The 57671-nt window shown below is 66.0% G+C and carries 43 protein-coding genes and 4 riboswitches (2 of these 47 only partly in view); of the genes, 22 read left to right on the top strand and 21 right to left on the bottom strand.

The window, feature by feature from the left end; translation table 11 throughout:
* Both JQ639_RS06650 and JQ639_RS06645 read right to left on the bottom strand, forming a co-directional pair.
* Positions 1-855, bottom strand: the 5' portion of a protein-coding gene (locus tag JQ639_RS06650) for a pyridoxal-phosphate-dependent aminotransferase family protein (RefSeq protein WP_211970398.1). Its footprint begins 333 nt before the window's first position; only the first 855 of its 1188 coding nucleotides appear in the window; its start codon is at positions 853-855; its stop codon lies off the left edge, out of view.
* 126 nt (positions 856-981) lie between these two features.
* Positions 982-1326 carry a CvpA family protein gene (locus tag JQ639_RS06645; protein ID WP_211970397.1) on the bottom strand — a complete coding sequence of 115 codons (345 nt, stop codon included), beginning with the start codon at positions 1324-1326 and terminating at the stop codon, positions 982-984.
* Between the two features lie 183 nt (positions 1327-1509).
* Between JQ639_RS06645 and JQ639_RS06640 the strand changes: the two genes are divergently transcribed.
* From JQ639_RS06640 to JQ639_RS06625, 4 genes are all read left to right on the top strand, one after another.
* Positions 1510-2214 carry a TetR/AcrR family transcriptional regulator gene (locus JQ639_RS06640; RefSeq protein WP_211970396.1) on the top strand — a complete coding sequence of 235 codons (705 nt, stop codon included), beginning with the start codon at positions 1510-1512 and terminating at the stop codon, positions 2212-2214.
* Position 2215: 1 nt separating this feature from the next.
* A complete protein-coding gene (locus JQ639_RS06635; RefSeq protein ID WP_211970395.1) occupies positions 2216-3409 on the top strand; it encodes an efflux RND transporter periplasmic adaptor subunit in 1194 nt (397 codons plus the stop codon).
* A 16-nt stretch (positions 3410-3425) separates the two neighbouring features.
* Positions 3426-6506 (top strand): MexW/MexI family multidrug efflux RND transporter permease subunit, encoded by a 3081-nt coding sequence (locus JQ639_RS06630; protein WP_211970394.1) that lies wholly within the window; start codon positions 3426-3428, stop codon positions 6504-6506.
* A gap of 178 nt (positions 6507-6684) precedes the next feature.
* Positions 6685-8247, top strand: coding sequence for an acyl-CoA synthetase (locus JQ639_RS06625; protein WP_211970393.1), 1563 nt, complete (start codon positions 6685-6687; stop codon positions 8245-8247).
* 99 nt (positions 8248-8346) lie between these two features.
* Here JQ639_RS06625 and JQ639_RS06620 read toward each other — a convergent pair whose 3' ends face one another.
* The 8 genes from JQ639_RS06620 to JQ639_RS06585 form a co-directional block, all read right to left on the bottom strand.
* The gene (locus JQ639_RS06620; RefSeq protein ID WP_211970392.1) at positions 8347-9516 is read right to left on the bottom strand and encodes a M20 aminoacylase family protein; all 1170 of its coding nucleotides are present in this window, start codon (positions 9514-9516) and stop codon (positions 8347-8349) included.
* Between the two features lie 32 nt (positions 9517-9548).
* The gene (locus JQ639_RS06615) at positions 9549-11063 is read right to left on the bottom strand and encodes a M81 family metallopeptidase (protein WP_211970391.1); all 1515 of its coding nucleotides are present in this window, start codon (positions 11061-11063) and stop codon (positions 9549-9551) included.
* Between the two features lie 48 nt (positions 11064-11111).
* Positions 11112-12758 carry an ABC transporter ATP-binding protein gene (locus JQ639_RS06610; RefSeq protein WP_211970390.1) on the bottom strand — a complete coding sequence of 549 codons (1647 nt, stop codon included), beginning with the start codon at positions 12756-12758 and terminating at the stop codon, positions 11112-11114.
* Positions 12755-13639 carry an ABC transporter permease gene (locus JQ639_RS06605; RefSeq protein ID WP_211970389.1) on the bottom strand — a complete coding sequence of 295 codons (885 nt, stop codon included), beginning with the start codon at positions 13637-13639 and terminating at the stop codon, positions 12755-12757. The genes JQ639_RS06610 and JQ639_RS06605 overlap by 4 nt, the downstream gene beginning before the upstream one ends.
* On the bottom strand, positions 13639-14580 hold the full coding sequence (locus tag JQ639_RS06600; protein ID WP_211970388.1) for an ABC transporter permease: 942 nt from the start codon (positions 14578-14580) through the stop codon (positions 13639-13641). The genes JQ639_RS06605 and JQ639_RS06600 overlap by 1 nt, the downstream gene beginning before the upstream one ends.
* A gap of 59 nt (positions 14581-14639) precedes the next feature.
* The gene (locus JQ639_RS06595) at positions 14640-16055 is read right to left on the bottom strand and encodes a D-amino acid dehydrogenase (RefSeq protein ID WP_211970387.1); all 1416 of its coding nucleotides are present in this window, start codon (positions 16053-16055) and stop codon (positions 14640-14642) included.
* A 64-nt stretch (positions 16056-16119) separates the two neighbouring features.
* A riboswitch (glycine riboswitch) is annotated at positions 16120-16225 on the bottom strand.
* A gap of 1 nt (position 16226) precedes the next feature.
* Positions 16227-16330: riboswitch (glycine riboswitch) on the bottom strand.
* Positions 16331-16508: 178 nt separating this feature from the next.
* The gene (locus JQ639_RS06590) at positions 16509-18134 is read right to left on the bottom strand and encodes an ABC transporter substrate-binding protein (protein WP_211970386.1); all 1626 of its coding nucleotides are present in this window, start codon (positions 18132-18134) and stop codon (positions 16509-16511) included.
* Between the two features lie 190 nt (positions 18135-18324).
* Positions 18325-18417, bottom strand: a riboswitch (glycine riboswitch).
* Positions 18418-18420: 3 nt separating this feature from the next.
* Positions 18421-18522: riboswitch (glycine riboswitch) on the bottom strand.
* A gap of 85 nt (positions 18523-18607) precedes the next feature.
* The gene (locus tag JQ639_RS06585) at positions 18608-19738 is read right to left on the bottom strand and encodes a M20/M25/M40 family metallo-hydrolase (protein ID WP_211970447.1); all 1131 of its coding nucleotides are present in this window, start codon (positions 19736-19738) and stop codon (positions 18608-18610) included.
* Positions 19739-20147: 409 nt separating this feature from the next.
* On the opposite strand from JQ639_RS06585, the gene JQ639_RS06580 reads away from it, so the two are divergent.
* Positions 20148-21716 (top strand): ABC transporter substrate-binding protein, encoded by a 1569-nt coding sequence (locus tag JQ639_RS06580; protein WP_249123693.1) that lies wholly within the window; start codon positions 20148-20150, stop codon positions 21714-21716.
* 92 nt (positions 21717-21808) lie between these two features.
* On the opposite strand, the gene JQ639_RS06575 is transcribed toward JQ639_RS06580, so the two are convergent.
* A complete protein-coding gene (locus JQ639_RS06575) occupies positions 21809-23242 on the bottom strand; it encodes an amidase (RefSeq protein ID WP_211970384.1) in 1434 nt (477 codons plus the stop codon).
* A gap of 106 nt (positions 23243-23348) precedes the next feature.
* Positions 23349-24467, bottom strand: a complete 1119-nt coding sequence (locus tag JQ639_RS06570; protein ID WP_211970446.1) for a zinc-binding metallopeptidase family protein — start codon at positions 24465-24467, stop codon at positions 23349-23351.
* Positions 24468-24722: 255 nt separating this feature from the next.
* Here JQ639_RS06570 and JQ639_RS06565 point away from each other — a divergent pair, with 255 nt between their 5' ends.
* Genes JQ639_RS06565 through JQ639_RS06555 form a run of 3 tightly spaced genes read left to right on the top strand, consistent with a single transcriptional unit; the run spans position 24723 to position 31445 of the window.
* Complete coding sequence (locus tag JQ639_RS06565; RefSeq protein WP_211970383.1) at positions 24723-28031, top strand: transglutaminase family protein; 3309 nt, start codon at positions 24723-24725, stop codon at positions 28029-28031.
* A 19-nt stretch (positions 28032-28050) separates the two neighbouring features.
* The gene (locus JQ639_RS06560; protein WP_211970382.1) at positions 28051-30558 is read left to right on the top strand and encodes a circularly permuted type 2 ATP-grasp protein; all 2508 of its coding nucleotides are present in this window, start codon (positions 28051-28053) and stop codon (positions 30556-30558) included.
* Positions 30555-31445: a transglutaminase family protein gene (locus tag JQ639_RS06555; protein ID WP_211970381.1), complete on the top strand. Its 891-nt coding sequence runs from the start codon at positions 30555-30557 to the stop codon at positions 31443-31445. The genes JQ639_RS06560 and JQ639_RS06555 overlap by 4 nt, the downstream gene beginning before the upstream one ends.
* Positions 31446-31461: 16 nt before the next feature.
* On the opposite strand, the gene JQ639_RS06550 is transcribed toward JQ639_RS06555, so the two are convergent.
* From JQ639_RS06550 to JQ639_RS06530, 5 genes are read right to left on the bottom strand one after another with little or no spacing between them, the layout of a single operon-like run.
* Complete coding sequence (locus tag JQ639_RS06550; RefSeq protein WP_211970380.1) at positions 31462-32994, bottom strand: ABC transporter ATP-binding protein; 1533 nt, start codon at positions 32992-32994, stop codon at positions 31462-31464.
* Positions 32994-33677, bottom strand: coding sequence for a biuret amidohydrolase (gene biuH, locus JQ639_RS06545; RefSeq protein WP_211970379.1), 684 nt, complete (start codon positions 33675-33677; stop codon positions 32994-32996). The genes JQ639_RS06550 and biuH overlap by 1 nt, the downstream gene beginning before the upstream one ends.
* Positions 33678-33708: 31 nt before the next feature.
* Positions 33709-34638, bottom strand: coding sequence for an ABC transporter permease (locus JQ639_RS06540; RefSeq protein WP_211970378.1), 930 nt, complete (start codon positions 34636-34638; stop codon positions 33709-33711).
* A 2-nt stretch (positions 34639-34640) separates the two neighbouring features.
* Entirely contained in the window at positions 34641-35714 is a 1074-nt protein-coding gene (locus tag JQ639_RS06535; RefSeq protein WP_211970445.1) for an ABC transporter permease, read from the bottom strand.
* 35 nt (positions 35715-35749) lie between these two features.
* On the bottom strand, positions 35750-36856 hold the full coding sequence (locus JQ639_RS06530) for a BMP family ABC transporter substrate-binding protein (RefSeq protein WP_211970377.1): 1107 nt from the start codon (positions 36854-36856) through the stop codon (positions 35750-35752).
* A 394-nt stretch (positions 36857-37250) separates the two neighbouring features.
* Here JQ639_RS06530 and JQ639_RS06525 point away from each other — a divergent pair, with 394 nt between their 5' ends.
* Complete coding sequence (locus JQ639_RS06525) at positions 37251-38036, top strand: thioesterase family protein (protein ID WP_211970376.1); 786 nt, start codon at positions 37251-37253, stop codon at positions 38034-38036.
* Here the strand turns inward: JQ639_RS06525 and pdxR are convergent.
* Positions 38033-39565 (bottom strand): MocR-like pyridoxine biosynthesis transcription factor PdxR, encoded by a 1533-nt coding sequence (gene pdxR / locus JQ639_RS06520; protein WP_211970375.1) that lies wholly within the window; start codon positions 39563-39565, stop codon positions 38033-38035. The genes JQ639_RS06525 and pdxR overlap by 4 nt on opposite strands.
* Positions 39566-39692: 127 nt before the next feature.
* Between pdxR and JQ639_RS06515 the strand changes: the two genes are divergently transcribed.
* Genes JQ639_RS06515 through JQ639_RS06505 form a run of 3 tightly spaced genes read left to right on the top strand, consistent with a single transcriptional unit; the run spans position 39693 to position 41845 of the window.
* Positions 39693-40583 carry an EamA family transporter gene (locus JQ639_RS06515; RefSeq protein WP_211970374.1) on the top strand — a complete coding sequence of 297 codons (891 nt, stop codon included), beginning with the start codon at positions 39693-39695 and terminating at the stop codon, positions 40581-40583.
* A gap of 30 nt (positions 40584-40613) precedes the next feature.
* Complete coding sequence (locus JQ639_RS06510) at positions 40614-41075, top strand: MarR family winged helix-turn-helix transcriptional regulator (protein ID WP_211970373.1); 462 nt, start codon at positions 40614-40616, stop codon at positions 41073-41075.
* Positions 41072-41845 (top strand): enoyl-CoA hydratase, encoded by a 774-nt coding sequence (locus JQ639_RS06505; protein ID WP_211970372.1) that lies wholly within the window; start codon positions 41072-41074, stop codon positions 41843-41845. The genes JQ639_RS06510 and JQ639_RS06505 overlap by 4 nt, the downstream gene beginning before the upstream one ends.
* Here JQ639_RS06505 and JQ639_RS06500 read toward each other — a convergent pair.
* Positions 41815-42750: a transcriptional regulator GcvA gene (locus tag JQ639_RS06500; protein WP_211970371.1), complete on the bottom strand. Its 936-nt coding sequence runs from the start codon at positions 42748-42750 to the stop codon at positions 41815-41817. The two genes, JQ639_RS06505 and JQ639_RS06500, sit on opposite strands and share 31 nt — an antisense overlap.
* 92 nt (positions 42751-42842) lie before the next feature.
* On the opposite strand from JQ639_RS06500, the gene JQ639_RS06495 reads away from it, so the two are divergent.
* Both JQ639_RS06495 and JQ639_RS06490 read left to right on the top strand, forming a co-directional pair.
* Positions 42843-43067, top strand: a complete 225-nt coding sequence (locus JQ639_RS06495) for a DUF1127 domain-containing protein (RefSeq protein ID WP_371745183.1) — start codon at positions 42843-42845, stop codon at positions 43065-43067.
* A 52-nt stretch (positions 43068-43119) separates the two neighbouring features.
* A complete protein-coding gene (locus tag JQ639_RS06490) occupies positions 43120-43758 on the top strand; it encodes a GNAT family N-acetyltransferase (protein ID WP_249123673.1) in 639 nt (212 codons plus the stop codon).
* Between the two features lie 93 nt (positions 43759-43851).
* On the opposite strand, the gene JQ639_RS06485 is transcribed toward JQ639_RS06490, so the two are convergent.
* A complete protein-coding gene (locus tag JQ639_RS06485) occupies positions 43852-47013 on the bottom strand; it encodes a multidrug efflux RND transporter permease subunit (protein ID WP_211970370.1) in 3162 nt (1053 codons plus the stop codon).
* Entirely contained in the window at positions 47010-48170 is a 1161-nt protein-coding gene (locus tag JQ639_RS06480) for an efflux RND transporter periplasmic adaptor subunit (RefSeq protein ID WP_211970369.1), read from the bottom strand. Before JQ639_RS06480 ends, JQ639_RS06485 begins: the two co-directional genes overlap by 4 nt.
* A gap of 352 nt (positions 48171-48522) precedes the next feature.
* Between JQ639_RS06480 and araD the strand changes: the two genes are divergently transcribed.
* The 8 genes from araD to JQ639_RS06440 form a co-directional block, all read left to right on the top strand.
* The gene (gene araD, locus JQ639_RS06475) at positions 48523-50265 is read left to right on the top strand and encodes an L-arabinonate dehydratase (protein WP_211970368.1); all 1743 of its coding nucleotides are present in this window, start codon (positions 48523-48525) and stop codon (positions 50263-50265) included.
* 161 nt (positions 50266-50426) lie between these two features.
* Positions 50427-51146, top strand: a complete 720-nt coding sequence (locus JQ639_RS06470; RefSeq protein WP_211970367.1) for a TetR/AcrR family transcriptional regulator — start codon at positions 50427-50429, stop codon at positions 51144-51146.
* 155 nt (positions 51147-51301) lie between these two features.
* Positions 51302-52111 (top strand): ABC transporter permease, encoded by an 810-nt coding sequence (locus JQ639_RS06465; RefSeq protein ID WP_211970366.1) that lies wholly within the window; start codon positions 51302-51304, stop codon positions 52109-52111.
* 67 nt (positions 52112-52178) lie between these two features.
* Positions 52179-53177, top strand: coding sequence for an ABC transporter substrate-binding protein (locus tag JQ639_RS06460; protein ID WP_211970365.1), 999 nt, complete (start codon positions 52179-52181; stop codon positions 53175-53177).
* A 74-nt stretch (positions 53178-53251) separates the two neighbouring features.
* Entirely contained in the window at positions 53252-54028 is a 777-nt protein-coding gene (locus JQ639_RS06455; protein WP_249123689.1) for an ABC transporter ATP-binding protein, read from the top strand.
* 75 nt (positions 54029-54103) lie between these two features.
* Positions 54104-55504: an enolase-like domain-containing protein gene (locus JQ639_RS06450; protein WP_211970363.1), complete on the top strand. Its 1401-nt coding sequence runs from the start codon at positions 54104-54106 to the stop codon at positions 55502-55504.
* Between the two features lie 2 nt (positions 55505-55506).
* A complete protein-coding gene (locus JQ639_RS06445) occupies positions 55507-56658 on the top strand; it encodes a Gfo/Idh/MocA family protein (RefSeq protein WP_211970362.1) in 1152 nt (383 codons plus the stop codon).
* Positions 56659-56669: 11 nt separating this feature from the next.
* Positions 56670-57671, top strand: the 5' portion of a protein-coding gene (locus tag JQ639_RS06440) for a dihydrodipicolinate synthase family protein (protein ID WP_211970361.1). It continues 189 nt past the right edge of the window; only the first 1002 of its 1191 coding nucleotides appear in the window; the start codon lies at positions 56670-56672; its stop codon lies beyond the right edge, outside the window.

Genomic DNA, 57671 nt, shown 5'->3' with positions numbered 1-57671 from the left:
GACCGCGCTGCGCACGGCCTGGGCCAGCAGGCGATGGCGCGTGAAGGTGTTCTCGGCGCCTTCCGCGAGCAGCATGTCCAGCGCCTGGCGCTGCGCATAGAGCAGGTGCACCGGAGGCGTGCCGGCATACTTCTGGTAATGCTCCTGGCCCTCGCGCGCCGTCCAGTCCCAATAGGGACTGCGCAGGGTCGCGGTGCGATGGGCGGCGCGGGCGCGTGCGCCGACGGCGACGAAGCCGAGGCCGGGCGGCGTCATCAGGCCCTTCTGCGAGGCGGACATGGCGACGTCGACATGCCAGGCGTCCATCTCGAACGGAATGCAGCCGAGCGAGGCGACGGCATCGACCATGTAGAGCGCATCGTGGCCTGCGGCTTTGATGGCGCGCCCGATCGCCGCGATGTCGTTGACGACGCCCGAGGCGGTGTCGACCTGCACGGTAAGGACGGCCTTGATGCGGCCGTCCTTGTCCCGGCGCAGCCGCTCCTCGACCTCGTGCGGGCGCACAGCACGGTCCCATGTCCCCTTGAGGACCTCGACCTCGACACCGAGCTTCTCGGCGGCATCGCCCCAACCGATCGCAAAGCGGCCGCTCTCCAGCACCAGGATCTTGTCGCCGCGCGACAGCACGTTGGTGAGCGCGGCTTCCCAGGCGCCGTGGCCGTTGGCGATGTAGATGTAGGTGCGGCCGGCCGTGCGGAACAGGCGGCTCAGGTCGGCCAGCAGGCTGTCGGTGATGCCGATGAGCTCGCCGCCATAAATGTCGGCGGCCGGGCGGTGCATGGCGCGCAGCACTTCGTCCGGCATCGTCGTCGGACCGGGGATGGCAAGGAATTCGCGGCCAGCGCGCACAACCATGATGACAATCTCCTGCAAGGCGATCCTTACCTCGCACACCGCCGCGGTTCGTCAAAGTCCGATCGGGCAGGGCAGACCCGGCAAATGCGCGCGTGTGGCGGTCAGGCGGTCATTCCGGCGCGGGCGTCAGATCTTCCGTTCATGCTTGAAGCGGTCGATGGTGGCGGCGACGTCCGGCGACAGTGCGCCGAGGCCGCGCTGGGCCGCACGGGACAGCATCGGCCGCAACTGCGAGTCGCTGAGCACGCTCGGCTGGCGGTCTGCCGGTACGATGCGGACGAACACCGCCACGACGGCGATGGCGACGAGACCGACCCGGACGACGCCGAGGGCGGAGCCGGCGATGCGGTCCGGTACCGTGATGCTGCGGCCGAGCAGGTCGTCGACCGCGGTCTGGAGCAGCGTACCGATCCCGAAACCGATCACGAGGAAGAGGCCAAAAAAGATGAAGGCGCCCTGGGAGGGAGGCATCGCCGATCCTGATCCGGGGAAGGACGGCGTCACTCAAGCCGATTTCTGTGAGGGGATCCTTACAGGTTGCCGGACTCCTGCCGCTCTGGGCCTGGTTGAAAACTGATCGTTTTTCGGGCATTTCGGCCTTCGCACCTGCGAAATAGGCTTGACTTTCCCGCTAAGTGAGCGCTTACTCAACAAATGCCCCCGATCCGATTGTCGAGTGAAGCCCGCAGGGAAACGATTCTGGCTGCCGCGAAGGCGTGCTTCGCGCGCCATGGCTTTGCCGGCACGACCACCAAGAGTGTGGCGGCGGCGGCGGGCATCTCCGAGGCGTTGTTGTTCAAGCACTTCTCGAGCAAGTCGGCGCTCTACGCCGAGATTCTCGACGAAGCCTGTGAGGCCGACCCCGAGCTGCAACGTCTGCAGGCATTGCCGCCGTCGAGCGAGACGCTCGTTTTCCTGGTGCGCGAAATGGTCCGGCACTTCCTTGCTGCGGTGGAGCATCCGGACGAAGAAGACACACAGCGGATGAAGCTGTTGATTTCCAGCCATCTTGAGGATGGCGAGTTCGCCCGGCTGTTGTATCAGAAGATCTCGGACATCATCGCTCCGATCTTCACGGCGTCACTCGATCGCGCAGTGCAGTCCGGCGATGCGGTGTCCATCGGCGCCCCGCCGATGAACCTGTTCTGGTTCGCTCACCAGATGATTCACATGGTGGCGCTGACCCGGATGCCGACCATCCCCTCCCTGACGTACGGCGATCCCGATAGCCTGCGGCGTCAGCTTTGCGAATTCATCCTGCGCGGCCTGGGCCTTAAAGAGCGCGCAATCCAGACCTATCTCGACCGCGCCCTGCCGGTCGATCAAGCCACGAACCAATTGGTTTCAGAGAGTGCATGACATGACGATCTCCACCGAGGCTAATATTTCGGCCAAGTCGATCGAAGAGAAGCCGCGTGTGCGTCCGGTGCGCATGAAGCGCTGGTTCGCGATCGTCGGCGTGCTGCTGGTGCTGCTGGTGGGGGCCCTGTGGGGCTTCAACACCTTCCGCAACCACATGATCGCGCAGTTCTTCGCGTCGATGAAGCCGCCGCCGGCGAACGTCTCGGTGGTCGAAGCGAAGTCGGAAGTGATTCCGCACCTGCTGTTCGGCATCGGCGATCTCGCGGCGGTGCATCAGGTCGACGTCACCACCGACGTCGCCGGCCGCATCACCAAGATCATGTTCGAGGCGGGCGCCCCGGTGAAGGCCGGCGATCCGCTGGTGCAATTGTTCGACGAGCCCGAGCAGGCGGACCTTGCGAGCTACAAGGCGCAGGCGACCGCCGCCGCACTCGCGCTCGACCGCTCCAAGTCGCTGGCCGCCCGCCAGTTCGGCCCGCAGGCGACCGTCGACCAGAACCAGGCCTCTTTCGATCAGGCCAATGCCGCGATCGCCAAGACCGAGGCGATCATCTCGCAGAAGCTCGTCAAGGCGCCGTTCAGCGGCGACCTCGGCGTGCGCCGCGTCGAGGTCGGCCAGTTCCTCAGTGCCGGCAACCAGATCGTCTCGCTCACCGACCTGTCGAAGGTCTACCTGAACTTCACTGCGGCGGAAAAGGATCGCGCGATTCTCGCCGTCGGCCAGACAGTTCGGGTCAAGGTCGACGCCTATCCGAACCGCGTGTTCGAGGGCAAGATCACCACCATCGACCCGCAGATCAGCCCCGACTCCCGCAACGTCAAGATCCAGGCGACCCTCGACAACACCGATCACAGCCTGAAGCCGGGCATGTTCGCGTCCACCACGGTTCTGCTGCCGCCTGATCCGGCTGTCGTCACCGTGCCGGAGACCGCGGTCGACTATACTCTGTACGGCGACTCCGTCTTCGTCGTGAAGGAGACCAAGGACGACAAGGGCGAAGCGCGTCTCACGGCCGAGCGCACCTTCGTGCGCAGCGGCACGCGGGTCGATGGCCGCACTGTCATCCTCTCTGGTTTGAAGGCCGGCGACCGCGTGGTCGCCGTCGGCCAGCTCAAGCTACAGTCGGGCGCTCCCGTCGTGATCTCCAAGGATCCGCTGCCGGCGAATCCGAACCCGACGCCGCGCTACTGATCGAAAGCCCGGACCAATGGTATTCACTGATATCTTCATCAAACGGCCGGTGCTCTCGGTCGTCGTCAGCCTCCTGATCCTGCTGATCGGTCTGAACGCCGCGCTGAACCTGCCGATCCGTCAGTATCCGAAGCTGTCGAACACCGTCATCACGGTGACGACGGCCTATCCGGGTGCGTCGCCGGATCTGATGCAGGGCTTCATCACCACGCCGATCGAGCAGGCGGTGGCCTCGGCCGAGGGCGTCGATTACATCACCTCGTCCTCGGTGCAGGGCACCAGCACGATCTCGGTGTATGTAAAGCTCAACTTCGATCCGAACCAGGCGCTGACCGAGGTGCTGGCCAAGGTCAATTCGGTCAAGTACCTGATCCCCAAGGAGTCGAACGACCCGGTCGTCCTGAAGTCGACCGGCCAGACCACGTCGGTCATGTATATCGGCTTCTCCAGCGACGAGCTGTCGGGATCGGCGATCTCCGACTACATGACGCGCGTCGTGCAGCCGATCCTGTCCACGGTGGACGGCGTCGCCGAAGCGCAGATCCTCGGCAACCAGCAGTTCTCGATGCGCATCTGGCTCGACCCGGCGCGCATGGCTGGCCGCGGCGTGTCGGCGAGCGACGTTGCAACGGCGATCCAGGCCAACAACTTCCAGGCCGCCGCCGGACAGTCGAAGGGCTACTTCACGGTCGCCAACGTCTCGACCAACACCGACCTGACCAGCCTCGACCAGTTCCGTCGGATGACCGTCAAGGTCAAGGACGGGGCATTGATCCGGATCGAGGATATCGCCACCGTCGAACTCGCGGCCCAGACCACCGACGCCAGCGTTGCGATGGACGGTGAGCATGCCATCTTCATCGGCATCAACGCGACGCCGCAGGGCAACCCGCTCAACATCGTCAAGGGCGTGCGGGCCCTGTTCCCGGAAATCGAGCGCAACCTGCCGCCTTCGCTGAAGATGAAGGTCGCCTACGACTCGACCAAATTCATCCAGTCGTCGATCGACGAGGTGCAGAAGACCCTGATCGAGGCGGTGGGAATCGTCATCGTCGTGATCTTCCTGTTCCTGGCCTCGTTCCGCTCCGTGATCATCCCGGTGGTCACCATTCCGCTGTCGCTGGTCGGCGTCTGCATCTTCATGCTGGCGCTCGGCTTCAGCTTCAACCTGCTGACGCTGCTGGCCATGGTGCTGGCGATCGGCCTTGTGGTCGACGACGCCATCGTGGTGGTGGAGAACATCCACCGACATCTCGAGGAAGGCAAATCACCAGTCCAGGCATCGTTGATCGGCGCGCGCGAAATTGTCGGGCCGGTGATCTCGATGACCATCACGCTGGCGGCGGTGTACGCGCCGATCGGCTTCCTCGGCGGCGTCACCGGCGCGCTCTTCAAGGAGTTCGCCTTCACGCTCGCGGGTTCAGTCATCGTATCCGGCGTGATCGCGCTGACCCTGTCGCCGATGATGTGCTCCGTGCTGTTGACCCATGTCGAGCAGGGGCGTTTTGCCAAGGCGGTGGACCGCGTGTTCCGTGCGGTGACGCGGTGGTACGGCCGTCAGCTCGACCGCTCGCTCGACTACCGTCCGATCACGGCGCTGTTCGCCGTGACCGTCCTCGGCCTTGTCGGCTTCATGTACATGAATACGTCCAAGGAGCTCGCGCCCGAGGAGGACCAGGGCATTCTGTTCTCGGTGACCAAGGCGCCGAAATACGCCAACATCGATTATGTCGACTACTACGGTGACAAGCTCGACAAGGCGTTCGCCAAGTTCCCGGAGACCGATCTGCGCTTCGTGCTCAACGGCCTGCCGTCGCCGGGCCAGGGCATCGCGGGCATGATCCTCAAGCCGTGGGACGAGCGCAAGCGTTCGTCGACGGCGATGAAACAGGACGTCCAGAACGAGCTCAGCAAGATCGAGGGCGTGCAGGCGTTCGCCTTCAATCTGCCGCCGCTGCCTGGCGGCCCGGGCGGTCTGCCGGTGCAGATGGTGATCAGCTCGACCCGCGACTTCAAGGCGGTTTATGAGGAGATGCAGAAGCTGAAGGATGCGGCCCGCAAGAGCGGCATGTTCATCGTCAGCGACAGCGACCTTGACTTCAACCAGCCGGTCGTCCGGGTGAAGATCGACCGTTCCAAGGCCAACGAGCTCGGCGTCACGATGCAGCAGATCGGCAATACGCTCGCCGTGCTGCTGGGCGGCAACTACATCAACCGCTTCAACCTCGAGGGACGGTCCTATCAGGTCATTCCCCAGGTGCCGCGCGGCCTGCGGTTGTCGCCGGAGATGCTCGGGGGCTACTACGTGGCGGCGCCCAACGGGCAGCAGATTCCGCTGTCGACCCTGGTGTCGATCGAGACCGGTACCGACCCGAACGCGTTGACCCACTTCAACCAGCTCAACTCGGCGACCTTCCAGGCCGTGCCGATGCCGGGCGTCACCATCGGCTCGGCGGTGGACTTCCTGGAAAAGCAAGCCAAGAACCTGCCGGCGGGCTACAATCACGACTATCTCGCGGACTCGCGTCAGTACGTGAAGGAAGGCAACCAGCTTGCCGTGACCTTCGGCTTCGCGCTGATCATCATCTTCCTGGTGCTGGCGGCGCAGTTCGAAAGCCTGCGCGACCCGCTGGTGATCCTGGTCAGCGTGCCGATGGCCGTGTCGGGTGCGTTGCTGCCGCTGTTCTTCGGCGTCGCCACCATCAACATCTACACCCAGGTGGGATTGTTGACGCTGGTGGGGCTGATCAGCAAGCACGGCATCCTGATGGTCGAGTTCGCCAACGAGCTTCAGCTCAAGGAGGGCCTCGACCGCCGCTCCGCCATCGAGATGGCGGCGCGCGTGCGGCTGCGGCCCATCCTGATGACCACCGCCGCCATGGTCGCCGGCCTGTTCCCGCTGCTGTCGGCGAACGGCGCCGGCGCCGCGAGCCGCTTCTCGATCGGTCTCGTGGTGGTCGCCGGCATGTTGATCGGCACGCTGTTCACGCTGTTCGTGCTGCCGGCCGTCTATGTGGCGATCGCGACCGATCACCGCGCGGCAGCCAAGTCGGCGCGTGCCGCGGACATCAAGGATTTCGAGCTCAAGCCGACCTGATACGGCAAGCCCGAACCAACGATAGCGAGAGGGAGCATTTGCCGCGCGGCGGCATTTGCTCCCTTTCTTTTTGGGTGAAATGCTCAGGCTTTCACCAGCCAAAATCGGTTTCCTCCTTGCCCGGTCCTGCCTTACTCTCCCGCCACGACATCAAGAACGATCATCAGGGAGAAGACGAATGACCGGTGGACAGGCGGGGCCGGAAATCCTGCGCCGTAACTCCATTGCCGATGCGACGCGGCGGGCGGCGGCGAAGTTTCGCGACCGCGTGGCGCTGACTTTTGCGGACCGGCAGTGGACGTTCCACGCGCTCGAGCAGGCGGCCGGGCGTGTGGCGCATCGCCTGATGGCGCTGGGTCTCCACAAGGGCGACCGCGTCGCGGCCTACGCCCGCAATTCCGACGCTTATCTGCTGCTGTGGCTGGCGTGCAACCGGTCCGGCCTCGTCCATGTGCCGATCAACTATGCGCTGACCGCGGGCGAGCTCAAATACATCCTCAGGCAGTCCGGCGCGCGGGTGCTGGTCTATGATGGTGGCCTCGTGGACACCGTCGCTGCGGTCCGGCCGGAGGTCGATGTCGCCTGCTATGGCCGCTTTGCGTCCGCCGGTGACGGCGAGTTCGATGTGCTGGCGATCGCAGGCGACGCGACCGCACCGCGGCTCGACGAAACCGATGTCGACGACAACGATCTTGCCCAACTGCTCTACACCTCGGGCACCACCGCCGCGCCCAAGGGCGCGATGATGACCCACCGTGCGCTACTTGCCGAATATGCCAGTTGCATCGTCGATCTCGAATTCCGCGGCACCGACATCGCGCTGGCCGCGCTGCCGCTCTATCATTCCGCGCAGATGCACTGCTTCTCGATGCCGCAGCTGCTGATGGGTGCGACCACGCATCTCATCGAAGCGCCGGCGCCGGACCTCGTGCTGAAGCTGATCGAACAGCACCGCATCACCTCGTTCTTCGCGCCGCCGACCGTTTGGATCAGTCTGCTGCGCCATGCCGACTTCGACAAGCGCGATCTGTCGTCGCTGCGCAACGTCTACTACGGCGCCTCGATCATGCCGGTGCCGGTGCTGCAGGAGTTGCGCCAGCGGCTGCCGGGAATCGGCGTCTACAACTGCTATGGCCAGAGCGAGATCGGTCCGCTCGCCACGGTGTTGCGGCCCGAGGAGCACGACGCGCGGCCCGCGTCCGCAGGGCGACCGATTCTCAATGTCGAGACGCGCATCGTCGATCCGGAGATGCGCGATGTGCCGCCGGGCACGCAGGGCGAGATCGTGCACCGCTCGCCGCAATTGCTGATGGGCTATTGGGACAAGCCGGAGGAGACGCGCGAGGCGTTCGAAGGGGGCTGGTTCCACTCCGGAGACGTCGGCTACATGGACGAAGGCGGATTCATCTTCGTGGTTGACCGCGTCAAGGACATCATCAAGACCGGTGGTGTCGTCGTCGCTGGCCGCGAGGTCGAGGAGGCACTGTTCAAGCATCCGTCGGTGTCTGAGGTCGCGGTGATCGGGTTGCCCGATCCGAAGTGGATCGAGGCGGTCACCGCGGTCGTGGTGCTGCGGCCGGGTCATGCACCGGACGAGGCGGGCCTGCTCGCCCATGCCCGCGAGCATCTCGCGCCATTCAAGGTGCCCAAGCAGGTGTTCTTCACCGAGACCCTTCCGCGCAACACCGCCGGCAAGCTGCTCAAGCGCGAACTGCGAGTGAGCTACGCCGACAAGGGGTGAGGGCGTTGGTTTCGTACGGACCCCTCCACCTCATCCTGAGGAGCGGCCCGAACGGCCGCCTACGGCGCTTCGCGCCTCCTCACCATGCGAATCAAAGCCTCACGCGCCGGCGAGCGGCATCCGCGTTTCGATGATGCGCGAGAACAGGCTGGCGCCGACGGGCAGGATGGCGTCGTCGAGCACGAATCCCGGATTGTGCACGGGAACCGAACCCTCGTGGCCCAGCCAGAAATAGGCGCCGGGCACCGCATGGAGCATGTCGGCGAAGTCCTCGCTGCCCATCTTCGGCGCCGGCGTCGTCGAGACATTGTCGGCACCGACGATCTCGCGGGCGACGTCGGCGACCGCATGGGCATGCAGCTCGTTGTTGACCAGCACCGAGAAAATGTCGCGGATCTGAACGTCGATCTCGACCTGGAAGGCGCTGGCGATGCCGGCTGCGAGGGTGCGCATGCGATCGCGCACCTGCTCGCGGACTTCGTTGGAGAAGGTGCGAACCGTGCCCGCGAGTTTCGCTTCGTTCGGGATGACGTTGTAGGCCGAGCCGGCGTGGAACTGGGTGATCGACACCACGGCGGACTTCAGCGGATCGACGTTGCGGCTGACGATGGTCTGCAGCGCCTGTCCCAGCGTCATCGCAATCACCACGGGATCGCGCGAGCGGTCCGGCATGGCGCCGTGGCTGCCATAGCCGGTGACCGTGATGTCGAAGAAATCGGCAGCTGCCATCGCCGGTCCCGGAAACACCGTGACCTGACGCGGCCCGAGATCCGGCGCGTTGTGCAGGCCATAGACCTCGTCGCACGGAAAGCGCTGGAACAGTTTGTCGGCGATCATCGCACGCGCGCCGCCGAGGCCTTCCTCCGCCGGCTGGAAGATGAACACGGCGGTGCCGTCGAAGTTGCGCGTTTCGGCGAGATAGCGCGCGGTGCCCAGCAGGATGGTGGTGTGGCCGTCATGGCCGCAGCCATGGAAGCGGTTCGGAATGGTGGACCGCCAGGGCAGATTAGTCTTTTCCTCCATCGGCAGCGCGTCCATGTCGGCGCGCAGGCCGACGCGCTTGCTGCTGCCACCCTTGCCCTTGAGCAGGCCGACGACACCGGTGCCGCCGATGCCGCGATGCACCTCGATGCCCCACTGCGTGAGCTTGTCGGCAACGATGCCCGAGGTGCGCTCCTCCTCGAAGCCGATCTCGGGATGGGCGTGAATGTCGCGGCGAATGGCAGTGAGTTCGTCGGCGAAGCTGTCGATCAGGGGGATGTTGGTCATGGCTGAAATCCGATTGAGGTTCGAACGGGTTGTTATTGCGGCCGGCCGGCGAAGGCCGGGCCGTTGGGCTTGATGCGCACGCCGGGACGCAGGCGCGTCCAGGGCAGTGCGGCGGTGTCGGCGGGCATCGCGCCCGGCGCGGCACAAATCAGGATGGTCTCGGCAATTGGCTCGAAGTCGGCACGGAAATGCACCGAGCTCTTGTTGACCAGGATCGCCTGCTCGGTCGGCTCGATGCCGACGAAGCGGAACATGGCCTGGTCGGCAAGTTGGGCCTTGCGTGAGCCGACGACGATACGGACGCCGCCGATGCGCAGGCATGCCGACGGACCGAGATTCATCTGGCTGCCGCCGAAATAAGGACCGGGGGCGAGGAAGCGGCCGTCGGACAGTTGCTCGACCACGAAGGTTTCGATCAGCGGTGCGTCCCCGGGAATGCCGGACTTGCCGCCGAGGGCGAGGGTCACGCTCTGCCCGACGCCAGCCGCGTGGGCCGCCTGCGCGGCCTCGGGGTCGACGATGACACCGATCGCGGCCTTGTCCGCGCCATTGCGCAGCAGCGCGCGCAGCATGCCGGTTGTGTCGGAATCGCCGCCGGCGCCGGGGTTGTCCTGGGTATCGGCGATGACGATCGGCTTGCGCGCGCTAGCGGCGAGCGCCATGGCGTGCGTCACGCCCTCGTCAGGCGAGTAGATGCGCCCGTCGAAGGCATCCTCCTGCCCCTCGATCATGCCGACGACCGCATCCGCCGCGCGGTCGGCATCGGCCTGGGTCACGCCATAGGCGACGACCGCGGCGCCGCAATCCGGAAAATCCGCGGCGGGAAAGCCCGGTGCGAACGACAGCGTCGGCACAGCCTTGCTTTCGAGTTTGGCGAGATCGGCGTAGATCGTTTTGCACGGCTCGTCGTTGGTGCACTGCCAGCTGATCGGGATCAGGAATGGCAACTGCCGGAAGGCCTTGGCAAAGCGGCGCGGCGTGTCCAGCAGCAGCGCGAGATGGCGGGCGGCGGCGCGGCCGGTGTCGGCCATGTCGACATGGGGATAGGTGCGGTAGGCGACGAGCGCGTCGGCGTGCGCGACCATCGCCGGCGTGATGTTGGCGTGCAGGTCGAGGCTGACCACCAGCGGCACGTCCGGACCGATGACCTTGCGCACACGCGCCAGCAGTTCACCTTCGCCATCGTCGAGATGCTCGGTGACCATGGCGCCGTGCAGGTCGAGGTAGACGCCATCGAGGGGTCCGGCGTTGGCGATGCCGTCGATGATCACGGCGGCGATGCGCTCGTAGGCGTCTTCACGGACGTGGGCCGATGGGCTTGCCGCGCACCAGATGGTGGGTACGAGATCCCAGCCGCTCTGTTCGGCGCTGTCGATGAAGCCGGCAAGGCCGACATTGATACCGCGAATGCGGGTGATCACATCGGCGCCGGTTTCCATCGGCGGCCAGCCGCCGCCATGCACAAAGCCGTCATAGGCGGCCTTGGTCGGAGCGAAGGTGTTGGTCTCGTGGAGAAAGCCGGCGATGGCGATACGATGGGAGGACATTCAGGAACCTGGCGCGTTGGCTGCGTCTTCTGACGTTGGGGGAGGAAGCTACTGGACGGACACCGGACGGAAGTTGGCGAAATCCCAGTTGCGGCCCGGTGCGGCCTCCAGCAACTGGCGGGTGTAGGTCTGCTGCGGATGGGTGAGGATTTCACCAGCTGCGCCCTGTTCGACGATGAGGCCATGCTGCATCACGATGACGTCGTCGCAGATCTGCGCAGCGACGCGCAGGTCGTGGGTGATGAACAACAGCGCGATGCCGAGCCGCGCCTGGATCTCGTCGAGCAGCTTGAGCACCTGGTCCTGGACGGAGACGTCGAGGGCGGAGACCGCTTCGTCCGCCACCAGCACGTCGGGGTCCATCGCGAGCGCGCGGGCGATCGCGATACGCTGACGCTGACCGCCGGAGAACTGGTGGGGATAGCGCGCGATGGCGTCGGTCGGCAGGTCGACCAGTCGCAACAGTTCACGCGCCCGTGCGAGCGCTTCCTTGTGCGTTGTGCCGTAGTTGACCGGTCCCTCGGCGATGGTTTCGCCGACCGTAAGCCGCGGGTTGAGCGAGCGGTAGGGATCCTGGAAGATCATCTGGATGCGCTTGCGATGCGGCTGGAGCAATCGCCGCGACAGGAACGAGATTTCGCGGCCGACAAGGCGAATGCCGCCGGAGGTCGGGTCGATCAGGCGCACGATGCAACGCGCAACCGTCGACTTGCCGGAGCCGCTCTCGCCGACGATGCCGAGCGTGCGGCCCTTCTGCAGCGTCAGCGACACGTCCCTGGCCGCCGCGACCTCGCGCGTGCCACCGAACAGCGAACGCTCGCGGTAGACCTTGCCGAGCTCGGTGGTCTCCAGCACGATCGGGGCATCGGTCGACGCGCGTGGCGGCCGCGGAACGAGGCTCGGGACGGTGGCGAGCAGGTTGCGGGTATAGTCCTGGGCCGGATTGCTGAGCACCTGGCGCAGTGGGCCCTGCTCGACGAGGCGGCCGCGCCGCATCACCACGACCTCGTCGGCGATCTCGGCGACGACGCCCATGTCATGGGTAATGAACAGCACGGCGGTGCCGTGGTCCTTCTGGAGGTCGCGGATCAGGGTGAGGATCTGCTTCTGCGTGGTGACGTCGAGCGCCGTGGTCGGCTCGTCGGCGATCAGCAGCTTGGGTTCGAGGATCAGCGCCATCGCGATCATGATGCGTTGGCGCTGGCCGCCTGACAGGCGATGAGGGTAGGAGTTGAAGATGCGCTCGACGTCCGGCAGGCGCACCTGTTCCATCATCGCGAGGATGCGCTGGCGGCGGGCGCGGGCATCGAGAGGCGTATGGGTGCGCAGCACCTCGTCGATCTGGCGGCCGACGGGGACGACCGGGTTGAGCGCCGTCATCGGCTCCTGGAAGATCATCGCCATGGTGGTGGCACGCAACTGGCGCAGGCGGCGGTCCGAGGCGCTGCGGATGTCCTCGCCGGCAAGGCTGATGCTGCCGCCGGTGATGGCGAGGGATTTTTTCGGCAGCAATCCCATGACCGCGAGCGACGTCACCGACTTGCCGGATCCGCTTTCGCCGACCACGCTCAGGGTCTTGCCGGCACGCGCCTGCAGCGAGATGTCGTCGATGATGCCTTCGCTGCCGTGCCGTGCGCGCAGCCCGACGACAAGATTGCGGATGTCGAGAACGACGTTGTCAGCCTGCGCGGTCATCGTCCGCCCTCCCGCTGTTTCATGCGCGGATCGAGCGCGTCGCGCGTCGCATCGCCGATCAGGTTGATCGACAGGATGGTGATCGAAAGCAGCAGGCCAGGCCAGAAGATCAGCGACGGCTTGATCTGGAATACGGCGCGGCCTTCGGCCATGATGTTGCCCCAGGTCGGTGTTTCCGGGCTGATGCCGGCGCCGAGGAACGACAGGATCGCTTCGGTGAGGATCGCCGAGGCGCAGATGTAGGTGCCCTGGACGATCAGCGGCGCGATGGTATTGGGCATCAGATGCCGCCACAGGATCTTCGGCAGACTGGAGCCGATAGCGATCGCCGCTTCCACGTAGGGCTCTTCGCGCGCGGTCAGCACCACCGAGCGCACCAGCCGGACGACACGAGGGACCTCGGGAATGACGATCGCGATCAGCACCGTTTTGAGGCTGGCGCCCGACAGCGAGATCACCGCGATGGCAAGCAGGATGCCGGGGATCGCCATCAGGCCATCCATGACACGCATCACCACCGCATCGATCCAGCGAAAGAAGCCGGAGACGAGGCCGATGGCGAGGCCGATCACCACGCTGACGGCGGCCGCGCCGATGCCGATGAGCAGCGAGATGCGGCCGCCGTAGAGGATGCGGGACAACAGGTCGCGGCCGTAGGCGTCGGTGCCGAGCGGAAATTCGGCGCTCGGCGGCTTGAGCCGCAGGGCTGGCGCGAGCTGCAGCGGATCATGTGGCGCGAGCCAAGGCGCGAACAGCGCGGAAGCCACCACCAGCGCGAGGCAGATCGTGGCGAGGGTGACGATCGGGCCCGAGGCGAGGAATTTGAGCCGCGAGCCGGCCGGAGCCCTGAGGGCGGAGTCCATGAAGGGTTCGACGCTCATCAGTAGCGGATCCGCGGATCGAGGAAGGTATAGGCGACGTCGATGAGGAGATTGATCCCCACATACAGCGCACTGGTGAGGAGGATCACGCCCTGGATCACCGGATAGTCGCGGGCGAGCACCGCATCGACCGTCAACCGTCCGATGCCCGGCAGGTTGAAGACGCTTTCGGTGACGACCACGCCGGAAATCAGCAGGCCGAAGCCGGTGCCGATCACGGTGATGACCGGGACGGCGGCATTGCGCAGCGCGTGCCTGATCAGCACATGGCGTTCGGCGATGCCCTTGGCGCGGGCGGTGCGGACAAAGTCCTCGCCGAGCACGTCGAGCATCGAGGCGCGGGTCATGCGGGCGATCAGCGCGACATAGATGAAGGAGAGAGCGAGTGTCGGCAGCAGCGCACGCTCGAAGAACGGCACCACCCCTTTTGTAATGCTGCGAAAGCCCTGCACTGGCAGCCAGCGCAGGTCGATCGCGAAGACCTGCACAAGCACGTAACCGATGACAAACACCGGCACCGAGAAGCCGAGCACCGACAGCCCCATGACGCAGCGGTCGATCCAGGTGCCTTGCTTCCACGCGGCGATAACGCCGAGGGGAACGGCCACCACGACCGCGACCACCATGGTGGTGAGCGCGATGCTGATGGTCGGCTCAAGGCGCTGGCCGATCATGGTCAGCACCGGTACGTTGGAGATCAGCGACACGCCGAGGTCGCCGTGCAGGATCTTGCCGAGCCAGGTGACGAACTGCGTCACCAGTGGCTCGTTGAGCCCGAGAGACGTGCGGATGCGCTCGAGCTGTTCAGGGGTGGCCGTGTCGCCGGCGATGATCGCGGCCGGATCGCCTGGCGTCAGCCGCAGCAGCAGGAACACGAAAAGTGCAACGACCCCCATCACCGGGATGGAGGCGAGTACGCGCCGGATCAGGTACCCCGCCATGTGCTATCTCCCGTGATCCCAAGATTTGGGTTTTTCCTCGGGGTGGTGACGCGTGGTGTTCATGCTCGGCGCTCGCTTCGCTCTTCGGCGGTCGTGACTGGCGTGGACAGAGGCTTGTCCGCGCCGGCGGGTAAATTGTGTGCCAAGCCCGGCAGGGGGGCAAGGGCTGGAGCCCACGGCTCGGAGGCCGTGGACAACTTCGCCCCGGACCGCGCGGCGAACGGCGTCTGGCGGCGGCCTGCCGGCCGCCACGCATCGATCGCAAGGGCCGTCGCCTCGGCGGTGGCTGCGGACAATGTCCACCCGAGATGGCCGTGGCCGGTGTTGTAGAACACGCCGGCGCGGGTTCCGCCGCGCACCACCGGCATCATGTCCGGCATCATCGGGCGCAGGCCGGCCCAGGGCGTCACCCGCGCGGTTTCTACGGCCGGGAAATTGCGCTCGACCCAGTCGGTGAGAGGGCGGATGCGATCGGCGCGGATATCGCGGTTGAAGCCGTTGAACTCCGCGGTGCCGGCGACACGGAAGCGGTCGGCGCCGAGCCGGCTGGTGACGATCTTGGCAGTTTCGTCGAGCAGGCTGACATACGGCGCGGCACTGCGGCTCGGGGCGTCGTCGAGATGCACCGTGATCGAGTAGCCCTTGACCGGATAGACGTTGATGCGATCGCCGAGCTGGGCGGCGATGTGTCGGCTGCCGACGCCGGCACAGACCACGATGCCGTCGACGCGCAACTGCTGCGGCATGGTGGCGCCATCCGCCATGGACCCGCGCCAGTTGATGTCGAAGGCGCTGCCATCGGTCGAGATCGCCTCGACCTCTGCCTGGTGGATGAAGCGGGCGCCATGGCGGATGCATGCCTTCGCAAGGCCGCGGGTGAATTTGTGGATGTCGCCGGTAGAATCCGACGGCGTGTAGAAGCCGCCATGGTAGCTGCGCTGCAGGGCCGGCTCGATGCTGCGGATTTCGTCCGGTGTCACTGCACGGCGGTCGAGGCCGCCCTCGGTGAGCAGCGCGTTGACGCGCAGGCCGGCCTCGAAGTTGGCCTTGTCGTGATAGATGTGCAGGATGCCGCGTTTCTCGAGGTCGAAGGCGATATTCTCCTGCTCGGCCATCGCGAACAGATGCTGTCGCGCCGCGATGGCGAGGCGCGCGGTGGTGATGGTGTTGTCGCGGTAGTTCGTGGTGGCGCGGGCGAATTCCGCCAGCCACGAATACTTGTGCCAGCTCGGTGATGGATTCATCAGCAACGGCGCGTCGTTCCGAAACATCCAGCGCAGGCCCTTGAGCATGGTCGCGGCGCTGTTCCAGACCTCGGCGTTGCTGGCCGACAGCTGGCCGCCATTGGCAAACGAAGTGTCCATGGCGGCATAGCGATGACGGTCGATCACCGTCACGTCGTGCCCACGCTTCAAGAGGGCATAGGCCGTCGTCACGCCGGTGATGCCGGCGCCGATTACTGCAAGATGTGGCATGATAAGTCTTCAGGCTCCTGTGACTTGAGTCGCGTTGTCACCGGCCAAAACCGGTGCATGCGCCCCATCTGTCACGGTACCTGAGAGCTTCATCCATCCGCGCCGAGGCGCAAGACGGATATCCCCTTCGGTGGATGCCATCGGTCGTGATGGCATCTCTCTCCAGATTGTCCTGACGTCACGGTCCTTCGGCCTGAGAGTTTCCGGGGCGGTTGCTCCGTCGGCGCCGAAACGAATGCTTGCGCACTCGCGTCGATCTCTCCCGCAACATCATATGGACGCCCAAACCCTAGGATGGGCCTTCAGATTGGGCAAGGCTAAATTTCGATCCACACTGCCGTTGCGTTGTGCAATGCGGTGCCTGCAGTGAAGATGCTGTTACGCCGACGAAAAAGCGGGATGAGATTGCTCTCATCCCGCCATGGCGGCGTGTGGTCGGTGATGACTGCGTCTTCAGTCGGCAATCTTGTCGATATTCCAGAATACCGGCGTTGCCGGACCATCGAGCACGCCGGTCAGGTCGTTGCGCCACACGCTGGGCACCGAGAACTGTCCCAGCGGAATGTAGGTGACCTGGTCGAAGTTGCGCTGCTGAATCGCTGTGGCGATGGCCTTCTGTTCGTCGAGAGTCGTGGCGCGAACGAACGCGTCGCGCAGTTCTTCCATCTTCGGGTCATCAGGCCAGCCGAACCAGCCACCGCTTCTGCCTTTGCCGTTCAGCGTGACATGGGCAATGGGATTGAGGATGTCGGCGCCCACCCAGTTGGTGAAGAACAGATTCCAGCCGCCGTCTTTCGGCGGCTTCTGGCTCGCGCGCAACGTCACCACGGTCTGCCAGTCAGTGGCGACGACGTTGACCTTGAAGCCTGCCGCGCGGAGCAACTGCGCGGCGACGATCGGCTGAGCTTTCAGGGCATAGACGTCGCCAGGCGCCAGCAACACCACCGGCGTGCCGTCGTAGCCGGATTCGGCAAGCAGCTTCCTGGCCGCCTCCATGCCGTTGCCCCTGACCAGTGTCTCCGATCCGACCTGTGTCGCCAGCGGCGTATCGCAACCGAAGATCGCGCCGCAGATTTTGTAGTACTTCGGGTTGCCGATCAGTGCGTCGAGCACATCCTTCTGGTTGAGCGCCAGCAGTGCGGCGCGGCGCACCTTGATGTTGTCGAACGGCGGATAGAGGAAATTCATCCGGCCGAGTGTCTGGTATCCGAGACTGTTGAGAATGCGCAGCTTCAGGTCCTTGTCTGCTTCGAGCACGGGCAGAATGTCGGCCTGCGGCGCCTCGATGAAGTCGATGTCGCCGGATTGCAGCGCGTTGGTCGCGGTCTGTGGATCGGGCATGGTGATCCATTCGACGCGGTCGACCTTGACCACCTTGCCGCCAGCGAGCCAACTCGGCGGTTCGGAGCGTGGCACGTAGTCCTTGTTCTTCTCGTAAACCGCGCGCACCCCTGGCTGGAAGTCGGCCTGCACGAATTTGAACGGGCCGGAGCCGATCTGCTCGGGAATCGCTTTGTCCGGTGGTGTTTCGGCGAGCCGTTTCGGCATCATGAAGGGGACGGCGGAGGAGGGCTTGGCGATGGCGTCGAGGACGAGGCCGTACGGTTCCCGCAATTTCAGCGTGATGGTTCTGGCATCGGTCGCCTCGATGCTGGCGGTGAACTCCATCAGCTTCTGGCCCATGCCGTCGCGGGCGCCCCAGCGTTTGAGCGAGGCGACGCAGTCTTCTGCCGTCACCGGCGTGCCGTCGTGCCATTTCAGACCGTCGCGCAGGGTGAAGGTATAGATCAGCTTGTCGTCGGACACCTTCCAGTCGGCCATTTGCGGGCGGATCCTGAAGTCGGCGTCGATCGCCAGCAACGTGTCGTAGACCATGTAGCCATGGTCACGGGTGATGTAGGCCGTGGTGATGATGGGATCGATGACGCGCAGGTCGGAGTGCATCACCGCCCGAATGGTCTTGGCCTGTGCCACGATCGGCGAGGCCAGTATCGGCAGGGCCAACGCGGTCGTCAGCAGCAGCTTTCGTCCGACGCCGATGGCAGCGGACGACAGTCCCTTTCGCAACAAGAACGACATCACATCTCCTCTGATGGTTTGACGCGGTGCAGGCGTGATCCGGGTCATGACGGAGGATGTGGCGAACGCGCGCGGGCAGGCGATGCGCCGGCAGGGCCGGCGCCGTGAGCGCGTGACAGTGCATGGTGATGTCAGAGCTCCCCGTGCGTTGGAGTCGCCAATCCACCGGCGGACCCGGTGCAAGCGCCCCATCTGTCACGGTACCTGAGAGCTTGATCCGCCCGCATTCTGCGACGGATATCCCCTTCGGTGGACGCCGTCGGTGCGGCGCCTCTCTCCAGATCGTCCTGACGACACGGTCCTGGTGCCTGAGAGTTTCCGGGGCGGTTGCTCCGTCGGCGCCGAAGCGAATGCAGGCATTCGCGTCGGTCTCTCCCGCATCGTCATATCGGACGATCAAAGGTTAGGGATGGCCCTGCTGGTGAACAAGGCCAAATTTCGATCAGCGAATGCCCGCGCGTTGTGCGTTCGTGTCAGTCGAGTGTCGCGAGCAGCCCCGCCATCAAACGGCCGCGCGTGACCAGGCTGTCGATCTCGATGTGCTCTTCCAGCGTGTGGGCGCCGTCGCCACACACGCCGAGGCCATCGAGCGTCGCGATGCCCATCGCGCCGGTGAAGTTGCCGTCGGAGCCACCGCCGACACTGCCATGGGTGAGATCGAGACCGAGCGTGCGGCCGATCCCGCGTGCGGTCTCGAACAGCGCCAGGGTCTTTTCGTTCGGCTCCCACACCGGCCGCGTGACGCCGCGCGTCACCGTGAAGGTGACGTCGCTCGCCGTGCCGGACAGCGCCAGCATGCGCTCGACGCCGCGGTCGAGATCGGCCTGACGCTTGGCCATGCTCAGCGCTTCGCCGGTGCATAGCGACGGCACGCAGTTCACCCACTGTCCGCCATGGACGATGCCGACGCTGAACGTGCAGTCGTCGGATGTCATGCCGTCGATCTCGATGACCTTGCGCGCCATCTCGCGGATCGCCGAGCGGCCCGCGGCGAGGGTGGCGCCGGCATGGCTGGGGCGGCCCTTCGCTTCGAGATTGAAGCGCGCGATGGCGTAGCGGCCGGACACGACGCCGTTCTTTCCGCGCCCCGGCTCGGGGACCAGGACATATTTGCTGCGCGCCGCCTCGGCCTCGATCAGGTCGCGGGTCGATGGCGTGCCGACCTCCTCGTCGGGCGTGAACAGGAAGGTGACGGGAAGGGGCGTTGCGATCGCGGCCCGCTGCAACTGGCGGATCGCTTCCAGCGACAGGTAGTTGCCGCCCTTCATGTCGAAGATGCCCGGGCCGTAGCACTTGTTGCCGTCACGGCGCCACGGCAATTTGGCGAGGGTGCCGACGGGGTGCACGGTATCGAGGTGGCCGGCGATCAGAATGCCGGGAGTGTCGCGCCGCGGATGCGGGAAGCGGGCACGCACGCAGCCGCCGAAGCCGTTGCGGCCCGCGATGCGTTCGATCTCGGCGCCAGCCACCGCAAGGTCGCGGGCCGCAAGGTCGAGCATGCGGTTGACGGCTGCCGCGTCCCAGGTCGGACTCTCGCATTCCACCCAGGGGCGCAGGCCCTGCAACATGGTGTCGGCGTCGAACGGAAGCTGGGCCGGATTGATCACGTGCGTGTCTCTCTCTGTCCTGGTCTTGTTGCTGGTGGCTCGCGCACGGCCGTCGCATCGCGCGCCGGCGCGGCGGGCGGGATGATGCAGGCCCGGGATGGAGGCCGCAAGCCGGCATTCCGATTTTCTTGCGTGCTGCGCCGCATGGTCCCGAACGGGCGCATGTTGTCGCACGGCCTCGGTGTCACGGTCACGAAATCGCGATTGACGCCTTCCGTGGTTGGTGCAAGTCTTCAAGCTTAAAATATCATGTCGTCATGACGCTCAGCATCATGACCGGGCGCGCCCAGCGTCCTGCCGTCGTGTCCGCAGCGTCACCCAGGAAATCCATCGGGGACGAGAACAATTCTGGAGGGATGGTATGTCTGTCGTCTTGCGTGAACGAACCTCGCTGGCCAAAATCGCGATGCGAGGCCTGCTCGCCTCTGCCGTCATGTTCGGACTTTCGACGGCTGCGCAAGCCGCGGGCAAGACCATCACTGCGGTGATGCACTCCGACCTGCGGGTGATCGATCCGATCATCACCACCGCCTATATCTCGCGCGATCACGGCTACATGGTCTACGACACGCTGCTGGCGGTCGATTCCAATTTCAAGGTCCAGCCGCAGATGGCGGACTGGAAGGTGTCCGACGACAAGCTGACCTATACCTTCACGCTGCGCGACGGTCTGAAGTGGCACGACGGCAAGCCGGTGACGGCGGAAGATTGCGTCGCCTCGCTCAGGCGCTGGGGTGCGCGCGACAGCATGGGGCAGAAGCTGCTCGATTTCACCGCCAGCCTCGAAGCCACCGATGCCAGGACCATCACGCTGAAGCTGAAGGAGCCCTACGGCCTCGTGCTGGACTCGATCGCCAAGCCGTCGTCGGTCGTCCCCTTCATGATGCCGAAGCGGATCGCGGATACGCCGCCGGACAAGCCGATCCCGGAACAGATCGGTTCGGGCCCGTTCAAGTTCGTGCAGGCCGAGTTCCAGCCGGGCGTCAAGGCGGTCTACGAGAAGAACAAGGACTATGTTCCCCGCTCGGAGCCGCCGAGCTGGACGTCGGGCGGCAAGGTGGTGAAGGTCGACCGCGTCGAATGGGTGACGATGCCGGACGCGCAGACCGCGGTGAACGCGCTGCAGTCGGGTGACATCGACTTCATCGAGTTTCCGCCGAGCGACCTGCTGCCGGTCCTCGAAGCCAACAAGGACCTCAAGGTCGAGAACCTCAACAAGTTCGGTTTCCAGACGCTCGGCCGGATGAATTTCCTCTATCCGCCGTTCGACAATCCCAAGGTGCGCCGCGCCGCCTTCCTGGCGGTCAAGCAGAAGGACGTGCTGGATGCGCTGGTCGGCAGCTCGAAGTATTATCAGATCTGCGGCTCATTCTTCGGCTGCGGCACGCCGTTGAGCACCGATGTCGGCTCGGAGACGCTGACCAAGGGCAACGGCCTTGCCGAGGCCAAGAAGCTGCTGGCTGAGTCCGGCTATGACGGCACGCCGGTGGTGATCATGGCGCCGGGCGACGTGGTTACCCTTAAGCCGCAGCCGATCGTCGTTGCCCAGCAGTTGCGTGACGCCGGCTTCAAGGTCGATGTCGTCGCGACCGACTGGCAGACGGTGGTGACGCGTCGCGCCAGCCAGAAGTCGCCGAAGGAGGGCGGCTGGAACATGTTCTTCACCAACTGGGTGGTGGCGGACATTCTCGATCCGGTCGTGAACTCGAGCCTCAACAGCCGCGGCAAGAACGGTGGCTGGTTCGGTTGGGCCGACGATCCGAAGATGGAGCAGTTGCGCGATGCGTTCGCCCGGGCAACCACTGCCGAGGAGCGCAAGAAGATCGCGACCGAGGTGCAGGAGCGTGGTTTTGACCAGGTCACCTACATTCCGCTCGGCCAGTTCCTGGCACCGGCGGTGTGGCGCAAGGAGCTGACCGGCGTGCTCGACGGCCCGGCCACTCCGGTGTTCTGGAATATCGACAAGTCGGAGTAGCCACGGCGCGCCGATCCCTGCCCTGAAACGAACGCGGGACGAGAGTGATCTCGTCCCGCGTTGTCGTTTGGGATAGGGCCGCAGTGGTTTCGTCAGGCGGCGCGGGCGACCGCCCGCGGGTCGATCGGCGTGATGCTGCGCAGGCCGAGCAGGTCCTCGATCACCTTGGCGCCGGCGAGCAGCTGCGCTTCGCCGCGCGGCGCGCCGATCACCTGCAAGCCGACCGGCAGGCCGCTCGCCGTGAAGCCGCAGGGCATCGACAGCGCCGGACAGCACGACAGCGTGATGGCATAGACGATGGCGAGCCACTCGACATAGTTGTCGAATATTTTTCCGGCACATTCGGTGAGATAGCGCTGCTCGACGGGGAAGGCCGGCACGATGGTGGCTGGCGCCAGCAGCAGGTCGTAGGTCTGAAAGAAGGCGTGTGCGCGTGCCGCGAGCTGGACGCGCTGGCCCTCGGCCTTCTCGATCTGCTCGACCGTGAGCTGCAGGCCCTTCTCGATGTTCCAGATCACCTCCGGCTTGAGCAGGTTGCGGTGTTCGCGCAACAGCTTGGCCTTGCTGACGGCAAAATCGAACGCCCGCAGTGTCTGAAAGCAGTCGTGCGCCTCGCGCAGATCCGGATGGGCTTCTTCGACGATGACGCCGATATCGGCGAGCTTCTGGGCGGCTTTTCGGGTGAGGGCGGCCACTTCCGGGTCCACCGGTGTAATGCCGAGGTCGGGCGAATAGGCGATCTTGCGCGGCCGGCGGCCGGAGCGTGCGGCGTCGAGAAACGGTGTCGGCAGCCGCGGCAGCGACAGAGGGTCGGTGGGCTCCTCGCCGCTCATCGCGTCGAGCAGCAGTGCGACGTCCTCGATATTGCGGGCCATCGGCCCCTGCACGCCGAGGGTTTCGTCGATCTTCGGTCCCGGCGTGTGGGCGACGCGGCCGAAGCTCGGGCGCAGGCCGACCACGCCGCAGAAGCTCGCGGGGTTGCGCAGCGAGCCGCCCATGTCGGAGCCATGCGCCACCCAGGCGGTGCCGGAGGCGAGTGCGGCTGCGGCACCGCCGGACGAGCCGGCCGCCGAGCGCGTGAGATCCCAGGGGTTGCGTGTCGCGCCGAACACCTCGTTGAAGGTGTTGGCGCCTGCGCCGAATTCGGGAGTGTTGGACTTGGCGTAGACCACGCCGCCGGCGGCCTCGAGATGGGCGACCAGTACGTTCGACCAGGCCGGAACGTTGTCACGGAAGATCGGCGAGCCGTAGGTCGTGAGCACGCCTTCGACCTCGGTCAGATCTTTGATGGGAACGGGTAGTCCGGCGAGCAGGCCGCGGGCTTCGGCAGGCTTGCCGGAGAGTGCACTTGCTTTTGCACGAGCGCGATCAAAGCACAGTGTCGGCAGCGCGTTGACGTTATCGTCGACCTCGGCGATGCGGGCCTCCAGGGCGTCTAGCAGATCGAGACTGGTGATGTCGTTGCGACGCAGGCGATCGACGATGTCGCAGGCCGTCGCCTGCAAAAGCTCATGATGTGTCCCCACCGGGCATCCTTCTTGTCGAGATTGATCTCGGCCGGATGCTAGCAACGTTTTCAGGCTTGAGAACCGTCAAAATTGCATGTGGCGCCGGGTTGCGCCGGCGGTTCATTCAACCTGAGGCGGTCGCGGGAGCGGGCCCGGTGTCGACAGTGATTGCAGCGGCCGGCTTTTCGCGGACGAGGTCGTGGATGAATGCAAGCTTGCCGATCACCTCCGGCGAGAGAACGAAGGGATAGAGGTCGGGCTGGCCCATGCAGCGGTTGATGTTGTTCATGGCGAAAGACACCGGCAGCCAGCCGTCGACGATGGTCTGGAAGGACGCGATCTTGTAAGGATTGAAGTCGATCGTTGCTTCAAGTTGGCCGCTGTCGTCGATGCGCGGCTCGACACGCAGGTTGAACGCGCGCGCCATCTCCATGGTGTCGATGATGTGCAGATAGTGCGCCCAGGTTTCGGCGAAGTCCTCCCAGGGATGGGCGCTGGCGTAGGCGCTGACGAAATGGGCCTGCCAATCTGCCGGTGGCCCCCCGTTGTAGTAGATCTGCAAAGCCTCAGGGTAGCTCTGCGTCTCGTCGCCAAACAGCGAGCGAAAGGCATTCTGGTCGTCACGATCGCGCACCAGACGATCCCAGAAATAGTGGCCGGTCTCGTGGCGGAAATGGCCGAGCAGGGTGCGGTACGGCTCGCCCATCAGCGAGCGGCGGCGCTCGCGCTCGACGTCGTCGGCCTCGGCGATCGCGAGGGTAATCAACCCGCTGTCGTGGCCGGTCATGACGCGGGCGTTGGGATCGAGCGGAGAGTCGGCGAGGAAATTGAACAGCAGGCCTTCGGGGTTTTCGGCTCGCGTCTGCAACGGCAATTGCAGGCGCAGCAACGTGTAGAACAACCGGTGCTTGGCGGATTCGATGCGTTGCCAGTTGATGGCGTTTTGCGGCTGTGACAAATCGGGAATGATGCCGTTGTGCCGGCAGGCGAGGCAGAACGTATCTGCGGCGGCCGCATCGATCAGCCAGTTGCAGACGCCGTAGGTGGCGTTGCTGCAGAACCGGTAGCGTGTCTCCGAGGGTGGAGCAGTCCGCCAGATTCCCGCAGCATCGTCGCCTTCCGCTTCGAGGGCCAGCATACGGTTCTGTGACGGCTCATAGCCGAGCAGGTGACCGCAGCTTTCGCAGCGCGTCGCTTCGAAATAGAGGAGCTGCGCGCAGACCGCACACTTGAACAGTCTCATGATTCCGGCGGTCCTCTCTTGCGCAGGCGGCCCGACCGCCGCAGCCCGTAACAATGAGGGAAGGGCGCGTCCGGTTCCACCCCTTCCGTGCGGTTGCTGCGAATGGCGGCGTCGGCTGACGGCTTTCTGGGCAACGTGCTGCAAAGGCCGGCAAATTCAATGAACTGGCCGGTATTGTCATGCTGGTGGCATTGACAGTGGCGAAGCGGCGCTCAACTCTGGCGGGTGACGCTCATAACGCGGGACCCTTCGATCGTGTCCATCCTCGTCTCGCTGCATCACCTGACGCGCTATCGCTACGATCGCCCGATTTCGCTTGGTCCGCAGGTGGTGCGGTTGCGTCCGGCGCCTCACAGTCGCACCCGGATCAAAAGCTACTCGCTCAAGATCACGCCCTCCGAGCATTTCATCAACTGGCAGCAGGACCCGCACGGCAACTGGTTTGCCCGTCTGGTCTTCCCCGAGAAGGCCGAGGAATTCGCGGTTCAGGTCGACCTCACCGCGGATATGTCGGTGATCAATCCGTTCGACTTTTTCGTCGAGCCGTTCGCCGAGCGCTTTCCGTTCGACTATCCGGAGGAACTGGTCGGCGAACTGGCGGCTTACCGCACGCCGGAGCCCGCAGGGCCGCGCCTCGCGGCGCTGCTCGCAAGCCAGCCGAAGGCTGACGTCGCTACGGTCGATATGCTGGTCGAGCTCAATGCACGGCTGCAGCGCGATATCCGCTATGTCATCCGCATGGAACCCGGTGTTCAGGAGCCCGAGGAGACGTTGACGCAAGGCTCGGGCTCGTGCCGGGATTCGGCGTGGCTGCTGGTGCAGATCGCGCGTCATCTCGGCCTCGCGGCGCGCTTCGTGTCCGGCTATCTGATTCAGCTTCGCGCCGACGTCGATCCGCTCGATGGCCCAAAGGGCACGGATCACGACTTCTGCGACCTGCATGCCTGGGCGGAGATTTACATTCCCGGCGCGGGCTGGATCGGCTTCGATGCCACCTCCGGCCTGTTGTGCGGCGAGGGGCATATCCCGCTGTTCGCGGCGCCGCATTACCGCGCGGCAGCGCCGATCTCCGGCATGACCGAGCCCGCGGAAACCGCGTTCGGCTTCGAGATGAATGTCACGCGCGTGCACGAGGCGCCGCGTGTGACATGGCCCTTTTCCGACGAGGCCTGGGCGAAGCTCGATACGCTGGGCGAGGCGGTCGACCACGATCTGCAGCAGCAGGACGTTCGCCTCACCATGGGCGGCGAGCCGACATTCGTTGCAGTCGACGACTTTCAGGCCGCCGAGTGGAATACGGCTGCCGTCGGTCCGACCAAGCGACAGTTCGCCGACGATCTGGCGCGGCGGCTGCGGGCGCGTTTCGCGCCGAACGGCCTCCTGCACTACGGGCAGGGCAAATGGTATCCCGGCGAGAGCCTGCCGCGCTGGGCGTTCGCGCTGTACTGGCGCAAGGACGGCGTGCCGATCTGGAGCGATCCGGCGCTCGTCGCCGACGAGCGCGGACCGCGCGCGGCGACGGCTGAACAGGCCGCCGAGGTCGCGGCGTCGATCGCCAGTCATCTCGGCATCACGCCCGATCATCTGCTGCCGGCCTATGAGGATCCGGCGCACTGGCTGCTGAAGGAGGGCGACCTGCCGGTCAATGTCGATGCGCTCGATCCGCGCATCGAGGATGCGGAAGCGCGGGCGCGCATGGTGCGGGCCTTCGAACGCGGCCTGACAAAGCCGGCCGGCTATGTGTTGCCGGTGCAGGCTTGGAATGCTGAAGCGCGCGACTGGCGCTGGCGCAGCGAGCGCTGGCAGTTGCGCCGCGGCCGGCTGTTTCTGGTGCCAGGGGATTCTCCGCTCGGACTTCGCTTGCCGCTCGACAGTCTGCCGTGGGTCGCCGCCGCGGACTTCCCCTACATCCATCCGCAGGACCCGACACAACAATTGCCGCCGCTGCCGACTCCTGCGGAACTGGCGAAGCTGCAGACCCAGATGCCACCGCGTTCGCACAGCGACTTCCGTGCGCCGCCACCGACGGGGAATGCCGACATCGGCGCTGTGGTCCGCACCGCGCTGTCGGTCGAGCCGCGCAACGGGATCCTGTGCGTGTTCATGCCGCCCGTGGAGCGACTGGAGGACTATCTGGCGCTGGTCGCGGTGGTCGAGCGCACCGCGCGGGAGGCCGGCTGTCCCGTGCACATCGAAGGCTATCCGCCGCCCGTCGATCCGCGCCTCAACGTCATCAAGGTCACGCCGGATCCGGGCGTGATCGAGGTCAACGTCCATCCCGCGGAGAGCTGGCGCGAGGCCGTCATCACCACGACGGGCATCTATGAGGATGCGCGGCAGGGCCGGCTTGGCACCGACAAGTACATGATCGACGGCCGCCATGTCGGCACCGGTGGCGGCAACCATGTGGTGCTCGGCGGCGCGACGCCGCAGGATTCGCCGTTCCTGCGCCGCCCCGATCTGCTGCGCAGCCTCCTGATCTACTGGCAGCGCCATCCCTCGCTGTCCTATCTCTTCGCTGGCCTGTTTGTCGGCCCGACCAGCCAGGCGCCGCGCATCGACGAGGCCCGTCAGGACACCCTGTATGAACTCGAGATCGCGCTGGCGCAGGTACCCGATCCCGGCACGGGGCAGATTCCGCTGTGGCTGGTCGATCGCCTGTTTCGCAACCTGTTGACCGATGTTACCGGCAATACCCATCGCGCCGAGATCTGCATCGACAAGCTCTACTCGCCGGATGGTCCGACGGGGCGGCTCGGCCTGATTGAATTCCGTTCGTTCGAGATGCCCCCGGACGCGCGCATGAGCCTTGCGCAGCAGCTGTTGCTGCGCGCGCTGGTCGCCTGGTTCTGGCGAACGCCGCAGCAGGGCGGCCTCGTGCGCTGGGGCACGGCGCTGCACGACCGTTTCATGCTGCCGCATTTCGTGTGGGCCGATTTCCAGGATGTGCTCGCCGATCTGCGTGGCGCCGGCTACGCCTTCGATCCGGCATGGTTCGAGGCGCTGAGTGAATTCCGCTTTCCGTTCTATGGTGCCGTCAGCTATGGCGGCGTGACGCTCGAACTGCGCCAGGCGCTCGAGCCGTGGCATGTGCTGGGCGAGGAGGGCGTCAGCGGCGGCACGGCGCGCTTCGTCGATTCTTCGGTCGAGCGGCTGCAGGTCAAGGCGAGCGGTTTCGTGCCCGGCCGTCACATCGTGAGCTGCAATGGCCGCCGCCTGCCCATGACCTCGACAGGGGTGTCCGGCGAGGCGGTAGCCGGCGTGCGGTTCAAGGCCTGGCAACCGCCTGCGGGGCTGCACCCGACCATCCCGGTGCATGCGCCGCTGACTTTCGATTTGATCGACGGCTGGAACAGGCGCTCGCTCGGCGGTTGTGTCTACCACGTGGCGCACCCGGGTGGCCGCAACTATGAGACATTTCCCGTCAATTCCTACGAGGCCCAGGCGCGGCGGCTGGCGCGGTTCCAGGATCACGGCCATACTGGCGGCCCCGTCGAATCTCCGCCGCAGGAGCCGAGCGGGGAGTTTCCGCTGACGCTGGACCTCCGGCGGCGCGTCGATTAAGTGAGCGTGGACCAGAACGATGAATCCCGCTGCGGGGAGCAAGACGACCGCCGCCTCCTTCGAGGAGGACTGGGCCGCGTCGTACGCGGACTATGCGCCGCTGCCCGGCATCCCCGACGAGTTCATCGGCGCGGACGGCCGGCCGAAGCCGCATTGGCGCGAACTGCTCGATCATCTTTCCGCCAATGACCGTGAGCGCTCGCTGGCGGTCGCGCGGCGGCATATCCGCGATCTCGGCATTTCCTATCGTGTCGGTGGCGAGACTCAGGAGCGAATCTGGCCGGTGAGCAGCCTGCCGCTGCTGATCGAGGAGAGCGACTGGCAGGCCATCTCGGCGGGCATCGTGCAGCGCGCGGAAATGTTCGAGGCGCTGCTCGCCGATGTCTACGGGCCGGCACGGATGGTGGCCGATGGCGTGCTGCCGGCTGCGGTGGTGGCGGGCAGCAAGGAATATCTGCGGCCGCTCTCCGGCGTCAAACCGCCGGGGGGGCGCTGGCTGCATCTCTACGCCGCCGACATCGGCCGCGGCCCCGATGGCCGCTGGTGGGTGCTGAACGATCGTGCGCAGGCGCCGTCGGGGGCCGGCTATGCGCTGGAGAATCGTCTCGCCATCTCGCGGGCCTACCACACCACCTATGCGGGCATGAACGTGCAGCGGCTCGCGCCGTTCTTCCGCGCCTTTCGCGGCGGCCTTGCCGCCAAGACCGACCGCGCCGATCCGCGCATCTGTCTGATGACGCCGGGGCCGTACAGCCAGACCTATTCGGAACAGTCATATCTTGCGCGCTATCTCGGCTTTCTCCTGGTCGAGGGCGACGATCTGGTGGTGCATGACGGCAAGGTGCATGTTCGCACCATCGCCGGGCTGAAGCGTGCCGACGTGCTGTGGCGGCGGGTGGATGCCGATTACATCGATCCGCTCGAACTCAATGGCGCATCGCGGCTCGGCGTGCCGCAACTGATCTCGGCGATCCGCAGCGGCAGTGTCGTCGTCGCCAACATGCCGGGCGCGGGCTTTATCGAGTCGCGGGCGCTGCTGAGCTTCATGCCGCGGATCGCGCAGCATCTCACCGGCGCCGACCTCGCGCTGCCGAACATCGCCACCTGGTGGTGCGGCCAGCCGCAGGCGCGCGAGCGCGTGCTCGACAGTCTCGACACGCTGTCGATCGCCGGAGCGTTCGACGATCGCGTGCCCGGCTTCGCCGAACGCAACCTGCTCGGGCCCGAGCTGGCGCCGGATGTGGCTGCCCGCGTCAAGGCGGCGATCACGGCACGCGGGCTCGACTATGTCGGCCAGGAACTGGTGCGGCTGTCGACCGCGCCGGTGTTCCAGGACGGCCGGCTGGTGCCGCGGCCATTCGTGCTGCGGGTGTTCGCCGCAGCGACGCCGGACGGCTGGCAGGTCATGCCCGGCGGCTTCTGCCTGATCTCGGACAATGCCGATGCCCGTGCCGTCAGCATGGGCGATGGCGTGCAGTCCGCCGACGTCTGGGTGCTGTCGCAGAAACCCGTGCCGGTCGAAACGCTGCTGCCGTCGACGGAGAACGTCAATATCCGCCGGATTCTCGGCAACCTGCCGAGCCGCGCCGCCGACAACCTGTTCTGGTTCGGCCGTTACCTCGAGCGTGCCGAAGCGACGTTGCGCATCGTCCGCAGCCTTTGTGCCAAAAGCGTCGACATCGATCTGGCGTCAGGCGTTGCCGCGGATTCGCTGCAGCGTCTCGCCGGACTTCTGCTCGCATGGGGGGCGGTGCCAGCCGAGCAGGGCGCGCAGCGTACACTGACGACCATCGCCACGGCGCTCGGCTCGGAAACGCAGTATGGTTCGGTGCTGTCCAGCGTTCGGATGGCGTACGGCGCAGCATCTGTGATCCGCGAGCGGCTGTCGGTCGACAGCTGGAAGCTGCTTGGCGTGCTGGAGACGCAACTGCAACTCAAGGCGACTGATATCGCGACCGAGGCGGAGGCCTACGAGGCGGCCGACCGTGCGCTGGTGACGCTGGCGGCGATTTCCGGTCTCGCGCAGGAGAACATCAACCGCGTGGCCGGCTGGCGTTTCCTCGACATCGGCCGCCGCGTCGAGCGTGCCATCAACACCTGTCGCATGGTGCGCGCGTTTGCCGGCGACAGTGCCAGCGCGGACGACCTCGATATCCTTCTCGATCTGATCGATTCCCAGATTACCTATCGCTCGCGCTATCTGATCGGCGTGGCGCTGGCACCCGTGCGCGACATGGCGTTGCTCGATCCCTACAATCCGCGCTCGGTCAGCTTCCAGATCGGTCAGCTTCGCGATCATATCGATACCTTGCCGACGCTGAACGACGACGGGATTCCGGAAGAGCCCAAGCGTTTCATCGATCTGTTCGCCGGCGAGATCGCCAGCGCCGCGGCCGACGACATCGAGCCGTCGTCGGTGCTGGCGTTCGAGCAGACCCTGATGCGGTTCGCCGACGCCATCGCGTCGCGCTACTTCCTGCAGCGGCCGGAGGGCCTCAAAGTGAAAAGCACGAGCGGTCTGGCGTGATCTACGATATCCGGCATGTCACGAAGTATTCCTACGAGGTGCAGGTCTCCTCAGCCAAGCTCGCGTTGCGGCTGACGCCGGCCGATGGCGGCGGCCAGCGCCTGATCCGGCACGAGCTGAAAGTCCGTCCCCAGCCGCGTCAGCTGATCAGGGAGCGCGACTTCTTCGGCAATGACGTCACGGTGGCGCTGATCGACACCAGCCTGAGCGATCTCGAAGTCGAGGCGATCGCCCGTGTCGAGGTCGCGCGGCCGGTCGGGTTGCTCGCCGGCGCGAGCCCGGACTGGCGCAGCGTCGCGGCGGCGGCGATCGCCGACACGACGCTCACCGCGACGTCTCCGGTGCACTATCTGTTTCCGAGCCCCCGGATCACGTTGCCGCGCGAGATCGCCGACTATGCCGCCCTCAGCTTTCCGTCCGGCATGCCGGTGGTGGATGGCGCGCGTGATCTCGCTCGCCGTATCCGCAAGGAATTCGCCTACCGGCCGAACTCCACGCAGGTGTCGACGCCGCTCGACCAGGCGTTCGCGCAGCGTCGTGGCGTATGCCAGGACTTCGCCCATATCATGATCTCAGGGTTGCGCGGCCTCGGTCTGCCGGCGGCCTATGTCAGCGGCTACATCCGCACCATTCCGCCGCCGGGCGCCAAGCGCCTCGAGGGGGCCGATGCCTCCCACGCCTGGGTCACGGTGTGGTGCGGTCATGACGTCGGCTGGTTCGGCATCGATCCGACCAATGCCATCGATGTCGGCAACGATCACGTGGTGCTGGCGACGGGGCGGGACTTCTCCGATGTGTCGCCGATCTATGGTGTGTTTCTGGGGTCCGGCGCGCAGGAGCTGGACGTCGGCGTCGACGTCATTCCGGTGGAGAGCGCAGCGGCGTGAGGCCGCTTGCGCCGGGCTAGTGGCCGGCCATGTGCCGGCCGATCTCGGTCAGGTCCGCATCGCTGGCCCGCGCCTCGTAGACGAGGCGGCCGTGAAACATGACGACGATGCGGTCGGACAATTCCAGCAGTTCGTCGAGATCCTCGCTGACGAGGAGCACCGCCGCCCCGCGGTTGCGCGCAACCATGATCTCGGCATGGATCTGCGCGACCGCCGCGAAGTCGAGGCCGAAACAGGGATTGGCGGCCACCAGAACCTCGACGTCGCCGGCGAGTTCTCGCGCCAGCACGGCGCGCTGGACATTGCCGCCGGACAGCGCCGCGATCGGCGTGTCGGGCGTGCGGGTCTTGATCTTGTAGCGCGCGATCTTGTTCTCGGCGTTGGCCTGGAACGCGGCACCGTTGCGCCAGAAGCCGCCGCGGGCGAACGGCGCGCGGTCGAACTCGCGGAAGGCGAGATTGTCGGCGACGCTCATGGTGCCGACGCAGGCGTTCTTGAGCGGCTCCTCGGGCAGCAGCGACATCTTGTGCCGGCGCATGTCGGCGCGGGTGGCGCGATAGCGGTCGCCGCCGATCCGGACCTCGCCGCCTTCGGCGTCGCGCTGGCCGGCGAGCACCTCGACGAGCTGGCGCTGGCCGTTGCCTGACACGCCGGCGACGCCGACGATCTCGCCGGCGCGCACGTCGAGGGAGACGTTGTCGACCGCGATGGCGCCGGCATCGTCACGGGCGCTGAGCGCAGCGATCGCAAGGCGCGCGTCGCCAAACGTGCCGGTGCGCGGCGGCTGCACCGTCAGTTCTTCGGCGCCGATCATGGTGCGGGCCATGGCGTCCGGTGTCAGGTCGGCGACGCGGCCCTGGCCTGCGAGCTTGCCGCGGCGCAGGATGGTGACGTCGTCGGCGAATGCCATGACCTCGCGGAACTTGTGGGTGATCATCAGGATGGTGAGTTCGCCACGCTCGACCATCTGGCGCAGCAGGCCGAGCACCTCGTCGGCCTCGGCGGGGGTCAGCACCGAGGTCGGCTCGTCGAGGATCAGGAAGCGGCGCTGCAGGTAGAGCTGCTTGAGGATTTCGCACTTCTGCCGCTCGCCGGCCGAGATCGCCGAGACGCGGGCGTGCAGCGGCACCTTGAACGGCATGCGCTGCAGGAACGCTTCCAGTTCGCGCGTCTCCCTGGCCCAGTCGATCACCGCGGGGAGCGTGTCGCGGGCGAGCACGAGGTTCTCGGCGACCGTCATCGCTGGCACCAGCGTGAAGTGCTGATAGACCATGCCGAGGCCGAGCGCGTGTGCCGCGCGGGGATTGCCGATGCGCTGCTCGCGTCCGCTGACGACGATATCGCCCTCATCGGGCTGGTAATAGCCCATGATGCACTTGACGAGCGTGCTCTTGCCGGCACCGTTCTCGCCGAGCAGGGCGTGAAAGGAGCCGGGCCGCACCTTCAGCGAAATGGCGTCGAGCGCAACGAAGTCGCCGAACCGTTTGGTCATCGCGACAGCCTCGACCCCGATCGGGTCGGGCGCGGGCGGGTGCAGGTCGACAGGCATCAGCCGATGGCCTCGATGAACGCGGTGGAGGTCGAGACGGCGCCGAACACGCCGCCCTGCATCCTGATCATCTTGAGGGCATGCTCGTGATTACCAGGATCGGTGGCGCCGCAGCAGTCTTCGAGCAGCACGCATTCGAAGCCGCGGTCGTTGGCCTCGCGCATGGTGGTGTGGACGCAGACATCGGTGGTGATGCCGGTCAGCACGATGTTGTCGATGCCGCGCACCCGCAGGATCAGTTCGAGATCGGTGGCGCAGAACGAGCCCTTGCCGGGCTTGTCGATGATCGGCTCGCCTGCGATCGGCGCGAGCTCGGGAATGATCTCCCAGCCCGGTTCGCCGCGCACCAGGATGCGGCCGCAGGGACCGGGATCGCCGATGCCGGCGCCGATCTGGCGCGAGCGCCAGCGCTTGTTGGCGGGCAGGTCGCTGAAGTCGGGGCGGTGGCCCTCGCGAGTGTGGATGATGTGAAAGCCGCGGCGGCGCATGACGGCGAGCAGGCGGCTGATCGGCGCGATCGGTGCGCGGGTCAGCGACAGGTCGTAGCCCATCTTGTCGACATAGCCGCCGACGCCGCAGAAGTCGGTCTGCATGTCGATGACGATCAACGCCGTATTCTGCGGGCGCAGGTCGCCATTGTATGGCCAGGCGTAGGGCGTGGACGCGATATGGGTCTCGGTCATCGGCGGCGGCCTCGTTGCATGCGGGACAGCGTCATTTGGTGATCGACAGCTCGGCCGGCGCGCCGGTCAGCGTGCGCCTGGGCGAGCAGGTGAGGATCATGATCAGCAGCGTCAGGATGTAGGGCGCGGCGTTGAACAGGTGATAGCCCGAGGTGATGCCGACGGACTGCAGCGCCGGGCCTAGCGCTGCGGCGCCGCCGAACAGCAGCGATGCCCACAGGCACAGCATCGGATCCCAGCGTGCGAAGATCACCAGCGCCACGGCGGTGATGCCCTGGCCGCTGGACAGGCCCTCGTTCCAGCTGCCGGGATAGAACAGCGACAGGAACGAGCCGCCGATGCCGGCGAGAAATCCGCCGGCCATGGTGGCGCGCATGCGGATGGCGTTGACCGAGTAGCCCATGGCGCGCGCCGCGTCGGCGCTTTCGCCGGCGGTGCGGATCAGCAGGCCCCAGCGCGTCGTCTTCAGCGCCCACACCAGAACAGGCGCGAGGACAAGGCCGATCAGGAACAGGATGTTGATCTTCAGCGCCGCACGCAGCTGCGGGATGTCGCTCCACCACGCGAGATCGAGCGCCGGCAGGTGGGCCGCGGTCGGCTCGATCAGCGGCTTGCCGAGGAAGAACGCAAGTCCGGTGCCGAGCAGCATCAGGGCGATGCCGAGTGCGATATCGTTGACCCGGGGCAGGCCGCAGATCGCCGCATGCAGCGCGCCGAGCAGGGCACCGGCGCCGCCGGCGGCGAACACGCCGAGCCAGGGTGATCCCGTGAGGTACGACACGCCGTAGCCGCTCATGGCGCCCATCACCAGCGTGCCCTCGAGGCCGAGATTGATGCGGCCGCTGCGCTCGGTGATGCATTCGCCGAGGCTGACGAACAGGAAGGGCGTGCTGACGCGGATGGCACCGCCAAGCACGGCGAGTGGAATGGTCCATAGCCCGATCGCGGAGGCGTCCGCCATGGTCAGCTCCTCCCCTTGAACAGCCGCCCGAGCCGGCCATATAGCGTGTCGCTCGCCAGAACGCAGACGAAGATGATGCCCTGCAGCACCAGCACGGAGGCGTCAGGCAGGCCGAGGCGGCGCTGCAGCAGGCCGCCGCTGGCGCTGATGCCGCCGAGCAGGATCGCCACGGGAATGATGGCGAGCGGATTGTGGCGGGCGAGGAACGACACCAGGATGCCGGTGAAGCCGTAGCCGATCGCGAGGTTGGCGTTGGCGCGGCCCTGCACGGCGGCGACCTCGACCATGCCGGCGAGCCCGGCCGCACCGCCGGCGAGGAAGCAGGTGATCAGGATCAGCCTGCCGACGCCGAGGCCAGCGATTTTCGCGGCGCGGATGTTGCCCCCGGCAACGCGGGCGGCGAAGCCGAACGTCGTTTGGAAAATCAGGACATAGGCGAGGATGGCGACGACGAGGCCGAAGACGAGGCCCCAATGGATGTCGGTGCCGGGAATGGCGCCCATCATGTTGGCGGCGCCGATCTCTCGCGTCGACGGCTTGTTGAGGCTGGTCGGATCGCGCATCGGCCCTTCGACCAGATGGTTGAGGACGGCGAGCGCGATGTAGACGAGCAGCAGGCTGGAGATGGTTTCGTTGACGCCGCGATAGTGGCGCAGTCCTCCGGAGAGCATGATCCACAGCCCGCCGCCGGTCATGCCGGCCGTGGCCATCGCGCATTGCACGACGAGCGGCGGGGCGGCCGGCATCATCAGCGCCGCGCCGCTCGCGGTCAACGCGCCGATCAGCAATGCGCCTTCGCCACCGATGATCACCATGCCGAGTTGCGCAGGCAGCGCCGTGCACAGCGCCGTGAGGATCAGCGGCGCGGCGCGGGTCAGGGTGTTCTGCCAGGAGAACCACGTGCCGAACGCGCCCTGGTACATGTAGAAATAGAGGTCGAGCGGGCTCTTGCCGTACAGCGCCACGAAGATGCCGAACAACCCCAGTGCGACGACCAGCGCCAGTACCGGGATCACGACATAGTCGGCATTTTCGGTGATGCGCCGGCGCCAGCCGGCCGCGACGCCGGCGGGCATGCCGGACGTCGCGAGCGGCTTGTCGACCTCGATGGTCACGACGTCGCCCCGATCACGCCCTCGACCAGGTAGTCCATCTTTTCGAGTTCGGGATCGGTCTGGCCGCGCTCGGTGCCGGCGGTGATCACCGCCTTGCCCTTGTTGTCGCTGATCGGGCCCTTGAAGATGGTGTAGGTGCCGGCGGTCAGCTGTGCCTTGACGTCGTCGGCATGCTTGCGCGCGGCCTCCGACACCATCGGGCCGTAGGGCGAGACCTTGACGAGGCCTTCCTTGAGTCCGCCGCGATAGAAGTTCGGAATGGTCTCGCCGGCGGCGAGCATCTTGACGAAGCGCGGGTACAGCACTTCCCAGTTCCACTCGGCGCCGGTGAGATAGGCCTGCGGCGCGAGCGTCGACTGGTTGACATGATAGCCGCCGACCATCGCTCCGCGGCGCGCGGCGTTCTCGACGATGGTCTTGGGGCCGTCGACATGGCAGGTGATGACATCGACGCCCTGGTCGATCAGGCTGTTGGTAGCCTCCGCCTCCTTGACCGGCATTGACCAGTCGCCGGTGAAGATCACCTGCACGGTCGCCTTGGGATTGGCGAGGCGCGCGCCGAGCGTGAACGCGTTGATATTGCGCAGCACCTGTGGGATCGGCTTGGCAGCGACGAAGCCCAGCTTGCCGGACTTGGTGCTGTAGCCGGCGACGATGCCGCTGACGTACTGAGCCTCGTCGATGTAGCCGAAATAGCTGCCGGCGTTCTTGGGATCCTTGTCGGACCACAGGCCGCCGCAATGCTCGAAGCGCAGCTTCGGGAATTTCGCGGCCATCTTGATCATGTGGGGGTTGTAGTAACCGAACGAGGTCGGGAAGAGCAGCGTCGCGCCGTCCAGGTTGATCATCGACTCCATGGTCTTCTCGACCGCGTCGGTCTCCGGCACCTTTTCTTCTTCGACGACCTTGATGTCGCCGAGCTTTTTCAGCGCGGCCGCGCCGAGCGCGTGCGCCTGGTTGTAGCCGTAGTCGTCGCGGGAGCCGACATAGATGAAGCCGATGGTGGTGTCCTTGGCGAGCGCGGGCTTGAGTCCGGCCGCCGCGCCGAAGGTGAGGGCTGCTCCGCCCTGCAGGAGATGGCGTCGAGAAAGCTGAAAAGGCATGGTGTCATCCCTCCGAAGGGCGATTGCCGCCACATGCTGCGCCCCGCGCCCAGCGGCGGGGCCGTTAACGGGATCGCAAGCTTCGTGCCAATGGCGAGGGAATGGGCGAGCCGAGCCAATCAACTGTTTTATTTATTGTTTTTTCAATTGTCTTGAAGCTCAAAAATCTGCCACGCGTGTTTGTGTCTAAAAAATAGCCAATATCTAATCGTTGTATGCAATGGGAACGTGCAGGGTTCCACGGGGCCGGCTGATACTGGGATCCCCCGCGGGGGTGGCGCTGCATGGCAGGTGTGTCGGTCTGTCCCGGGGCGAGGCGCTTGCTGCATTGCATGATCTTTGTCATTCAAAGCGTGGCGTCCACCCCGGTGGGTGGGCGATGAGCGGAGTGGCCATGATCGATCTTGCGACCCTGTTGAGCGGACTGACGGCGGAAGGCGATGGCCATGCCATAACCGTGACCGAGGATTGGCTGCAGGGGCGCACGATCTATGGCGGTCTTGGTGCTGCGATCTGTGTCGAGAGCACGCTGCGGCTATGGCCCGACCTGCCGCCGCTGCGCTCGGCGCAGTTCGCCTTCATTGGGCCGGCTACCGGCCGGCTGACGGTGCGGCCAACCATTCTGCGGCGCGGGAAATCGACGACGTTCGTCGCGGCGGATCTGGTGGGCGAGAGCGGTCTCGCCACGCGCGCGATTCTTTGTTTCGGCGCCGCGCGCGCATCCGTGCTGTCCTATGCCCAGGTGGCGATGCCCGACGTGGCGCGCTGGGATGCGTGTCCGCGGTTCTTTCCCGAAAATCCGCCGATCGCATTCGCGCGGCATTTCGACAGTGGGCGCGCGGGTCCCGGCGAACTGATCCAGGGAGGCGACGATCCGACTCTGCTGGTGTGGCTGCGTCATCGCGGCGAAGCGCCGGCATCGATCACGTCGCTGGTGGCGCTGGCGGACGCGCTGCCGCCCGCCGCCATGGTGATGTTCCGCAACCATGCGCCGATCAGCACCATGACCTGGGACATCGATATTCTCACCGAGCGGCTCGACACCACCGACGGCTGGTGGCTGGTGCGCTCGCAGGCAGAGCATGTCGCCGACGGTTATTCCGGCCAGGCCATCACACTGTGGAATGCGGCCGGCGAGCCGGTTGCCGTCTCCCGCCAGAACATCGCGATCTTTATCTAGCGACGACGAGCGCCGGGCTTGTCGGCCCGGCGCAGGATTGCACCGAGACGCGCCGTCGCTATCTCGATCGCCCTGGGCTCGTAGCCGCTAAAGCCCAGGATCAGGCCGCTGCGTTTTGGCGCGCCGGCATAGAGCGGGCTGATCGCACGGACGATGATGCCGTCGGCGCGGGCTAGGCGCTCGACCGCGGTGTCGGAGTGGCCGTCGCGGAAGTCGGCGACGAGATGCATGCCCTGCTCGGGAATGTCCACGGCCAGTTCGTTCGCGCAGTGTCGGGCGAGTGCATGCACCAGCGCGTCGCGCTGTGACCGGAAGCGGACCCGTGTGCGATGGATATGCGCCGCGAAATGCCCATCGCGCATGAATGCCGAGGCGATCGACTGTTGCAGGCTGGGCGGCTGGCGGTCGATCAGCGTCCGCATTGTGACGAACCTGTCGACCAGTGCTCGCGGCAGCACCGCATAGCCGAGGCGCAATCCCGGAAACAGTGCCTTGTTCAGCGTGCCGACGTAGATCACGCGCCCGTCGCGATCGAGCCCTTGCAGCGACGATAGCGGGCGGCCAGCATAGCGGAATTCGCTGGCATAGTCGTCCTCGATGATCCAGCTCTGCTGGCTGCGCGCCCACGACAACAGTTCGATCCGGCGCGGCATCGCCATCACCCGGCCGGTGGGATACTGGTGTGACGGCGTCACGAATGCTGCGCGGGCGCGCGGCGCCAGCGTGGTGCCGTCGGTAACGCGCAGGCCGTGCTGATCGACCGGGACCGGCTGGGCGCGGATGCCGGCTATCGCAAGCGCTTGTCGCGTCAACGGGTAGCCGGGGTCCTCGACCCACACCTTGTCGTCCGGGTGCAGCAGCACGCGAATGATGATGTCGATCGCATGCTGCGTGCCCGCGGTGATCAGGATCTGGTCGGCGGTGCAGTCCACCGCGCGCGCTGCACGCAGATAGTCCGATACGGCCTCCCTGAATTCGGGCAGTCCCCGCGGATCCGAATAGCCGAGGTCGTCGGCGCCGAGCGTGCGGACCGCGTGATGGGACAGCCTGCGCCACATCTCGCGGGTGCGGGGATCGAGCGTGGTGCGTCCCGTGTTGAAGGGGCGGGTTTCGCAGGGCGTCGGATTGTCGAGAATGGCATCGACGCGGCGGGTTTTATCGATCACGGGTGCGGCTTGCCGCGCATCGGCGCGTCGCGGGCGCTCGATGGCGGCCGGCAGATCGGACGACACGAACGTGCCGGAGCCGATGCGGCTCATGAGATAGCCTTCGGCCTGCAGCTGTTCACAAGCCTCGATGACCGAACTGCGCGCGACCTGCAGACGGGTCGCCAGCGCGCGGGACGATGGCAGCCGGGTTCCGGGCTGTAGCCGTCGCATCAGAATCGCCGAGCGGATCTGCAAATAGATCTGATGGACGACCGGCGTGTCGGTCGTGCGGTCGATCGTTTGCCAGTCGTACAGGCTCGACCAATCCGCTCGGGAGCGGGAGGCGGGTTTGGCGGCGGGACGTGCGGAGAGGCGGCCCATGGCAAAGTGGTCTGCCCGAAATTCGGAACTGGACGTTCAGACCATACCACTATCACGCTAGCCTCGCTCCCGCCATCGCCGGCCGAACGAGGCCGATGTTCTGGCCGACGCGGCGGGGAGGGCTTGCATGAAGCTGCGGTACATGGCGATGGCGGCGCTGACATCAGTTGTATGGGGGCTGGCCTTTGTCGCAACCAAGCTGGCTTTGCAGAGCTTCTCGGCGTCCCAGCTCACCGCGCTGCGGTTTCTGATCGCGAGCCTGCCTGTTCTGATCGTGCCGCGCCCGCCGATCGGCTGGCCGATGCTGGTGACCGTCGGCCTGACATTGTTTACCGGACAGTTCCTCCTGTTGTTCTTTGCATTCGAGCAGGGGCTGTCGCCGGGCCTCGCATCGGTCACGCAGCAGATGCAGGTGTTCTTCACCGTGGCGCTGGCGGCCGTCTGGCTGGGCGATCTGCCCGGCGTGCGGCAGTGCATTGGAATGGTCGTGGCGTTTGGCGGCCTGCTCCTCATCGGCCTGACGGTCGGCGATGATCTGCGGCCCGTCGCCCTGGCGCTTGCTCTCGGCGGCGCCTTCAGCTGGGCGGTGGGGAACGTGCTCGTCAAACGTCTTCCCGGCGTGCCGGTGTTTCCGCTGATCGTCTGGGCGAGCCTTGTTCCGCCGTTGCCGGCGCTGGCGTTGTCCGCGGTCAAGGGCGAACCTCCGCTGTGGGATGCGGTCGCGGTGGCGTCGTGGCCCGCTCTGTGCGGTGCGATCTACCTCGGTGCGGCAGCGACAATGGCCTATGCGATCTGGGGACGATTGCTCCAGCGCTTTCCGGCGGGCGCCATCGCTCCCTTTGCGCTGCTGTCGCCTTGCGTCGGCGTGCTGACCTCGGCGGTGGTGTTCGGGGAGCTGTTCGCTCCCGCGCGCTTTTGCGGGATGGCGCTGATTTTCGCGGGGGTGGTGATCGTGATGCTGCCGGTCCGCGGGATGGCGGCGCGGCCGGCGGCCGCCGGGCGGCAAGAAATATCTTGATATTTCGCATGCGAAATATATTGTCCCGCCATGACCGCTCCCGACCGCCGCCTTGTCTTTCTGTTGTCCGTCGGACAGCGCCGCCTGCAGCGCTGGGTGGAGCAGCAGATGGCGGCCGAGAACGGGCTGACGTCGGCGCAGTCCGGCGTGCTGTTCTATCTCGGCCGCAATGACGGCGCGCTGATCGGCGATGTCGCGGCGGCGCTCGATCTCGTGCCGTCGGCGATGTCGGGGCTCGCCGACCGCATGGAGCGTGCCGGCCTCCTCGAACGCCGGCCGGACAGCGCCGACGGTCGTGCATGGCGCGTCTACCTGACGGAGGCCGGGCTGTCGGCGCGCAAGCGCGCGGTGGCGCGAACGCAGGCGCTCAATGCGCGGCTGATGGAAGGCTTTTCCGACAAGGAAATCGATGTGGTTGCGCGCTGGCTCACCAGCCTGCAGGACAAGTTTCCCAAAGATATCTCCAAGGACCAGGAAGGAAAGATCCGATGACGGAGCATGTGAAGACCGAGCTCGATGGTGGCGTGTTGACCGTGACGCTGGCCCGCGCCGACAAGAAGAACGCACTGACGGACGCGATGTACGGTGCGCTCGCAGACGCCCTCGACCGGGCAGAGAGCGATGCCGCCGTTCGCGTCGTGCTGCTGCAGGGTGATGGCGACAGCTTCACCGCGGGCAATGATCTCGCCGACTTCGCCGCGCAGTCGACCGGCTCGTTCAGGGGCGAGAAGCAGGTGTTCCGCTTTCTGCGCGCGCTCGCCAAGGCGAGCCGGCCGATCGTTGCTGCCGTGCAGGGTAATGCCGTCGGCGTCGGCACCACCATGCTGCTGCATTGCGATCTCGTGTACCTCGCCGATACCGCCCGGCTGATGACGCCGTTCGTCAATCTCGCTCTGGTGCCCGAGGCCGCCTCGAGCCTGCTGCTGCCGGCGCGTGTCGGTCATGCCCGCGCCTATGCGATGTTCGCGCTCGGCGAGCCCGTCGACGGGGCGACGGCGGTCAATATCGGTCTCGCCAACGCAGTGGTGCCGGCGGCGGATCTGCGCGCTCGGGCGCGCGCCGCGGCCGATGCGCTGGCCAAGCGTCCCGTCGGAGCACTGGCGCACACCAAGGCGCTGATGCGCGACCGCGAGACGATCGCCGAGCAGATGAACCGCGAAGGGGTGATTTTCCAGGAGCGGCTGAAGACGGCGGAGGCGCGCGAAGCGTTCACGGCCTTCGCCGAGCGCCGTCAGCCGGACTTCTCCAAGGTGACGGGATAATCCCGTCCCGGCTGGTCGCCGCGCCTCGCGGCAGCGACCAGCCACGAGCGGAACGCACTAAGTTTCGGATTGTCGGCGGCCGCGTGCGGGGCCACCAGGTAGAAGCCCGCGTCGGCCGGCAGCGCAATGTCGAAGGGGACGATGAGTCGCCCCCGGTCGATGTCGTCCTGGACGTAGGAGGTCCGGCCGATGGCGACGCCGAGGCCATCGATCGCGGCCTGCACGGTCATCAGGTTGAGATCGAAGGTCGGGCCATGACGGGCCATATCGATGGGCAGGCCGGCGGCGGTCAGCCACAGGCGCCAGTCGTCGCCGGAGCTGCTGGTGTGCAGCAGCACATGATGGGCAAGATCATCCGGGCGGCGCAGCGGCCGGGCGCCATCGCGCAGCGCCGGGCTGCACACCGGAAACAGTTCGTCCGCAGTCAGCCATGTCGCATGCAGTCCGGGCCACTGGCCGCGGCCATAACGGATTGCCGCATCGACATCGCCCTTGCGAAAATCGACGGGATCAGTCGACGTCGTGATGCGTACGTCGATGCCGGGATGGGCCTCCTGGAATGAGGCGAGGCGGGGCAGCAGCCATTTTGCCGCAAACGAGGCCAGCGTGCTGATGGTCAATACGGGGCTGGCGTCGCGTCGCAACAGCCGGTCGGTCGCCAGCCGTAGATCCTGGAAGGCGGCGCGGACCCCGGGCAGGTAGTCGCGCGCTGCCGCCGTCAGGGTGAGGGCGCGGTTCTTGCGGACGAACAGCTGCAGTCCGAGTTCTTCCTCCAGCCGGCGGATCTGGTGGCTGATCGCGGTCTGGGTCACGTTCAGCTCGGCGGCGGCCAGGGTGAAGGACAGGTGGCGAGCTGCGGCTTCGAACGCCCGCAGGCCGTTGAGCGATGGCAGGCGCGCCGTCATGGCCGTCGTTTCCCTCGCATGAAATTATCTCATACGTTTGCGGACAAAGTGTCGTTTGTCAACGGGCCTGCGCAGGCGGATAAAGCTCCGTATTGAGCGAACAGGAGGCCAAAATGTCTGTCTGCAGCCATCATGAGATGACAAATCATCATGATTTCGGTGCCGTCGAGCGGCTCGGGGAGCTGCTTCACATCTGGCGCCGGCGGTTCGTGGAGCGCGGTGAACTCGCAGCGTGGACCGAGCGAGACCTGAACGATGTCGGGCTGTCGCGGGACGACGTCGCCCTTGAGATCGACAAGCCGTTCTGGCGGGCGTGAGCCCGCCGTCGCCGGCCCCGCGCCAGGAAAAGAGGGACAAGAGGATCGCATCATGGCCAGCGCCGCGATGATGGAATGGCTTCACAGCCATCACGACGACCTCAGCCGCTTCGCCGACGTGCTGCGGTTGCGCGACGGCCGCTCGCTGACGGTGCGGTTCGTCGAGCCGCGGGATCGTGCGGGGTTGCAGGCCTATTTTGCCGCCATGGCGCCGGCGGCGCGCTACAACCGTTTCACCGGTGCGAGCAGCGGGCTGTCGGGCGGCGAGTTCGATCGCCTGCTACAGCTCGGCGAAGGCGACCGCTACGCGGTGGTGGCCGAGATGACGATCGATGGCGCGACGGTGATCGTCGGCGAGGCGCGCTATATGTACGACGAGGCTGCCGATCGCGTCGAGTTCGGGCTGTCGGTGGGAGATGCATTCCGCGGCCTTGGCATCGGCTTTGCGCTGCTGTCGAACCTCGAGTGTCGCGCGGCGGCTCTCGGCGCGCATCATCTGATGGGGGATACGCTCGGTACCAACATCGAGATGCAGTCGCTGGGGCGCAAGGCCGGTTTCCACTTCACGCGCACGCCGGGCGACTGGCGCGAGGTCCGCCTCCTGAAGGAGGTGCATCCGGTGGCCGATATCCCCTGCGCCTCGTGGCGCGACTTCGCCACGGAAAGCCAGACAGGGCGCATCGACGCCTGACACGCGTATTGTCATGCCTGCAAAAAGAAAGAGCCCGGCAGCGCCGGGCTCTTTGGCTTGGTTCTCCGACATGCGCCAGCGAGCGGATTCCGGCTAGCCGCCGGCCGCCGAGCGCAGTTTTTCGGGAGGATAGGTCTCTTCCTCCGCCGGCGCGTCCGGCGTGGTGCCGTGGTTCTTCGGGCTCATCCAGTTCGACAACTGGTCGAGGTAGAGATAGATCACCGGCGTCGTGAACAACGTCAGCGCCTGGCTGACGATCAGGCCGCCGACCATCGACCATCCCAGCGGCTGGCGCAGTTCCGAGCCGGTGCCATGGCCAAGCATCAGCGGCACGGCGCCCAGCAGGGCAGCCATCGTGGTCATCATGATCGGGCGGAAGCGCAGGATGGCCGCCTGACGGATGCTTTCCTCGCTCGATAGCCTCTGATCGCGTTCGCCGACGATGGCGAAGTCGACCATCATGATGCCGTTCTTCTTGACGATGCCGATCAAGAGGATGATGCCGATCAGCGCGATCAGGCTGAAGTCGTAGCCGCCGAGCATCAGCGTGGCGAGCGCGCCCAGCGCTGCCGACGGCAGCGTCGACAGAATCGTCAGCGGGTGAATGTAGCTCTCGTAGAGCATGCCGAGGATCAGGTAGACCACGATCAGCGCGGCGACGATCAGCAGCGGCACGGTGCTGAGCGACTGCTGGAACGCCTGCGCGGTGCCCTGGAAGCGCATCGACAGCGCGCCCGGCAGTTGCAGCTCGCGCTGCGCCTGCTCGATCGCTGTGGTCGCTTCGCCGAGGGCAACGCCCTGGGCGAGGTTGAACGACACGGTGACCGCCGGGAACTGGCCCTGGTGGCTGACCGTGAGCGGTTGCACCGGCCGTGTCGTCCAGTGGACGAACGACGACAGCGGTACGTTCTGGCCGGTGGTCGGCGACTTGACGTAGATGTTGTTGAGCGTCTGCAGGTCGCCCTGCAGTTCAGGCAGCACCTCGACGATCACCTTGTAGGTGTTGGTCTGGGTGAAGTACTGCGTGACCTGGCGCTGGCCAAAGGCATCGTACAGCGTGTCGTCGATCACCTGCGGCTGGATGCCGAGGCGGGACGCCTGGTCGCGGTCGATGATCAGCGTCAGCGTCGTGCCCTGGGTCTGCTGGTCGGTGGCGACGTCACGCAGCTCCTTCAGCGTGCGCAGCTTGTCCAGGATCTTCGGCGCCCAGGTGTTGAGTTCGTCGAGGTCGGCGTCCTGCACCGTGATCTGGTACTGGGTGCGGGAGATGCGGCCACCGATGCGGACGTCCTGCGCCGACTGCAGGAACAGGCGGGCGCCCTCGACCTGGTCGAGCTTGGGCCGCAGCCGGGCGATAATCTGGTCGGCATTGACGTTGCGCTCGTCGCGCGGCTTCAGCGTGATGAAGACGCGACCGCTGTTGAGGGCGTTGCCGCCGCTGCCGCCGATCGCCATCGCGACGCTGGCGACGGCCGGGTCCTGCTGGATGATGGCGCCGACCTGCTGCTGCTTGCGCATCATGTCCTGGAACGAGATGTCCTGCGCCGCCTCGGACTGGCCGACGATCAGACCGGTGTCCTGTTGCGGGAAGAAGCCCTTGGGAATGATGATGAACAGTGCGACGGTGGCGGCGAGCGACACCAGGAACACGGCGAGCGTGAGCTTGCGGAAGCGCAGCGCCAGGTCGAGGCCGCGCTTGTAGCCGTTGAGCATGGCGTCGAAGACGCGCTCGCTGGCGTTGTAGAAGCGGCCGTGCTTTTCGTCGCTGTGGGGCTTGAGGAAGCGCGACGCCATCATCGGCGTCAGCGTCAGGGACACGAATGCCGACACGGCGATGGTCATCGCCAGCACCACGGAGAACTCGCGGAACAGCCGGCCGATGATGCCGCCCATCAGCAGCAGCGGGATCAGCACGGCGACCAGCGACAGCGAGATCGAGAAGATGGTGAAGCCGATCTCGCCGGCGCCCTTGAGCGCCGCCTGCATCGGGCTTTCGCCCTCCTCGATATAGCGTGTGATGTTTTCCAGCATCACGATGGCGTCGTCGACCACGAAGCCGACCGAGATGGTGAGCGCCATCAGAGACAGGTTGTCGAGCGTGTAGCCTGCCAGCCACATCAGCGCGCAGGCGCCGAGCAGGGCGAGCGGCACGGTGATGCTGGGAATGATGGTCGCCCAGACGTTGCGCAGGAACAGGAAGATCACCATGACCACGAGGGCAATCGTGATCATCAGTGTGAACTGCACGTCGGAGACCGAGGCGCGGATGGTCTGGGTGCGGTCGCTGAGAATGTCGATCTTGATCGCCGGTGGCAGCGCCAGCTCCAGGCGCGGCAGCGCCGCCTTGATGCGGTCGACCGTCTCGATGACGTTGGCGCCGGGCTGCTTGAAGATCACCAGGAAGACGCCGCGCTGGCCGTTGGCCCAGGCCGCCTGCTTGGTGTCTTCGGGGCCGGCGATCGCCTTGCCGATGTCGCGCACGCGGAGCGGCGCGCCGTTGCGGTAGGCGACGATGATGTCGTTCCAGTCCTTGGCGATGGTCAGCTGGTCGTTGGCGTAGATGGTGTAACTGCGCGTCGTGCCGTCGAGCGCGCCTTTGGGGCTGTTGACGGTGGTGACGGCGAGCTGGGCGCGGACGTCTTCGAGCGACAGGCCCTTGGTCGCGAGCTTCGCCGGGTCGAGCTGGATGCGGATCGCCGGCTTCTGCTGGCCGCCGATGGAGACGAGCCCGACGCCGGGCAGCTGGCTGATCTGTTGCGAGATCTTGATCTCGACGTTGTCGTCGAGTTCCGTCAGTGGCATCGTATCCGAGGTCGCCGACAGCAGCAGGATCGGCGAATCCGCCGGGTTGACCTTGCGGTAGGTCGGCGGGCTCGGCAGGTTCTTGGGCAGCTGGCCGCTGGCCGCGTTGATGGCGGCCATGACGTCGTTGGCGGCGCCGTCGATGTTACGGTTGAGGTCGAACTGGATGGTGATCGAGGTCGAGCCGAGTGAACTCGTCGAGGTCAGTTCCGACACGCCGGCGATCTGGGCGAACTGGTTCTCGAGCGGCTGGGCGACCGACGATGCCATGGTGTCGGGGCTGGCGCCCGGCAGGCTGGCCGACACCGAGATGGTCGGGAAGTCGATCTGCGGCAACGGCGCGACCGGCAACTGCGGATAGGCGATGAGGCCAACGAACAGCACGCCCGCCATCATCAGCGAGGTGGCGATCGGCCGTTTGATGAAGGGTCCGGAAAGGCCGCCGCTGCTCATGGCCGGGCACTCCGTCCGACGGTTTCGTTGGACGCTTCGTTCACTGCGACGGTCGAGCCGTTCTGCAGGCGATACTGGCCGGCGACCACGACGCGGTCACCCGGCGCGATCCCCTTGGTGATGACGACGTCGTCGGTGTTGCCTTCGCCGATCTCGACCGGGCGGATCTGGGCCTTCTGGTTGCCGTCGACGACATAGGCGGTGAGGCCCTGCTGGGCATGCTGGACTGCCGATTGCGGCACCACCACGACGTTGTCGAGGGTCTGGATCGGAAGGCGCACCACGACGGCGAGACCGGGCCACAGCGCGTTGTCGGCATTGGGGAAGGTGGCCTTGAGCTGGATGGTGGCGGTGCTCGCGTCGACCTGGTTGTTGATCACCGTCAGCGTGCCGTCGGCGAGCTTGCGCTTGCCGTCGGCACTGTAAGCGGTGGCGACGACCGCGCCCTTCTGCATCGCCGCATTGATGTCGCTGATCTGGCCCTCCGGCAGCGTGAACACGGCCGAGATCGGCTGCACCTGGGTGATGGTGACGATGCCGGTCTGGCTCGAGGCGTTGACGATGTTGCCCTGGTCGACGAGTCGGAAGCCGACGCGGCCGGTGATCGGCGAGCGGATGTTGGTGTAGTCGAGTTGGGTCTTGGCGTTGTCGAGCGCGGCGTTGTCCGCCTGCACCAGCGCCGTGTTCTGTGCCACCGCCGCCGTCTGGGTGTCGAGCTGCTGGCGTGAGGCGAAGTCCTGCTTGGCGAGGGTGGAGTAGCGCTGCAGGTCGAGCTCGGAGTTGTGCAGCGTTGCCTGGTCCTGGGCGAGCTTGGCGGTCGCCTGGTCGACGGCGGCCTGGTAGGGACGGGGATCGATCCGGGCGAGCTGGTCGCCCTGCTGCACGGTCTGGCCTTCCTTGAACAGGATCTTGATGACCTCGCCGTCGACGCGGGTGCGGGCGGTGACGGTGTTGAAGGCCTGCACGGTGCCGAGGCCGCTCAGGACCACCGGGAAGGTTGTCGCTCGGGCCGTCATGACGGTGACGGGAACGGCATTGGGGCGGCCCTTCGCGTTGGCGGCCTGCTCGGGCTTGCCGTAGAAGCGGCCGTACCCGAAGTAGAGGCCCCCGCAGACCACGAGCGTGAGGGCGAGGAAAACCCAGCGTCGAACCGTCATTGACCGTCTTTCTTGTTCAAAGCATCTGCATTTAACCAGGCGGCGCATTAAGCCTGAACACGCTGCAACGCGAAATGGCCTAACGTCGATTCTTGCGAATTTGTAATACTCGGCCCGGCCGACCGAGAATGTCGCACACGTTATGCGAACAAACCCTGCCTGGGCTTGCGATCCTCCTGCAGCGCGGGATCAATTCTCCTTGATGCCTAAACCGATGGTTGCAGGCTGGCGCATGCGAAGCCGGGCGACGCAAGGCGCAAGGCCGCAGGCCGCGCCTGCGATTCGCGTCCGCCTTGCTGCCGCATCGGGCCTGCGGTAGGGCAGGAGCGAGCCCATCCGGATGGTCCATCTCATGACAAGCAAGCCACGCAAGACCGCCGAGCAACTGCGCTGCCATCGCTGGTACGGCGTGCAGGACCTGCGTTCGTTCGGCCACCGCTCGCGCACCGCTCAGATGGGCTATCACCGCTCTGAGTATGCCGGGAAGCCGGTGGTCGCGATCATCAATACCTGGAGCGACATCAACCCCTGCCACAGCCACTTCAAGCAGCGGGTCGAGGAGGTCAAGCGCGGGGTGTGGCAGGCCGGCGGCTTCCCGGTCGAGATGCCGGCGATCAGCCTGTCCGAGCCATTCCAGAAGCCGACCACGATGCTCTATCGCAACCTGCTGGCGATGGAGACCGAGGAATTGCTGCGCTCCTATCCAGCCGACGGCGCGGTGCTGATGGGCGGCTGCGACAAGACCACGCCGGCGCTGATCATGGGAGCGATCTCCATGAATCTGCCCGCCATTTTCGTCCCCGCGGGCCCGATGCTGCGCGGCAACTGGAACGGCGCGACGCTCGGCAGCGGCTCCGATACCTGGAAGTACTGGGCCGATCTGCGCGCCGGCAAGATCACGCAAGCCGACTGGCAGGGCGTGGAGGAGGGCATCGCGCGTTCCGCCGGCCACTGCATGACCATGGGAACCGCCTCGACCATGACCAGCGCCGCCGAGGCGCTGGGGCTGACGCTGCCGGGCGCGGCGTCGATTCCGGCGTCCGATTCCCGCCACGGCCAGATGGCGGCGCTGTCGGGCCGGCGTATTGTCGACATGATCTGGGAGGACCTCACGCCACGTGACATCCTCACGCCGGCGGCATTCGACAATGCCATCACCACGGTGCTGGCGCTCTCCGGCTCGACCAACGCCATCGTGCATCTGATCGCGCTGGCGCGGCGCGCCGGCATCGATCTCACTGTCGACCGCTTCGACGAACTCGCGCGGCGCGTGCCGGTGCTCGCCAATCTGCGTCCGTCGGGCAAGTACCTGATGGAAGACTTCTACTACGCCGGAGGGCTGCGCGCGCTGCTGGTTCAACTCGGCGATCTCATCGTGGGCGGCGAGCGCACGGTCAATGGCCGCACGCTGGCGGAGAACATCGCCGGCGCCGAGGTGTTCAACGACGACGTGATCCGCGACCGCGACCGGCCGCTTGTGCCCTGCGATGGTCTTGCGGTGTTGCGCGGCAACCTCGCGCCGGACGGCGCGGTCATCAAGCCGGCGGCGGCGGAGGCGCGGCTGCATCGCCATGTCGGGCGTGCGGTGGTGTTCGCCAACTACAACGACATGGCGAAGCGCATCGACGACCCCGCGCTCGACATCGATGCCGACAGCGTGATCGTGCTGCAGAACGCCGGGCCTCATGGTGCGCCCGGCATGCCCGAATGGGGGCAACTGCCGATCCCGAAGAAGCTGCTGGAACAGGGCGTGCGCGACATGGTGCGCATCTCCGACGCCCGCATGAGCGGCACGAGCTACGGCGCGTGCGTGCTGCATGTCACGCCCGAGGCCGCGGTCGGCGGGCCGCTGGCGCTGGTGCGCGACGGCGATCGCATCGAGCTCGACGTCGCCGCGCGCAGGCTCAACGTCCTGATCTCCGACGACGAACTCGCGGCCCGCCGCGCCGCCTGGGTTCCGCCGCCGCCGAAGTTCGAGCGCGGCTACGGTCTGCTCTACCTCAAGCATGTCAGCCAGGCCGACAAGGGCTGCGACTTCGACTTCCTGGAGATTCCCTCGGAGCAGGCGCCGACGCCGGAGCCCGAGATTCACTAGCGGCAGTCGTATCGCTGCGCCGGGCCGCCCGCGAGCGCCGGCAGTCGTTCTCAAGCCGCGCGCCTCATGCTACAGGATCATGTCAGGCTGGCGTGGCGGATCCGACATCCGCCTTGCCGGGCTACGATGACGCAACCGCCTGCAAACGAGGACGCCCCATCTTGGCCAAGACCAGTCGACCCGCGAAATGGCAGCGTGATCCGGAAGGCATGCGGCTGCGGATTCTGGCGGCAGCCAAGCGCGAGTTCTCGGACTATGGCCTCGCCGGCGCGCGTGTCGACCGTATTGCCGCGGAGGCTGGCGCCAACAAGCGCATGCTGTACTACCATGTCGGCAACAAGGAGGACCTCTATCTCACGGTCCTGGAGGGCGCCTATGAGCACATCCGCGCCGAGGAGCGCGAGCTGAACCTCGAGCACCTCGATCCGCCGGAGGCGATCGAAGTGCTGATCAGTTTCACCTGGAACTATTTCATCCGCAATCCCGAGTTCCTGGCGCTGCTAAACACCGAAAATCTCGAGCGCGCCGCCCATCTCAAGCGCTCGACCAAGGTGAAGTCGATGCACTCGCCGTTCGTCGAGATGATCCGCACCGTAGTCGATCGCGGCGTCGCGCGCGGCGACTTCCAGGTCGCGATGGACCCGGTGCAGCTCTATATTTCCATCGCCGCCCTGTGCTTTTTCTATCTGTCGAACAGCGCGACGCTCAGTGTCATCTTCGGCCGCAACCTGCTGTCGACCGAGGCCAAGGATGAACGGCTTGCCCATGTCGTCGGCCTCGTGCTGGCGGCGCTGACGGGGACGCCTGCTGGCGCACAGTCCGGCAAGAAGAAGACGGCGAAGGCGGCGAAGGCTCGCGCGCTGGCGACCACGACCGTCTGATTTTTCTCGATTTTCGAAGCCGTTGCGGCGACGCCGGGCCCTGCGGCCTTTCGGCGCGAACGCGCCGATTTGACATTCGGTGAAGGCTGCGTAGTATTTATCCAACGAGTTAAATTGTTGCCGGCGGAACGGCGGGGCGCCTGGGAGGACGATCGATGGATGAACGCAAGGGCCGGGGCGGCGTCGCTGCGCTGCTGCGCAATGCGTGGGTGCGGCCGTTCCTCTTCCTGGCCCTGCTGGTGGTCGCCTGGGACCTCTCGATCCGCCTCTTCCACATTCCAGCCTATCAGGTGCCGTCGCCGCGCGATGTCGTCATCGTGCTCTGGGAGTCGTGGCCCGAACTGCTGGCGCAGGCGTGGCCGACGACCTACGCAACGCTGTGGGGCTTTGCGTTGTCGGCGCTGTTCGGCATTCCCATTGCGATGCTGATCGCCGGCTCCAAGACGATCGAGAGCTACGTCTATCCGCTCCTGGTGTTCTCGCAGTCGATCCCCAAGGTGGCGATCGCGCCGCTGTTCGTGGTGTGGTTCGGCTTCGGCATCTTCCCGAAGATCATCTCCGCGTTTCTGCTCGGTTTTTTCCCCGTCGTGGTGTCGGCGGTGCAGGGCTTCAAGTCGGTCGATCCGGACATGGTGGACCTCGCGCGCGCCATGCAGGGCAGCCGCTTTCATGTCTTCCGTGCCGTGAACCTGCCGCACGCCATGCCGGCGATCTTCTCCGGCCTCAAGGTATCGGTGACGCTGGCCGTGGTCGGAGCGGTGGTCGGCGAGTTCGTCGGCTCGAACTCCGGCATCGGCTACGTGCTGCAGCGCTCGATCGGCACCTTCGACCTGCCGACGATGTTCGCCGCGCTGGTCATCCTGGCGCTGATGGGCGTGGTGCTGTTCTGGCTCGTCGACCGCATCGAACGCTTCGTCATTCCCTGGCATGTCAGCCAGCGCAACGACCTCGTCATCGCCGTGTAGGCGAGGCGGCTTAAGACCGATCAAGCAACAAGCAGCATCAAGGCTGCGTGGACCTGGAGGAGTAGCAATGAAGAAGATGATCGCGACGATCGCTGCATTCGCGTGGGCCGGGCTCTCGGTCACGACCCCGGCGTCGGCCGCCGACAAGGTGGTGCTGATGCTCAACTGGTACGTCTATGGCGAGCATGCGCCGTTCTATTACGGCAAGGAAAAGGGTATCTACGCTGCCGAGGGCATCGATCTCGACATCCAGGAAGGGCGCGGCTCGGCGGCGACCACCCAGGCGGTGGCGGCGAAGACCGCGAACTTCGGCTACGTCGACGTGCCGACCATGATGCGCGCCACCATCAAGGGCGCCCCGGTCATCGCCACCGGCGTGCTGCTGCAGACCAGCCCGATGTCGGTGATGGGTTTCGCCGACAAGAACATCCGCAAGCCGGAAGACATCAAGGGCAAGACGGTGGCGATCACACCGGCTGACTCCATGACCCAGATCTGGCCGCTGTTCCTCAAGCGCACGGGCCTGAAGGAAGCCGACTTCAAGACGGTCGCCGGTGACGGCCAGACCAAGCTCAATGCGGTGATCAATGGCCAGGCCGACCTGCTGCTGGGCTACGTCATGGACCAGTCGATGAAGATCAAGGATGCCACCGGCAAGGACGTCTACCCCATCAAGTTCGCCGACTACGGCATCAACATGGTGTCGTCGGGCATCATCGCCAACACCGACTATGTCAAGCAGAACGGCGATATCGTGAAGCGCTTCATGGCCGCCACCACCAAGGCGGTGGAAGCCGCCGAGAAGGACCCGAAGGCCGCTGCGCAATCGATCCTCAACGCCAACCCGAAGGGCGGCAAGATCGAGACGCTGACACAGGGCTTCGAACTCACGATCCCGCTCTATCGCACGCCCGAGACCAAGGGTGAGCGTCCCTTCCGCGTCACCGACGGCAACATGGTCGATTCGGTCAGCCTGATGGTCGAGTACGGCGGCCTCGACAGCAAGGCGCTGGAAAATCCGAAGGCGTTCTACACCAACGACTACCTGCCGTCGAAGACCCCTTGATCCGGACACGTGCGACACCAATGACAGCAAGCACTTCCAAGGTTCAGTCCCGGCCCTATCTCGTGCAGCCCGAAATGCGTGGCACATCGGGAATCCGGATTTCCGGCGTGTCCAAGACCTATCGCAGCCGCGACGGCGACGTTCCGTCGCTGCGGCCCCTCGACTTCAACATCAACGACGGCGAGTTCTTCGTCGTCGTCGGCCCGTCCGGCTGCGGCAAGTCCACGCTGCTGAAGCTGATCTCGGGCCTGCTGCCGCCGACCACCGGCGAGGTGCTGGTGGACGGCGAGAAGGTGGTGCAGCCGCACGGCAATGTCGGCATCGTGTTCCAGAACGCGCTGCTGCTGCCGTGGCGCACTATTCTCGGCAACGTCATGCTGCCGATCGACATGAAACGGCTGCCGCGCGACAAGTACCTGCCGCGCGCCAAGGCGCTCCTCAAGATGGTCGGCCTGGAGGGCTTCGAGAAGAAGCTGCCCTGGCAGCTCTCGGGCGGCATGCAGCAGCGTGCATCGATCTGCCGCGCGCTGGTGCACGATCCCAAGATCATGCTGATGGACGAGCCGTTCGGCGCGCTCGACGCCATGACGCGCGAGCGCATGAACGTCGAGCTGCAGCGCATCCAGAGCGAGACGCGCAAGACCGTGCTGCTGATCACCCACTCGATCCCCGAGGCTGTGTTCCTGGCCGACCGCGTGCTGGTGATGACCGAGCGGCCCGGTGCGATCGCGGCGATCTACGACGTGCCGCTGCCACGGCCGCGCACGCTCGATATCATGGCGGACCCGCGGTTCATCGCGCTGACCCAGAAGATCCGGGGACATTTCCTCGCCCAGGGCGCGCTCGACTGACAGTTCGCACCACTGAAACGTCCGTTCGTCCGGTCCACGCATGGACCGTGACGCACGGCAGATGAGCAACTTACGATGACACCACGATTGGCCGTCCGCGACATTGCCCTGTTCGAGCGACAGGTGCGGTTCGCCAAGCCGTTCCGCTTTGGCGCGGTGACCGTCGACACCGCGCCGCAGGCCTATGTGCGGGTGGAAATCGAGGTCGAGGGCCGCGGCACGTCGATCGGCGCCAGCGCCGAGATGATGATGCCGAAGTGGTTCGACAAGCGGCCGGAGCTGTCGCCGGCAGCGACCGTCGACGAACTGCGCCGTTCGCTCGCCGGCGCCCGGGATCTCTATCTCTCCGGGGACGGTTTCGACACGGCGTTTGGCCTGCATGCCAGTCGTGTCGGCGTTCAGCTTGCGCGCTGCGCGAAAGAGAGCATCCCGCCGCTCGCCGCCGCGTTCGGGCCGGCGGAGATCGACAAGGCCGTTCTCGATGCGTTGCTGCGTGCGCTCGGCGTGGATTTTTTCACGGCGATGGCTGGCAATGCCGCCGGGATCGACGCTCGCCTGACGCCGGATCTGGTGCCGTCCGGGATCGATGGTTTTCTCGCGTCCCGGGCACCTGGCGCGTCGGTCGCCATCCGCCACACTGTCGGGCTCGACGACGAGTTGCACGGTGCAGGGGGCGTGGCTGCGATCGCAGCCGGCCGCTGCACGCGGTTCTTCAAGCTCAAACTCGGTGGCCGGCCACAGGCCGACGCCGAGCGTCTCGCGGCCATCGGCCGAGAGATCGATACGGTCGGCGGCGATATCCAGGTGACGCTCGATGCCAACGAGCAGTACGCCGATCTTGCCGCGCTTGCCGACCTGATGGGGCATCTCGACAGCGACAAGGCGCTGGCGCCGATCGCGCGGCGCCTGCTCTATCTCGAGCAGCCGATGCCGCGCGACATCACCGCGCAGACGCCGCTGGGCGCACTGGCGCGGCGCAATGTCATCATCGACGAAGCCGACGATTCCTACGGCGCATTCGCAGCGGCAAAGGTGCTGGGTTATCGCGGCGTGTCGTCGAAATCCTGCAAGGGCCTCTACAAGTCCATCCTCAACGCCGTGCGGGCGGCACGCTGGAGCGCGGAAGGGCCGGCATACTTTGTCTCCGGCGAGGATCTGACCTGCCAGGCCGGTCTCGGCGTGCAGCAGGACCTTGCGCTCGGTGCGCTGCTCGGCCTGACCCACGCCGAGCGCAACGGCCATCACTACGTTGCTGGCTTTGGCGATGCCCCGGCAGCCGAAGCGAAGGCCTTCATGGCGGCGCATCCGGATCTCTACGTCGATCGCGGCGAAGGCGTTCGCCTGGCGGCTGCGGCCGGCGCGCTGTCGACGGCGTCGCTGCGCAAGCCGGGCTTCGCCGGCGGCGCGCATCCCGATTGGGCGTCCCTTTCACCTCTTCACGAACCCTCACACGACAAAAATCTTCAGGAGCACTGAGTATGGCGACACAGCGTCTTGGCGTGATCATGAACGGCGTCACCGGCCGCATGGGTCTCAACCAGCATCTGGTCCGTTCGATCCTCGCGATCCGCGAGCAGGGCGGCGTGGTTCTGGCGAACGGCGATCGCGTGGTGCCCGATCCGATCCTGGTCGGCCGCAACGCCGACAAGATCGAGCGGCTGGCGAAGTCGCTCAAGGTCGAGCGCTGGACCACGGACCTCGACCGTGCGCTCGCCGACCCCAACGACACCATCTTCTTCGACGCCGCGACGACACAGGCGCGCCCGACGCTGCTCACCAAGGCGATCGAGGCCGGCAAGCACATCTACTGCGAGAAGCCGATCGCGACCAATTTCGAGGAAGCGCTCAAGGTCGTGAAGCTCGCTAATGCCAGGGGCATCAAGCACGGCACCGTCCAGGATAAGCTGTTTCTGCCGGGCCTGAAGAAGCTGCGCATGCTCCGCGATTCCGGCTTCTTCGGCCGCATGCTGTCGGTGCGCGGCGAGTTCGGCTACTGGGTGTTCGAGGGCGACTGGCAGGACGCCCAGCGGCCGTCGTGGAACTACCGCGCCGAGGACGGCGGCGGCATGATCCTCGACATGGTCTGCCACTGGCGTTACGTGCTCGACAACCTGTTCGGGGAAGTCGAGAGCCTGACCTGCTTCGGCACCACCGACATTCCCGAACGCTGGGACGAGCAGGGCAAGAAGTACAAGGCGACCGCGGACGATTCCGCCTATGCCACCTTCCGCCTCAAGGGCGGCGTCATCGCCCACATCAACATGTCCTGGGTGACCCGCGTCTACCGTGACGACCTCGTCACCTTCCAGGTCGACGGCACCAACGGCTCGGCTGTCGCCGGCCTCACCGAGTGCATGATCCAGGCGCGCCAGGCGACGCCGCGGCCGGTGTGGAATCCGGACGAGAAGCGCACCCACGATTTCTATGCCGACTGGCAGCGCGTGCCCGACAACGCGGTCTACGACAACGGCTTCAAGGAGCAGTGGGAGATGTTCATCCGCCACGTCTGCGAGGATGCGCCCTATAAGTACACGTTGCTCGAAGGCGCCAAGGGCGTGCAACTCGTCGAATGCGCGCTGCAGAGCTGGCGCGAGCGTCGCTGGGTGGACGTGCCCGCAATCAAGGCCTGAGGGAGGATGTCATGAACAAGCATGCGGCCTCGGTGACGGGGCTCTCGCTGCAATTGCCGCGGGCCGACGGCACGCTGGAGACCTACCACCCGTCGTCGCCGCGGGCGTTTCCCGCGCGCCTCGAAGGCACGCTCAACCGCGTGGTGTACTCGGCGGCCCATGTGGTCGCCGATCCGCGCGCCGACAACGATCCGTGGCTGACGGCGGCGATCGACTGGGACCGCACCATCGCATTCCGCGAACATGTCTGGGATCTCGGTCTCGGCGTCGCCGAGGCGATGGACACCGCCCAGCGCGGCATGGGGCTGGACTGGCCCACGTCGCTGGAACTGATCCGGCGTTCGGTCGCAGCCGCCAGGCCGCGCGGCGCGCTGGTCGCCTCGGGCGCCGGCACCGACCATCTCGCGCCGGAGGACGCGAAGTCGATCGACGACGTCATCAGGGCTTATGAGGAGCAGGTCGGCGCGGTGGAAGCCGCCGGCGGCCGTATCATCCTGATGGCATCGCGGGCGCTCGCCCGTATCGGTCGCAACGCGGACGACTACCGCAAAGTGTACGACCGCATCCTGTCGCAGGTGCGCGAGCCCGTCATCATCCACTGGCTCGGCGACATGTTCGATCCCGCGCTGACGGGTTATTGGGGCACCAACGACCTCGATGCGGCGATGGACACCGCGGTCGGCATCATCAATGCCAATGCGGCCAAGGTCGATGGTGTGAAGATCTCGCTGCTCGACAAGCAGCGCGAGATCGACATGCGCCGTCGCCTCGACACGCGCGTCAAGATGTACACCGGCGACGATTTCAACTACGCCGAGCTGATCGCCGGCGACGAGCAGGGCTTCTCGCATGCGCTGCTCGGCATCTTCGATGCCATCGCGCCCGCGGCCTCCTATGCCGTGTCGCGCCTCGCCGCAGGCGACCTCGCCACCTTCCATGACGTGCTGGGACCGACGGTGCCGCTGTCGCGCCACATCTTCAAGGCGCCGACGCGGTTCTACAAGACCGGCGTC

Origin of the sequence: Bradyrhizobium sp. U87765 SZCCT0048, from assembly GCF_018131225.1 — a bacterium.
GTDB lineage: Bacteria > Pseudomonadota > Alphaproteobacteria > Rhizobiales > Xanthobacteraceae > Bradyrhizobium_A.
This window is presented reverse-complemented; position numbering and strand designations above follow the sequence as displayed.

Coding starts and splice junctions, on each gene's coding strand:
- JQ639_RS06620 (WP_211970392.1), bottom strand. CDS start 9,516: ATGACCAACATCCCCCTGATCGACAGCTTCGCCGACGAACTCACTGCC.
- JQ639_RS06615 (WP_211970391.1), bottom strand. CDS start 11,063: ATGTCCTCCCATCGTATCGCCATCGCCGGCTTTCTCCACGAGACCAAC.
- JQ639_RS06595 (WP_211970387.1), bottom strand. CDS start 16,055: ATGCCACATCTTGCAGTAATCGGCGCCGGCATCACCGGCGTGACGACG.
- JQ639_RS06635 (WP_211970395.1), top strand. CDS start 2,216: ATGACGATCTCCACCGAGGCTAATATTTCGGCCAAGTCGATCGAAGAG.
- pdxR (WP_211970375.1), bottom strand. CDS start 39,565: ATGGGCCGCCTCTCCGCACGTCCCGCCGCCAAACCCGCCTCCCGCTCC.
- araD (WP_211970368.1), top strand. CDS start 48,523: ATGACAAGCAAGCCACGCAAGACCGCCGAGCAACTGCGCTGCCATCGC.
- JQ639_RS06570 (WP_211970446.1), bottom strand. CDS start 24,467: ATGAGACTGTTCAAGTGTGCGGTCTGCGCGCAGCTCCTCTATTTCGAA.
- JQ639_RS06540 (WP_211970378.1), bottom strand. CDS start 34,638: ATGGCGGACGCCTCCGCGATCGGGCTATGGACCATTCCACTCGCCGTG.
- JQ639_RS06450 (WP_211970363.1), top strand. CDS start 54,104: ATGACACCACGATTGGCCGTCCGCGACATTGCCCTGTTCGAGCGACAG.
- JQ639_RS06590 (WP_211970386.1), bottom strand. CDS start 18,134: ATGTCGTTCTTGTTGCGAAAGGGACTGTCGTCCGCTGCCATCGGCGTC.
- JQ639_RS06485 (WP_211970370.1), bottom strand. CDS start 47,013: ATGAGCAGCGGCGGCCTTTCCGGACCCTTCATCAAACGGCCGATCGCC.
- JQ639_RS06580 (WP_249123693.1), top strand. CDS start 20,148: ATGCGAGGCCTGCTCGCCTCTGCCGTCATGTTCGGACTTTCGACGGCT.
- biuH (WP_211970379.1), bottom strand. CDS start 33,677: ATGACCGAGACCCATATCGCGTCCACGCCCTACGCCTGGCCATACAAT.
- JQ639_RS06605 (WP_211970389.1), bottom strand. CDS start 13,639: ATGAGCGTCGAACCCTTCATGGACTCCGCCCTCAGGGCTCCGGCCGGC.
- JQ639_RS06480 (WP_211970369.1), bottom strand. CDS start 48,170: ATGACGGTTCGACGCTGGGTTTTCCTCGCCCTCACGCTCGTGGTCTGC.
- JQ639_RS06445 (WP_211970362.1), top strand. CDS start 55,507: ATGGCGACACAGCGTCTTGGCGTGATCATGAACGGCGTCACCGGCCGC.
- JQ639_RS06510 (WP_211970373.1), top strand. CDS start 40,614: ATGACCGCTCCCGACCGCCGCCTTGTCTTTCTGTTGTCCGTCGGACAG.
- JQ639_RS06500 (WP_211970371.1), bottom strand. CDS start 42,750: ATGACGGCGCGCCTGCCATCGCTCAACGGCCTGCGGGCGTTCGAAGCC.
- JQ639_RS06625 (WP_211970393.1), top strand. CDS start 6,685: ATGACCGGTGGACAGGCGGGGCCGGAAATCCTGCGCCGTAACTCCATT.
- JQ639_RS06465 (WP_211970366.1), top strand. CDS start 51,302: ATGGATGAACGCAAGGGCCGGGGCGGCGTCGCTGCGCTGCTGCGCAAT.
- JQ639_RS06455 (WP_249123689.1), top strand. CDS start 53,252: ATGCGTGGCACATCGGGAATCCGGATTTCCGGCGTGTCCAAGACCTAT.
- JQ639_RS06560 (WP_211970382.1), top strand. CDS start 28,051: ATGAATCCCGCTGCGGGGAGCAAGACGACCGCCGCCTCCTTCGAGGAG.
- JQ639_RS06610 (WP_211970390.1), bottom strand. CDS start 12,758: ATGACCGCGCAGGCTGACAACGTCGTTCTCGACATCCGCAATCTTGTC.
- JQ639_RS06490 (WP_249123673.1), top strand. CDS start 43,120: ATGGCCAGCGCCGCGATGATGGAATGGCTTCACAGCCATCACGACGAC.
- JQ639_RS06515 (WP_211970374.1), top strand. CDS start 39,693: ATGAAGCTGCGGTACATGGCGATGGCGGCGCTGACATCAGTTGTATGG.
- JQ639_RS06645 (WP_211970397.1), bottom strand. CDS start 1,326: ATGCCTCCCTCCCAGGGCGCCTTCATCTTTTTTGGCCTCTTCCTCGTG.
- JQ639_RS06535 (WP_211970445.1), bottom strand. CDS start 35,714: ATGCCCGCCGGCGTCGCGGCCGGCTGGCGCCGGCGCATCACCGAAAAT.
- JQ639_RS06505 (WP_211970372.1), top strand. CDS start 41,072: ATGACGGAGCATGTGAAGACCGAGCTCGATGGTGGCGTGTTGACCGTG.
- JQ639_RS06525 (WP_211970376.1), top strand. CDS start 37,251: ATGATCGATCTTGCGACCCTGTTGAGCGGACTGACGGCGGAAGGCGAT.
- JQ639_RS06630 (WP_211970394.1), top strand. CDS start 3,426: ATGGTATTCACTGATATCTTCATCAAACGGCCGGTGCTCTCGGTCGTC.
- JQ639_RS06460 (WP_211970365.1), top strand. CDS start 52,179: ATGAAGAAGATGATCGCGACGATCGCTGCATTCGCGTGGGCCGGGCTC.
- JQ639_RS06550 (WP_211970380.1), bottom strand. CDS start 32,994: ATGCCTGTCGACCTGCACCCGCCCGCGCCCGACCCGATCGGGGTCGAG.
- JQ639_RS06600 (WP_211970388.1), bottom strand. CDS start 14,580: ATGGCGGGGTACCTGATCCGGCGCGTACTCGCCTCCATCCCGGTGATG.
- JQ639_RS06640 (WP_211970396.1), top strand. CDS start 1,510: ATGCCCCCGATCCGATTGTCGAGTGAAGCCCGCAGGGAAACGATTCTG.
- JQ639_RS06530 (WP_211970377.1), bottom strand. CDS start 36,856: ATGCCTTTTCAGCTTTCTCGACGCCATCTCCTGCAGGGCGGAGCAGCC.